The organism is Providencia sp., from assembly GCF_003533305.1.
Lineage (GTDB): Bacteria > Pseudomonadota > Gammaproteobacteria > Enterobacterales > Enterobacteriaceae > Providencia.
Genome location: NZ_DOEH01000012.1, coordinates 8,133 through 62,309, shown reverse-complemented (window position 1 = coordinate 62,309; position 54,177 = coordinate 8,133). Strand labels below are relative to the sequence as shown.

Annotated in this window: 54 protein-coding genes and 1 pseudogene; 44 read left to right on the top strand and 11 right to left on the bottom strand. The window is 38.8% G+C overall.

The features are described 5' to 3' along the window. Both DD649_RS05920 and DD649_RS05915 read left to right on the top strand, forming a co-directional pair. Window positions 1-407: hypothetical protein (locus DD649_RS05920; RefSeq protein ID WP_294104624.1), on the top strand; the 407-nt coding region annotated here is incomplete at its 5' end. Then, entirely contained in the window at window positions 400-867 is a 468-nt protein-coding gene (locus DD649_RS05915; protein ID WP_294104622.1) for a hypothetical protein, read from the top strand. The genes DD649_RS05920 and DD649_RS05915, both read left to right, overlap by 8 nt. Before the next feature lie 804 nt (window positions 868-1,671). Here the strand turns inward: DD649_RS05915 and DD649_RS05910 are convergent. Continuing rightward, window positions 1,672-2,055 (bottom strand): annotated as a pseudogene (locus DD649_RS05910) (integrase core domain-containing protein); the annotation flags it as partial. A gap of 761 nt (window positions 2,056-2,816) precedes the next feature. Between DD649_RS05910 and DD649_RS05905 the strand changes: the two are divergent. From DD649_RS05905 to DD649_RS05855, 11 genes are all read left to right on the top strand, one after another. Continuing rightward, a complete protein-coding gene (locus tag DD649_RS05905) occupies window positions 2,817-3,080 on the top strand; it encodes a helix-turn-helix transcriptional regulator (RefSeq protein ID WP_294104620.1) in 264 nt (87 codons plus the stop codon). Window positions 3,081-3,121: 41 nt separating this feature from the next. Then, entirely contained in the window at window positions 3,122-3,397 is a 276-nt protein-coding gene (locus DD649_RS05900; RefSeq protein WP_294104617.1) for a helix-turn-helix transcriptional regulator, read from the top strand. A gap of 164 nt (window positions 3,398-3,561) precedes the next feature. Beyond that, window positions 3,562-4,113 carry a fimbrial protein gene (locus DD649_RS05895; protein ID WP_294104615.1) on the top strand — a complete coding sequence of 184 codons (552 nt, stop codon included), beginning with the start codon at window positions 3,562-3,564 and terminating at the stop codon, window positions 4,111-4,113. 64 nt (window positions 4,114-4,177) lie between these two features. Then, complete coding sequence (locus tag DD649_RS05890) at window positions 4,178-4,756, top strand: fimbrial protein (RefSeq protein WP_294104613.1); 579 nt, start codon at window positions 4,178-4,180, stop codon at window positions 4,754-4,756. 70 nt (window positions 4,757-4,826) lie between these two features. Next, a complete protein-coding gene (locus tag DD649_RS05885) occupies window positions 4,827-7,370 on the top strand; it encodes a fimbria/pilus outer membrane usher protein (RefSeq protein WP_294104611.1) in 2,544 nt (847 codons plus the stop codon). Between the two features lie 20 nt (window positions 7,371-7,390). Continuing rightward, on the top strand, window positions 7,391-8,125 hold the full coding sequence (locus DD649_RS05880; RefSeq protein ID WP_294104609.1) for a molecular chaperone: 735 nt from the start codon (window positions 7,391-7,393) through the stop codon (window positions 8,123-8,125). Between the two features lie 31 nt (window positions 8,126-8,156). Continuing rightward, a complete protein-coding gene (locus DD649_RS05875) occupies window positions 8,157-8,591 on the top strand; it encodes a fimbrial protein (protein ID WP_294104604.1) in 435 nt (144 codons plus the stop codon). Then, window positions 8,584-9,117 carry a fimbrial protein gene (locus DD649_RS05870; RefSeq protein ID WP_294104602.1) on the top strand — a complete coding sequence of 178 codons (534 nt, stop codon included), beginning with the start codon at window positions 8,584-8,586 and terminating at the stop codon, window positions 9,115-9,117. Before DD649_RS05875 ends, DD649_RS05870 begins: the two co-directional genes overlap by 8 nt. Next, window positions 9,117-9,647: a fimbrial protein gene (locus DD649_RS05865; protein ID WP_294104598.1), complete on the top strand. Its 531-nt coding sequence runs from the start codon at window positions 9,117-9,119 to the stop codon at window positions 9,645-9,647. The genes DD649_RS05870 and DD649_RS05865 overlap by 1 nt, the downstream gene beginning before the upstream one ends. A 13-nt stretch (window positions 9,648-9,660) precedes the next feature. After that, window positions 9,661-10,767: an adhesin gene (locus DD649_RS05860; RefSeq protein ID WP_294104676.1), complete on the top strand. Its 1,107-nt coding sequence runs from the start codon at window positions 9,661-9,663 to the stop codon at window positions 10,765-10,767. 597 nt (window positions 10,768-11,364) lie between these two features. Beyond that, a complete protein-coding gene (locus DD649_RS05855) occupies window positions 11,365-11,832 on the top strand; it encodes a GNAT family N-acetyltransferase (protein WP_294104596.1) in 468 nt (155 codons plus the stop codon). 38 nt (window positions 11,833-11,870) lie between these two features. Here the strand turns inward: DD649_RS05855 and DD649_RS05850 are convergent, their stop codons facing one another. The 3 genes from DD649_RS05850 to DD649_RS05840 form a co-directional block, all read right to left on the bottom strand. Beyond that, on the bottom strand, window positions 11,871-12,641 hold the full coding sequence (locus DD649_RS05850; RefSeq protein ID WP_336429505.1) for a MurR/RpiR family transcriptional regulator: 771 nt from the start codon (window positions 12,639-12,641) through the stop codon (window positions 11,871-11,873). A gap of 146 nt (window positions 12,642-12,787) precedes the next feature. After that, complete coding sequence (locus DD649_RS05845) at window positions 12,788-14,149, bottom strand: 6-phospho-alpha-glucosidase (protein WP_294104592.1); 1,362 nt, start codon at window positions 14,147-14,149, stop codon at window positions 12,788-12,790. Between the two features lie 13 nt (window positions 14,150-14,162). Beyond that, window positions 14,163-15,740, bottom strand: coding sequence for a PTS transporter subunit EIIC (locus DD649_RS05840; RefSeq protein WP_294104590.1), 1,578 nt, complete (start codon window positions 15,738-15,740; stop codon window positions 14,163-14,165). 357 nt (window positions 15,741-16,097) lie between these two features. Between DD649_RS05840 and DD649_RS05835 the strand changes: the two genes are divergently transcribed. Beyond that, window positions 16,098-16,580: a DUF2938 family protein gene (locus tag DD649_RS05835; RefSeq protein WP_294104588.1), complete on the top strand. Its 483-nt coding sequence runs from the start codon at window positions 16,098-16,100 to the stop codon at window positions 16,578-16,580. A 210-nt stretch (window positions 16,581-16,790) separates the two neighbouring features. On the opposite strand, the gene DD649_RS05830 is transcribed toward DD649_RS05835, so the two are convergent. The 3 genes from DD649_RS05830 to DD649_RS05820 form a co-directional block, all read right to left on the bottom strand. Beyond that, the gene (locus tag DD649_RS05830) at window positions 16,791-17,198 is read right to left on the bottom strand and encodes a helix-turn-helix domain-containing protein (RefSeq protein ID WP_336429500.1); all 408 of its coding nucleotides are present in this window, start codon (window positions 17,196-17,198) and stop codon (window positions 16,791-16,793) included. Between the two features lie 131 nt (window positions 17,199-17,329). Then, window positions 17,330-17,977 carry an N-acetyltransferase gene (locus tag DD649_RS05825; protein WP_294104585.1) on the bottom strand — a complete coding sequence of 216 codons (648 nt, stop codon included), beginning with the start codon at window positions 17,975-17,977 and terminating at the stop codon, window positions 17,330-17,332. Between the two features lie 113 nt (window positions 17,978-18,090). Next, window positions 18,091-19,257, bottom strand: a complete 1,167-nt coding sequence (locus DD649_RS05820; protein WP_294104583.1) for an MFS transporter — start codon at window positions 19,255-19,257, stop codon at window positions 18,091-18,093. A 379-nt stretch (window positions 19,258-19,636) separates the two neighbouring features. Here DD649_RS05820 and ivbL point away from each other — a divergent pair, with 379 nt between their 5' ends. The 4 genes from ivbL to DD649_RS05800 all read left to right on the top strand — a co-directional run bounded on the left by ivbL (window position 19,637) and on the right by DD649_RS05800 (window position 22,738). Next, entirely contained in the window at window positions 19,637-19,729 is a 93-nt protein-coding gene (gene ivbL / locus DD649_RS05815; protein WP_294104581.1) for an ilvB operon leader peptide IvbL, read from the top strand. Window positions 19,730-19,831: 102 nt separating this feature from the next. Further along, window positions 19,832-21,529 (top strand): acetolactate synthase large subunit, encoded by a 1,698-nt coding sequence (gene ilvB / locus DD649_RS05810; protein ID WP_294104579.1) that lies wholly within the window; start codon window positions 19,832-19,834, stop codon window positions 21,527-21,529. Between the two features lie 2 nt (window positions 21,530-21,531). Further along, the gene (gene ilvN / locus DD649_RS05805; RefSeq protein WP_294104577.1) at window positions 21,532-21,816 is read left to right on the top strand and encodes an acetolactate synthase small subunit; all 285 of its coding nucleotides are present in this window, start codon (window positions 21,532-21,534) and stop codon (window positions 21,814-21,816) included. A 259-nt stretch (window positions 21,817-22,075) separates the two neighbouring features. Further along, a complete protein-coding gene (locus DD649_RS05800; RefSeq protein WP_294104575.1) occupies window positions 22,076-22,738 on the top strand; it encodes a hypothetical protein in 663 nt (220 codons plus the stop codon). Here DD649_RS05800 and DD649_RS05795 read toward each other — a convergent pair. Continuing rightward, on the bottom strand, window positions 22,735-23,292 hold the full coding sequence (locus DD649_RS05795; RefSeq protein ID WP_294104573.1) for a helix-turn-helix transcriptional regulator: 558 nt from the start codon (window positions 23,290-23,292) through the stop codon (window positions 22,735-22,737). The genes DD649_RS05800 and DD649_RS05795 overlap by 4 nt on opposite strands. 216 nt (window positions 23,293-23,508) lie before the next feature. On the opposite strand from DD649_RS05795, the gene DD649_RS05790 reads away from it, so the two are divergent. The 5 genes from DD649_RS05790 to DD649_RS05770 all read left to right on the top strand — a co-directional run bounded on the left by DD649_RS05790 (window position 23,509) and on the right by DD649_RS05770 (window position 30,335). After that, on the top strand, window positions 23,509-24,261 hold the full coding sequence (locus DD649_RS05790; RefSeq protein WP_294104571.1) for a sulfite exporter TauE/SafE family protein: 753 nt from the start codon (window positions 23,509-23,511) through the stop codon (window positions 24,259-24,261). Window positions 24,262-24,462: 201 nt separating this feature from the next. After that, window positions 24,463-25,659, top strand: coding sequence for an MFS transporter (locus tag DD649_RS05785; protein WP_294104570.1), 1,197 nt, complete (start codon window positions 24,463-24,465; stop codon window positions 25,657-25,659). Window positions 25,660-26,139: 480 nt separating this feature from the next. After that, window positions 26,140-27,486, top strand: a complete 1,347-nt coding sequence (locus tag DD649_RS05780) for an NCS2 family permease (protein WP_294104568.1) — start codon at window positions 26,140-26,142, stop codon at window positions 27,484-27,486. Window positions 27,487-27,742: 256 nt separating this feature from the next. Then, window positions 27,743-29,392, top strand: coding sequence for a Na+/H+ antiporter (locus tag DD649_RS05775; RefSeq protein WP_294104566.1), 1,650 nt, complete (start codon window positions 27,743-27,745; stop codon window positions 29,390-29,392). A gap of 55 nt (window positions 29,393-29,447) precedes the next feature. After that, a complete protein-coding gene (locus DD649_RS05770) occupies window positions 29,448-30,335 on the top strand; it encodes a carboxylate/amino acid/amine transporter (protein ID WP_294104564.1) in 888 nt (295 codons plus the stop codon). On the opposite strand, the gene metR is transcribed toward DD649_RS05770, so the two are convergent. Beyond that, the gene (metR, locus tag DD649_RS05765) at window positions 30,232-31,188 is read right to left on the bottom strand and encodes an HTH-type transcriptional regulator MetR (RefSeq protein WP_294104562.1); all 957 of its coding nucleotides are present in this window, start codon (window positions 31,186-31,188) and stop codon (window positions 30,232-30,234) included. The two genes, DD649_RS05770 and metR, sit on opposite strands and share 104 nt — an antisense overlap. A 108-nt stretch (window positions 31,189-31,296) precedes the next feature. Between metR and metE the strand changes: the two genes are divergently transcribed. Further along, on the top strand, window positions 31,297-33,570 hold the full coding sequence (metE, locus tag DD649_RS05760) for a 5-methyltetrahydropteroyltriglutamate--homocysteine S-methyltransferase (RefSeq protein WP_294104560.1): 2,274 nt from the start codon (window positions 31,297-31,299) through the stop codon (window positions 33,568-33,570). A 78-nt stretch (window positions 33,571-33,648) separates the two neighbouring features. Here metE and DD649_RS05755 read toward each other — a convergent pair whose 3' ends face one another. Next, window positions 33,649-34,038 (bottom strand): YidB family protein, encoded by a 390-nt coding sequence (locus DD649_RS05755; RefSeq protein ID WP_294104558.1) that lies wholly within the window; start codon window positions 34,036-34,038, stop codon window positions 33,649-33,651. 384 nt (window positions 34,039-34,422) lie between these two features. Here DD649_RS05755 and ltnD point away from each other — a divergent pair, with 384 nt between their 5' ends. From ltnD to tatC, 17 genes are all read left to right on the top strand, one after another. After that, window positions 34,423-35,331, top strand: a complete 909-nt coding sequence (gene ltnD, locus DD649_RS05750; RefSeq protein ID WP_336429487.1) for an L-threonate dehydrogenase — start codon at window positions 34,423-34,425, stop codon at window positions 35,329-35,331. Then, the gene (otnK, locus tag DD649_RS05745; protein WP_336429485.1) at window positions 35,328-36,605 is read left to right on the top strand and encodes a 3-oxo-tetronate kinase; all 1,278 of its coding nucleotides are present in this window, start codon (window positions 35,328-35,330) and stop codon (window positions 36,603-36,605) included. The genes ltnD and otnK overlap by 4 nt, the downstream gene beginning before the upstream one ends. After that, on the top strand, window positions 36,598-37,239 hold the full coding sequence (locus tag DD649_RS05740; protein WP_336429483.1) for an aldolase: 642 nt from the start codon (window positions 36,598-36,600) through the stop codon (window positions 37,237-37,239). The genes otnK and DD649_RS05740 overlap by 8 nt, the downstream gene beginning before the upstream one ends. Before the next feature lie 10 nt (window positions 37,240-37,249). Next, entirely contained in the window at window positions 37,250-38,029 is a 780-nt protein-coding gene (gene otnI, locus DD649_RS05735; RefSeq protein WP_294104549.1) for a 2-oxo-tetronate isomerase, read from the top strand. Window positions 38,030-38,041: 12 nt separating this feature from the next. After that, the gene (locus DD649_RS05730) at window positions 38,042-38,809 is read left to right on the top strand and encodes a DeoR/GlpR family DNA-binding transcription regulator (protein WP_294104547.1); all 768 of its coding nucleotides are present in this window, start codon (window positions 38,042-38,044) and stop codon (window positions 38,807-38,809) included. 55 nt (window positions 38,810-38,864) lie between these two features. Continuing rightward, the gene (gene denD, locus DD649_RS05725) at window positions 38,865-39,824 is read left to right on the top strand and encodes a D-erythronate dehydrogenase (RefSeq protein ID WP_294104545.1); all 960 of its coding nucleotides are present in this window, start codon (window positions 38,865-38,867) and stop codon (window positions 39,822-39,824) included. 10 nt (window positions 39,825-39,834) lie between these two features. After that, window positions 39,835-41,211, top strand: coding sequence for a gluconate:H+ symporter (locus tag DD649_RS05720; protein ID WP_336429478.1), 1,377 nt, complete (start codon window positions 39,835-39,837; stop codon window positions 41,209-41,211). A gap of 261 nt (window positions 41,212-41,472) precedes the next feature. Beyond that, a complete protein-coding gene (gene udp, locus DD649_RS05715; protein WP_294104541.1) occupies window positions 41,473-42,228 on the top strand; it encodes a uridine phosphorylase in 756 nt (251 codons plus the stop codon). Window positions 42,229-42,552: 324 nt separating this feature from the next. Next, a complete protein-coding gene (locus DD649_RS05710) occupies window positions 42,553-43,335 on the top strand; it encodes a tyrosine-protein phosphatase (protein WP_294104539.1) in 783 nt (260 codons plus the stop codon). 117 nt (window positions 43,336-43,452) lie between these two features. Then, window positions 43,453-43,983: a DedA family protein gene (locus tag DD649_RS05705; protein WP_294104537.1), complete on the top strand. Its 531-nt coding sequence runs from the start codon at window positions 43,453-43,455 to the stop codon at window positions 43,981-43,983. Window positions 43,984-44,090: 107 nt separating this feature from the next. Then, window positions 44,091-45,446, top strand: a complete 1,356-nt coding sequence (gene rmuC, locus DD649_RS05700; protein ID WP_294104535.1) for a DNA recombination protein RmuC — start codon at window positions 44,091-44,093, stop codon at window positions 45,444-45,446. 75 nt (window positions 45,447-45,521) lie between these two features. After that, window positions 45,522-46,277: a bifunctional demethylmenaquinone methyltransferase/2-methoxy-6-polyprenyl-1,4-benzoquinol methylase UbiE gene (gene ubiE / locus DD649_RS05695; RefSeq protein ID WP_294104532.1), complete on the top strand. Its 756-nt coding sequence runs from the start codon at window positions 45,522-45,524 to the stop codon at window positions 46,275-46,277. A 1-nt stretch (window position 46,278) separates the two neighbouring features. After that, window positions 46,279-46,932 carry an SCP2 sterol-binding domain-containing protein gene (locus DD649_RS05690; RefSeq protein WP_336429474.1) on the top strand — a complete coding sequence of 218 codons (654 nt, stop codon included), beginning with the start codon at window positions 46,279-46,281 and terminating at the stop codon, window positions 46,930-46,932. Then, window positions 46,919-48,553 (top strand): ubiquinone biosynthesis regulatory protein kinase UbiB, encoded by a 1,635-nt coding sequence (ubiB, locus tag DD649_RS05685; RefSeq protein ID WP_294104529.1) that lies wholly within the window; start codon window positions 46,919-46,921, stop codon window positions 48,551-48,553. The genes DD649_RS05690 and ubiB overlap by 14 nt, the downstream gene beginning before the upstream one ends. 114 nt (window positions 48,554-48,667) lie before the next feature. Continuing rightward, complete coding sequence (tatA, locus tag DD649_RS05680; RefSeq protein ID WP_294104527.1) at window positions 48,668-48,955, top strand: twin-arginine translocase TatA/TatE family subunit; 288 nt, start codon at window positions 48,668-48,670, stop codon at window positions 48,953-48,955. 3 nt (window positions 48,956-48,958) lie between these two features. Beyond that, window positions 48,959-49,531, top strand: coding sequence for a Sec-independent protein translocase protein TatB (tatB, locus tag DD649_RS05675; protein ID WP_294104525.1), 573 nt, complete (start codon window positions 48,959-48,961; stop codon window positions 49,529-49,531). Window positions 49,532-49,534: 3 nt separating this feature from the next. Next, on the top strand, window positions 49,535-50,308 hold the full coding sequence (gene tatC, locus DD649_RS05670; protein WP_294104524.1) for a Sec-independent protein translocase subunit TatC: 774 nt from the start codon (window positions 49,535-49,537) through the stop codon (window positions 50,306-50,308). An 84-nt stretch (window positions 50,309-50,392) separates the two neighbouring features. Here tatC and rfaH read toward each other — a convergent pair whose 3' ends face one another. Further along, window positions 50,393-50,884 (bottom strand): transcription/translation regulatory transformer protein RfaH, encoded by a 492-nt coding sequence (gene rfaH, locus DD649_RS05665; RefSeq protein ID WP_294104522.1) that lies wholly within the window; start codon window positions 50,882-50,884, stop codon window positions 50,393-50,395. A gap of 168 nt (window positions 50,885-51,052) precedes the next feature. Here rfaH and pepE point away from each other — a divergent pair, with 168 nt between their 5' ends. From pepE to fre, 3 genes are all read left to right on the top strand, one after another. Beyond that, window positions 51,053-51,778 (top strand): dipeptidase PepE, encoded by a 726-nt coding sequence (pepE, locus tag DD649_RS05660; protein ID WP_294104520.1) that lies wholly within the window; start codon window positions 51,053-51,055, stop codon window positions 51,776-51,778. Window positions 51,779-51,891: 113 nt separating this feature from the next. After that, a complete protein-coding gene (gene ubiD / locus DD649_RS05655; protein WP_294104518.1) occupies window positions 51,892-53,364 on the top strand; it encodes a 4-hydroxy-3-polyprenylbenzoate decarboxylase in 1,473 nt (490 codons plus the stop codon). Between the two features lie 9 nt (window positions 53,365-53,373). Continuing rightward, entirely contained in the window at window positions 53,374-54,075 is a 702-nt protein-coding gene (fre, locus tag DD649_RS05650; RefSeq protein ID WP_294104516.1) for an NAD(P)H-flavin reductase, read from the top strand. The last annotated feature ends 102 nt before the right edge of the window (window positions 54,076-54,177 follow it).

The following is a 54,177-nucleotide window of genomic DNA, read 5'->3' as shown; positions in this document are numbered from 1 at the left end:
AAAGTATTGAAAGTATTGAAAGTGTTGAAAGTGTTAAAGATAAATTTTTAATCAATAAAATAAATATTGTTTTTTTTCTAATTTCAATATTTTTTATTATTTTATTGTTTTATTACTTTTTTATTTTTGAAATAAACAATAAAATACATAATTATTATTATTGCGGAAATGTTAATGATGTTGATTTTTTTTGCAATGAAAATGGGTATAAAAATAAAAAACATTTTAAATATATTGAGGATGAGATTAAATTATCTGAATTCAAATATAAGTATGTTTATTTAGATAACTATAAGTACAATGGTGGTAGCTATTCATTTTTATATTGCGAGCATAAGTTTGGCTATTTGAATTTATTTGAAAACAGTTGTTTATCCTATTATATTATTGAGGCTGAACATGAGTAAGATTAAACTTGTTTTTTTTACGTCTTTTTTATTTTTGTTTTTAATTTTTTTCTTTTTTGTTTTTTTTACTAAAAGTGATTTATCAAAAATAAATTGTGATTCAAGAATAAATTTCATGGATATCAATAATAAATTGAATGCGAAGATTTATTATACTTTTAATCTTGATGAAAACGGAGGGTGGCTAAAAATAAATGGAGAAATAAATAAAGATAAAATAGAATATAAAATTAATAGAAAATTATATTTTAGCTATCAAAGAAATAAAAATATTTTTACATTATTAGTAAATAAAATAACAATTTGGTCTGATAATTCACCTGATTCATTATTATCAGATATTCTACCTTTAGCTTATATGCATGAAGGTGCAAAAATGGATATTTTTATTTACCCACAAAACTATGGGGGATATTTATTCACATCTAGTAATTTTAATAGCACTTATTGTCAAAATTAATCTTTAAGTGAATGATATTTAATTAATTTATTTATATACAATGTATTATTCATGAGGTTGCTTAATAGTTATGATGGGTACTTGTCATGAATGAGGTATGATTTTATTAGCTTAGAGCTGTAGTTTATCAGAAATAGGGAGCCTATATATTCAAATAAATTTTTGTTTATCTCTTATTCTTAGTAAATGGAAAAAATAGAAATGTCTATTTTTTTGATCGTTTTTTTTAAAGATATTTCAGATTGAAAACATTGAATCATAAAAAATGATATTTAGAATAAAAATTTACTTCATCGCTAAAAAAATACCCTACGGAAAAATAACGCTTCAATTTTTGATACATTACATATCAATTCAAAAAATGTTGATAGTCATAAATTATTCAAACTAGCACTGCTATTTATCTGGATACATATCGGGTAGATCTCCTTATATAATAGATTATCAGATTGATATGCTCCTAGCTGAATGAGGTAAATGGCACAGTAATTATTCGTATATCTTAGCTCACTTATACTTCAGTTCCATATTTCCATAGTTATCTTGATTATTACGCTAAATTCAATAATTTTTATGACTTTGGTTGTTATATTCTAATACATAGAAAATATAAGTGTTTAAACTAGTGTAAATTAAAGGTATACCAAAATACCTAGATCTCACATAGAAATATGCTATTTTCAAAATATCAGTAATGTTGTAATCAAATATTGTTAGTCAACGAGTAGTTACAAGTAAATGTACATTAGTTAGAGAGTATAACGAAATCCTTCTCTGATTTGTACGGTTTTTGTCCGCCCCCCATTAATTAAGGCACACCAACTTAGCATTTTCTAACTGTTTATGATATGCCTCCGGTGGGAGGTGATTTAAATTTTCAAGCGTTCGATTTTGGTTATAGTCTTGCAGCCAAAACCACGCTATTTCTCTGACCTGACTGAGTGATTCAAATAAGTAGGCATTTAAAAACTCACATCGAAACGAGGCATTAAAGCGTTCAATAATTTAGCTGAAATTAGTTCAGGACCATTATCCATGCGAATTTGTTTCAGTATTTCTGTCGATTTTTATTCGTTCTAGCACTCTGATAACATGCTCAGCTGTTAATAAGATATTTACTTTAATCGCCAGACATTCACGTGTTCCCTCATCAATAATATTCAATGTTCTGAATTGATTACCACAATAAAATTTGAATTATTATCTTAATTTTAATCTCAATCTTTGTCTCAATCTTTGTCTCAATCTTTGTCTCAATCTTTGTCTCAATCTCAAATAAGAGCATTTACCATAATGATTTTAAAGTGATTTTTTATTTTCACTCGTTTTTTGGTTTTTTTTTTGCATGTTAATAATTTATTATTTTTAGCGTTGAAGTGAGCAACTATTCTGTAAGCGTCAAATAGAGCTCAAATTTGGAAGTAGATAATTACTTGGTTATTTTTTTAGCAATTTTTATTGTGAAAAAAATATATGAGATTATATTCAAGTTATTGTTTATATGGGTTAATTTATAAATAAGTTAAGTGTTTTCATAAGAGATAAATCAGCTTAGTACAAAGTTAGCTAAGGAACGTTATTTTAGTTATGTTTTTAGCTACATTATCTATTTCTTAATATATAAAATGGAATACCGATTTGCTAAATTTTTTCACTATAAATATTTAAAATACAATTTAATCACAAATTGTTACAATTTTATTATTTTATTGCTTCTTAATGATTTTTAACATTATTGCAACATGTTTAAATAGTATCTTATTGTTTATTTTATTTATCTATATTGATAACGCTTTTTGGTTGTTCTTTTGTACGCTTTAAAATTTGCTATTTATTTTTCATATAATTTCTTTGTTTTATTTTACTTTTAATTTACACGGAGTAATTGTAATCTGAAGACGTTCTAGAAACCGATATGGAAATATTTTTGATGATTTAATGGTAATAAAATGAATAATGAAATTATTAGTTCTTTTTCTGTATTAAATGATAGATATGTTATGAAAAACATAATCGCAAGAAATGTTGGTACTAAAATCAGAAATCTTCGACAAAAATATAAAATAAGTGGTTTGGAACTAGCTAATGTTATTGGTGTATCTCAGCAGCAAGTATCTAAGTATGAAAAAGGCCTTGTTGATATTTCTATATCAAAAATAATGCTTATTTCAATTTATTTTAATGTGAATGTTGAATATTTTTTTAATAAATAAGTGTTAATTTGAAATGATATTTTTATTAGGTGAGTTAAATTATGAATAATAAAATTTCCTTAAACAAAGATATTGGTCGATTTATAAGAGAGTCTAGGAAAAATAAATCCTTAACTACTGAACAATTAGGTCGTTTAGTTAAATTGAGTCAGCAACAGATTTCTCGTTATGAACTTGGCGTTACAACTATTAATGTTGAAATGCTAGATGTTTTTTTAACAGTATTAGGTAAAAACTGGTCAGATTTTATTTTTAATGTAATGGTGTGTCATTCAGATGAAGTTGAAAGATTAAAGAATGATAAATTTATATTGTAATGATATTAAGTTAGCTTGATGGGTTTTAGTGTTTTTTAAGTATTCTAGTGTGTTTATTTAATATTAAAATATTTTTTATAATGGTTTTTATTTTTCAACAAATTGAAAATAAATGAACTTTATTTTCAACTATTTACTTTTATCTTTATATTAAGGAAATGATAATGAAATTATCTCAAATAGCAATTGCAACTGTATTTTCTACATCTCTTATCTCTTTTAATACAATGGCAGATAATACAGGAACTATTAAATTTACGGGCTCGGTAGTGAATACACCATGTAATATTGAGCAAACATCACTGAAACAATTGGTTGATTTTGGGCAGTTATCTCGTAAAGCATTGGAAAGTGGTAAGGCTGCTGAAGCTGACTTTGATATTAAATTTACAGGCTGTGATTTTACTAATTTTAGTGAAGGTAGTGAAGGTAAGCCTGCTCCAGTGAAGTCAATGGAATTAGTTTTTACAGGACAAAACTATGCGGATAGTTCAAGTACATTACTAGCTACATCTACAGGTAATACTAATAATTTAGGTGTTTCAATTGATGGTTTTGAGTTTGGTAAAGCAAAAGATCTTTTGCCTAGCATAGTTAACCAAAAAGGTGATAACACTTTAACGTTTAAAGCACTTGCTAAGGCTATCGATGCATCTAAACCTGTCTCTGAAGGCCAATTTAGTGCGATATCTAATTTTCGCATTACTTATCAGTAAATCATAACTTAAGCCGCTAGGTGTTTACTAGCGGTTTTCTTTGTGTTGGCGAAGGATATATGTAGTGGCAATAGTTCAACGTTCTAGTCTTCAAATAACAATATTTTTGTTCTTATTTGTCTTTAACGGAGTTTCTACATTGTATGCAAAAGCAATTAATTTATCTTTTGAAGGGGGCGCTAAGCTTGTCGGTAGTGTGATTTCAACACCTTGTTCGATAGCTATGACGAGTCGTTATCAAACGGTGGATTTTTCTTCTTTAGCATTGCCGAAATTATCGACAATTTCGATAAGGGAACAAGAGGCTCATCCATTCGAAATTGAGCTTCGTGATTGTGGCAGCGTGTATAGCGCCATAGACAGCAAGACATGGACCATCCGTTTTGACGGGCAACGAGATGAAAAAATTGATGCATTTTTATTAGAAGGGCCTTCACAAGGTTTGGTAATTTCGGTTCTTGATAATGCTAAAAATACATTAATGCCAGGAAAAACGTATTCGTTATTTGACAGCATATTACGACAAGAAAAATCAGGCCAAACACTTTTTTTACGTTACTTTATACAGCTGAAATTATCAGGAAAACCTTTGAAATCAGGTCAGTATAAAGGATTGGTTCGTTTTTTTATCGATTATCAATAAGGCAGAAATGAATAGCTTTGATAGTACTATATTGAAGTGACATTCTGTTGTCTTTGGAGTGATGCAGAGCATGATGTTCAAACTTAGCAATATAAGGCTGGCTTTCGTATTGGCGTTTAGTTTCAGTATATGTACGTCGTATGCTACAGAGTTCAATACTGATGTACTAGATGCTGATGATATTCAAAATGTGGATATGAGCCAATTTTCCGTTGCGGGTTATGTACCTCCAGGACATTATGTTTTAACTGTTTTTGTTAATGGACAACGCCTTGGTGCTCCTCGTGATATTGTTGTATTTGATGAAAGCCAAAATAACCTAGAGCAAAATATTTCTCAAGTAATTTGTATCCCAACGGATCTTCTTATTTTGCTAGGGTTTAAAGAATCAACGATAAAAAAAGTCACTACCTCCAATGAAGGTCAATGCCTAAATTTGTCTCAGCTTACAGGATTACAGGTTAAAGTTGAATTATCAACGTTATCCCTCAAAATGACCATTCCACAAACATGGATGGAGTACCGTGATCCTAATTGGACTCCTCCGGCATTATGGGAAGAAGGGCTTGTTGGAGCATTTGTAGATTATAATGCGAATGCATCAATCATTGAAGAAAATAGTGGTTCAAAGAACAGTTATTTATCGACCAATGGTACGGTGGGGATTAACCTAGATACTTGGCGTTTTCGTGGAGATTATAATGCCTCTTATCAAAAAAGAAGTGGTAATAGTAACACACAAGAAACACATAACTTTGATTTTAGCCGACTTTATGCTTTTACCTCATTGAAAAAAATTGCCTCTTTGTTAACGATTGGAGAGAGCTATTTTTATTCCGATGTCTTTGAATCATGGCAATACAGCGGCATTTCACTCGAAAGTGATGACCGTATGCTCCCCCCTAAGCTGGTTGGTTATGCTCCTGAAATTATTGGCGTTGCAAACACGAACGCAACCGTTATTGTTCGCAGCCAAGATCGCATTATTTTAGAAACCACAGTGCCTCCGGGGCCTTTTCGTATTCAATCCCTCGATAGTGGTGTTCGGGGCGTACTAGATGTGACGGTGCGTGAAGAAAATGGTGAAGAGAATAAATTTAGTATCAATACGGCGTCATTACCTTACTTAACGCGTCCTGGGCGAATTATTTATAAAATCGTTGCGGGTAAAACACGTTACAGCGGCCATGATCTAACAGGGCAACCAGTAATTGGAGGTGAGTTATCCTATGGTTTATCCAATGAGTGGTCTTTGTATGGGGGCGGGCAGCTTAATGGTGATTACCAAGCCGCGGCTGTTGGTATCGGACGAGATTTATTTGTTTTTGGTGCCTTATCTTTAGATATTACGCAATCAGCGGCTCACTTGACTAATCAAACATTGCAGGGGCGCTCTTACCGGCTCAATTATGCTAAATCGTTTGATGATTTACGTACAGATATTACCTTTGCAGGATATCGATTTGCAGATCAGAGTTACCGTACATTAACGCAATTTATGGAGCAAGATCGCACTGGATATGTTGCTCGCGCACCAAAACAAAATTACCAAATCTATTTGAATAAGTATTTTGATAATTTTAATTTATCACTGAATTATCAATACAGTACTTACTGGGAAGATAAACCACAGATGCAATATGGCTTATATGGTAGTACTAACATTTCCATTCCAGGGCTATCTCAGCAAGATGCTAATATTTCACTATCAGCAACTCGAACAGAACGTGAAAATGGCTATAAAGACGATGCAATTAATTTGTATTTAACGATACCATTTTATAGCGGACACAATATTACGTTCTCTGAATTATATTCTCGTACCGGGGGTGACAATCAATATAACCACAACGTGGGTTATAGCAGCTATAGCGATCGCGATAACTATAGTTTGAACGTGGGTTATAACCAGGGGAAAAACATGGATAATCAATCGAGTATCAGCGGCTATTATTCACGTGATTTTTCTCAAGCCAATATCTCGGCCAACGCCAGTTATGTCCCACAGCAATATCGCAGTTTTGGTGCGTCAATTAGCAGTGGTATTACAGGGACAGTTCACGGTGTTGCATTACACCGCAGTGCAAATGGTGATACGCGTTTAATGGTTGAAACGCCAGGGGTCAGTGACGTACCGCTTGACAGTGGTGTCATTAAAACCAATCGGTTTGGACTTGCTGTCATTCCTAACATGAATAGCTACCGTAAATCTACAGCATCGATTAATACCAGCCAGCTCCCTGACAACTTAGAAACGTTAGAGTCATCGACGGACATTACGTTAACAAAAGGCGCGATTGGTTACCGCAGTTTATCGGTGATGAAAGGAGAAAAACTGTTTGCCATTTTATCACTGAGTAATGGAAAAAATCCGCCTTTTGGTGCCAGTGTACGTAACGCAGATAACCGCGAGTTAGGTATTGTCGGAGAAGACGGGGTGACATGGCTCGTCGGGATTTCATCTAAAGAAACATTATTTGTTTCTTGGGGCGGCAATAAGCAGTGTGAAATACAGTTACCTGAAAAACTAGAATCATTATCGAGCATGTTATTACTACCATGTTCATCAATTACAACAGCAATGACCGCTGTAGCTAGTTCTACACCGTCTTAAAAATTTTTATGAGGTTAAATATGTTGGATTTACATTTACGCCAAGGGCTGCTTGGCATACTTTTTTGTCTTATCTCATTGGTATCAATAAGTGCATATAGTGCGGTGACTTTAGACCGGACTCGGATTATTTTTCCGGGTGCGGCTAAATCCATTAATGTCACGATCACTAATGATAACCCTGAAGAAGCCTACCTAGCTCAAAGCTGGATTGAAGACCTACAAGGTAAAAAATTAACTAAAGGGGCGATTCTTGCCACTCCTCCTTTGCAGCGTATTGAACCAAGCAGTAATAGCTTGGTGCGTTTAAGCTTAACGCCTGAGTTCAGTAAATTACCCCAAGACAGAGAATCGGTATTTTATTTCAATTTACGTGAAGTACCACCGAGATCAATAGATGGGAATACATTACAAATTGCACTGCAATCACGAGTAAAGCTGTTCTACCGACCTGCCAGTATTTTGTCCGAATCAGAAACAAAATGGGCGCATAAAGTTACATTAACGAAAATAGCAAAAGGCTACCGTATCAATAATACCACACCATTTTACTTAACCGTGATTGGATTAGGGAAAAGCAAAACGGCCGCAGAGCAAAATGCTTTTAATGTGGTGATGGTGCCGCCAAAGTCTACGCATGATCTTGAGTCACCTTTATTAGCGACGCCTTATCTGACTTATATTAATGATTATGGCGGAAAACCTACACTTCAATTTCGTTGTCAAGGTGATATTTGCTCAGTCACGGGTGAATAGTCATTCTTCATACGTATTGGCTGGCAGGGCAATGATGACCAATAAACAAAAAAATTTTATAGAAGTTAAATGGTTCTACACGGTATTACTCATAGTTGGCTGCGGGTTGAGCCAATTAGTGATGGCTGAAAGCGCTGTTGTGAGTCCGCCTGTCAGTCAATTGAACTATGACGCATTACATCAAGGTAGAATACAAGTGAATGTCACTTTGTTTCATGCCCCTTGTAATTTGTCTTTCCAAGAAACTTGGAGTTTGACGGGGTGTGGCGCTGGACGGGATTATCAACAAATGAATTTGTCTGATGTGATGGCGAATACACCAGCTACTGTCCAATTTTACGATGTGCAACGGGGGGTGTCTTCTTCGCGTTATCCTCTTTCATTATTAAATGGTAATAACTTAATTTATTTGCCTGCATTGGTGAAAGATAAGCAGACGCTACGTTTAGAGGTGAACTATGAATAGGGAGGTCATCTCATTTGGTGTTTTCTTTGCTGCTATTTTAGGTTGGCAGTCTCAGGTCTTGGCGGCAAACAGTTTAGATGTCGAGTTTAGTGGTGAGCTAGTGAGAACCTCATGCAAAGTTGCGACCGAATCAATTAATAAAAAAATCACACTTTATAACTTACGGTGGCAACAGATAAATGAACATGAAACCAGTGCGGTGACACCGTTTACTATCGCTATTGATAAATGCAGCGAATCCGATTTACGAAAAAGCATAAAATTAACTTGGCAAAGCAATAGCTTAATCAATATTGGCAGCAATAGTTTTTTAACCACTAAAGGGGATAGTGGGGTATTACTGGGACTGAACGATCAGAATGAAAAACCCATTGTATGGAATACACCGGTAGTGATTAGTGATGTCAGTGTTATTGAAGGATTACAACAGATTGGTTTTGGTGTTTTTGTCCGTAAACCGGCTACCGGTGAAGCCAGAATTGGTGACTTCTCAGGTATAGTAACCTTCAATGTGGAGTATGAATAATGAGACTACTCAGTATAGTTAAAAATGTTTTTTGGTGGTTATGGGTAGTACCGCTGGGGAGTCATGCTGATGTTTTGGTTGATGTTACAGCCACAATGGTTGTTCCCGCCTGTAATATTCGTAGTGAAAATAGCAGCTCCCCCCTAAAGATTGGTTTTAACAGGGTCAACCTTGAGAATCTAAATAATACTGAGGTCGTGAAAGATTTTTCACTCTATATTTCAGGTTGTAATTTCAGTAATGAATTAGCAATACTGTTAAATCCAAAAGAGGGAAGCACTTTGTTGTATAACGGAAAAAATATATTAGCAACTAGTACTAAAGGGCTAGGTATTGATTTTAAAGATATAACAGGTGAAACAGTACGCCCATTGGAAATGGGCAAAAAACAACGTATTTATCCTGAACGAATTGAGGCTACCCTCTATCGTATGAGTATTCAAGCGCAGTTAGTCAGTGCTATTCCGGTTAATCAATTAGAGCAAGGAAAGTTTACTTCAACGGTAACGCTTTCTGTAACTTATAACTAGTGAGTATTTTGTGATGTTTACATTGGAATCCCAGTTTTTGCGGTGGAAGAAGATAAGTCTTTTAATCGCGTTAGCCTTGTTGACGGGTGGGCTTTTACTGAGCCATCAGGCTAATGCGGACTATGCGCCACGCATTCAAGATCCTAGCACGGGCTATATAATCAAGTTAGCAAGTGATTCTATCATTGCACAAAACCCTATCAAAGGCACGAATGGTAAAAATTACTATCGTGTTGGTGAACCTATCTCTATCAATGAAAACAGTATAGGAGTCAGTGTTACTGGACTTGTAAAATGTACTGGAACAAGTTGGTGGGGGGTATGGCCTGGTGGTACGGATATTCCAGCGAAGAGTGCTCATCATCGCTTGTTTATGTTTGCACCAATGGCAGGTACCGATATCGATGGTAAAGTGGCATACCGTATTAACAATAACTTAGTGATGACGGTTGACACACGTATTATGCAATGGATAAACATTGAAGGTGGGGCATGTTCACTGTCTACACCGTCGTCAACTTTGAACGCATCTGATTTTACCGTACAATTTCCTATTACGGTGACGTTTTATATTAATGAACGAATTATTGATGGGCAATTACCCATTGCTGGGATGGAGCTCGGTGGATATGTGCGCGCCTTTACTCGTTCAGGGCTAGCGCCACCTCAAACGTCATGGCCATTAAGCGATTCTTCTGTACCAATGCGTCTAGCTGCATCACAACTAAATGTGGGGTCGTCTTGCTCGACAATGACGAGCACAGGGCAAGCTGGGACGGTCAACTTACGGCATGGACAGTTAAATAGCTTAAACTACAATAGTACAGTGACAGAAAATGTTATTTATACCTGCAAATTTTCACAATCAACAAAAGTGCGATTACGTCTGGATTATGCGACTGATAGCGACCCTCAACAACGATTGCCAATGAAATCTGGTCAAAATAAAATATATAGTGAATTAACAATGATGGATGAAGTATCAGGCCAAACAGGAAAAGATTTTAAAATTGATATTCAAGATTTGAGAACGATTAAAATTAGTAGTCATATTCAAGGGACTAATGCAGTTGCTGGAGAGTATAAAGGTTCTGCTTGGCTGATCGCTACATTTGATTAAGGAACTTGCAGCAAAATGAGCTTTGTGAAAAAGAAGACAAATCCTCATAATATAAATGTCTTAAATGGGATCATTTTGCTTCTAACATTATCATGAGATTGCCGCAGCTCTAAAAGACTTATTATGACCAGTTTTTTGTAAAAATTAAGTTGATAATGAGCACTGACACATTCATCTGTTTGTTGGGTAATCCACTTTTAGCATTAGAGCTCGAAGTGGATTATAGGCCAAACATGGCTCTATGAGCTACAGAAGTAAAACTGGTGGTGAGGTTATCACTACAACTATATACGTAATATTTTTCGTAATTGAGCTTGGCGGTGATGTCTTTCCTATTAATTTTTTCTTATCATTGTTAGGATATTGCTGTTAACAGTGGCACAGATTCGCTTCAAAATATGAATAAGTTATATTTAAAGTGAATAGATCCCATTATCAAAGTGTTCGAGTTTATAAGCTATAAATCGTTACAGTTTTATTAGACCATTACAAATCGATGTGAGACAGTCCAGTAGAGCTCTACTCCAAGAGTGTGAATCATCCGCTTTTACGTATTATTATCGCAATATGGTAACAATATTAGCTGAGAGAAATATCATGATAATTAGAAACCTGATTAATGGGGAAGAAATGCAGTTATTTAAGGTCTTTAGCTGCGCAATACATGATATCGCATCAAAGGATTATACTCAGGAACAGATAAATGCATGGGTACCTAAAAATACCGACATGGCTTTATGGGCCTCTCGTATCAGAGCGTTAAAGCCTTATGTTGCGGTTATTAATGAGGAAATTGTTGGATATTCCGATCTACAACCTAATGGTTATATTGACCATTTTTTTGTTTCAGGAGAATATGCCAGACAAGGCGTTGGTACATCACTCATGAAGCATATTCATGAAGAGGCTAAGCTTCGTGGTATTAGCACTCTGACTGCAGATGTTAGTAAAACCGCCGAGGCATTTTTTCTACATAATGGCTTTTATGTTGTTGAGCGAAAATTTCCTGTGCGACATGGGGTTGTATTAGAAAATGCATCAATGAAAAAAATACTTATATCTTAACTAAAACATTAAAAATAACGCCTATCATTGAGTTTTACTCAAGACAAAGCCTGCAACAGTAGCAAATCAAACATCATCACTAAATTTGATTCGAATGAAGATATTTCAATAGTATCATTGTGATAGCTCACAGCATCGTCATAGATAGGGAAATGCAAATCTGACATGGACGCTAAACTGTTTGCGCTTGCACGGGTAAAGGCTACTACCGTCATACCTATTGTTTTTGCTATGCGTACTTTTTCTAAAACTTGCTCAGTTTCTCCTGAGCGCGAAACCGCTAAAAATACTGAGTAGCGAGATGCATTATTTATAAAGATATTTTTGCTATCACTGAGCCCAGATAAAAAGGCTTCTTTGCCTAATAACTGTAAACGCTTACTGATATATTGGGCAAATATATGCGAAAACCCCGCTCCATAAATAAAAAAAGCATTTTGTTCATTAATTAATTTAATAAAGGCGTGTTTTGTTACATCAGGTATTAAAGATTGTGTGTTTTGGTAATTGAGCTGAAATTGAGAAAATAAAGGATCGCGATTTTCAATGGATGATAAAGCTGGGCGCTCTTTTTGTGGGTTTGCAAGTTGTTGCTTACAGTAATAAATTAGTTCACTGTAACCAGAAAAATCGAGCTTTTTACACAGCCGCATAATGGTAGTGGTAGAAACATAGTTGAGCGCTGCGAGCTCTCGGATCGTAAGCTGTCCTATTTTTTCAGGATGATGAGTCAGAAAAGAGAGTATGCGGTATTCAGCTTTCGTTAAATCACCGGCCTTTGCAACCAAAGAGGCTAATCGATTGGACACTGAGATTTTCCCCTCTTCAAGTCATCTGAGAAATAAGATAAAAGAATGCTGATTGATAGTTAAGATTATCAGCATTCTTTATCCATTTCAGATGAAGTGCAAGTAAAGAGTTGTTTCTCTATTTAAGTCACAACCTTTGACGCTGATTACGCTATCAATTTACCTTCTTGATATTGTTTACGCAGCTCAGGCCAATAAGCTTTGTTCTCTTCAATCATATCATCCAGAATTTTTTTCGCGTGAACCATAGATGGAACGGTCTTATTTAATGTAAAAGCTTGTAACGCTTTTTCGTAATTTCCTTCAAGAGTCGCTTCAACTAATAGTTGTTCAGAGGCTAATTGTTGTTCTAACAGCGCTTGATGGAAACGTGGAATTTCACCAATACGAATTGGTTCTGGACCATGGGCTGTAATGTAAGCGGGAACTTCGACCATTGCATCGAAAGGTAGGCTAGCAATTGCCCCTTTATTTTCAACAATCACTAGATGACGTTGACGTAAATTAAAGGCTAATGAGCAAGCAACATCAACGATAAAGGAACCATGGACACCAACGTGGAAAGCATCAGGTAAAATACCGGTTTCTTTATAAACGCGAGCCGCTTCGAATAAACGCTTTTCACGACCATCCATCACTTCATTGGCACGAGTATACTCAGGATTTTGGTGCTCAACCATATCATTAGCCATTAAATAATATTGCAGATATGGGTTAGGAATATAATCTGGGAATGCTTCCATTAGAGGCTGAATATTACGCCAAGTTTTGACCCATGAAGGGTCTGAGTGTTGTGGATCTGTTTGTGCGGCATCTTCCGTTAATAAGCCAAATTTTGCGATGTGCTCACGTAACTGAGGCAGTTTCTCTTCACCTTTAACGCGTATAGATGTGAACCAACCAAAGTGATTTAGTCCAAAATAGTCTACATCAAGGTCATGGCGGTCAACATTGAGGATCGCTGCCATATTACGCATCGCGGCGACTGGCATGTCACAAATATTGAGTACTTTGGCATGAGGGCGTAAACGGCGAACCCCTTCTGCCACAATAGCTGCGGGGTTAGAATAGTTCACAATCCATGCGTTATTAGCATATTTTTCTACAAAATCAATTAACTCAACCATTGGCAAAATGGTACGCAGTCCATAGGCTAGACCACCAGGGCCGCAAGTTTCTTGACCTACAACACCATGGCGCAGTGGGATTTTTTCATCTTGTTCACGCATGGCATATTGGCCTACGCGCATTTGAGCAAACACAAAATGTGCTCCACTGAATGCCGTTTCTGGATCTGTGGTGACGGTAAATTTAATGGTTTCGCTATGATCACGAATCACTTTTTCTACTACTGGTGCGATAACATTTTGGCGATTAGCATCAATATCGTACAACCGAATTTCAGCAATTGGAAAGTCAGTTAAGCGCACCATTAGGCTTTTTACAATTCCTGGCGTATAGGTACTGCCGCCACCCGCGATACTCAGAATGAATGGGGGTTTATTCATGTTATTTCTCCTATTAAAGTACGGCTTCAACCGCTTCTCTCATTTTTTTGACATGCAGTCCATAGACTACCTGTACACTATTCCCATGGCGCACAACGCCTTTGGCACCTGTTTGTTTTAACGTTTCTTCATTGATGACATCAGCATCTTTTACAGTGACTCGCAAACGGGTGTAGCAGTTGTCAACACTGTCGATATTTTCTCTTCCACCCAGTCCTGCAATAATTTGCTCACCGACAGGTCCGGTTTCAGTAAGCGGTGTCGTGGACGATGCAGTAGATTGTGGTTGTTGCTGATAATCCGCTTTACTATAGAGGCGCGTTTCTTCGTCATCAGCTTCACGTCCTGGTGTTTTAAGGTTGAATCTCAAAATTAGGAAACGGAAGGTGACAAAATAGAGCGCAGCCATAATCACACCGACTAAGATATACATAGGCCAGTTTGACTTTTCGATGCCTAATGGCAGGTTATATAAGACAAAATCGATGACGCCATTTGCGCCGATAGCATGGACATCGAATAGGTAGAACAGCATCATGCCGATGCCTGTTAAAATGGCATGAGCAAAGAAAAGGATTGGGGCGACAAAGAGAAATGAAAATTCTAAAGGTTCGGTGACACCCAGTAAAAGGGACGTTGCAGCAGCTGGGATCAAAATAGCCTTGGCGATTTGTTTTTTCTCTTTCTTAGCTAACATAATCATTGCTGCTGCGGCAGCAGTTAGGCCAAACATTTTTGAAATACCACGGGCATCCCACACCACGGTAGGGCTAAGCTTAGTGACCGACGGACACGCCATTTCAGCAAAATAAATATTGCGTGCGCCTTGGTATACGGTGCCACAAACTTCTTGTACGCCACCAAGCTCGGTATAGAGGAATGGGGTATAAACGAGGTGGTGTAAGCCCGTTGGGATCAGTATGCGTTCGAGAAAGCCATAAATCATCGGCCCGAAAGCACCTGCACCATGAATGCCAAGAGCCAGTTTGGTGATCCCGGCTTGAACAAATGGCCAAATTTCGCTCATCAGCACGCCAAGTAAGATCATAAAAGGAATGGTGATAATAGAGACAAAACAATGGCCTGAGTAGATTGCCATGATGCCGTTGAATTGACGGCCTGAATATTTGTTATAGAGCCAACCTGAAAATCCGCCCGTTAATATGCCTGCAAAAACGCCCATTTCTAGCACTTGTACGCCAAGTACTAAACCGTGACCTGCTGCTCTCATTGTTTCTATAGTCAGTAATTTATCTTGCTGGGTTAGTATGATATTCATAGCATTAATAAAAATGATAAATGCGACAAGACCAATAAGTCCTGCATAACCTTTATCTTTTTTAGCCAGTCCTACCGGGATACCAACGGCAAAAATGAGCGCTAAGTTACTGAGAAGGGATACCGCTGATTTAGCGAGTAATTGACCGGTTCCTTGGATAATAGGGTGATTTAAAAAAGGTAAGTATTCAGCAAGATTACCGTTACCAAATAGATTACCGAGTGCAATATACAATCCCACAATGGGCAAGATCAGAACGGGCCCGTAAAGTGATTTACCGAAGGCTTGCAAGGCATTAATAATATTTTTCATAAAGTGTCTCGTTATTGTTATTTCACACTCAATACCATTCCAGCATCTTGCGTTGCCGACTAATCAAAATCAAGCTATCTGATTGATTTAAAAACATATCACTTTAAAAGTAACATGTTACCTTTTGCCATGTGATACAGCTCACTGACGGAATTTTAAATTTCCAATTTTTATACGGTGGAAAAACTAGAACTCATTTTAATTATTTAAGTAAGGAAGGTTTGAAGTAGTGACATAAAGAGCACGTATGAATTGACGCTGAATGCTTTAGGGTTGCTAGTATGGCTAAACATACAGATAAATATAATGTCATCTGACATTGATAAAATACTGAGTTTTAATTAAAGGAAAAAACAAGTGTCGACAATCATTTTAGCTATTATTCTCGGTATTGGTGCTACGATAGTGATGGATATTTGGTCATTAGTACTGAAATTATTCAAAATACCAACTCTTGGTATGTCTATGATTGGTCGATGGGTCGGTTATTTATTTAAAGGACGCTTTTTTCACTATCCTATTATGAAAAGTGACGCGATATATGGTGAAAGTGCGCTTGGCTGGGCTGCTCATTACGGTATTGGTATCATTTTTTCATTTATTTTTATCTATTTTGTAGGGGATAGTTGGTTTGCTCAACCTACATTTTGGCCTGCTTATATTTGGGGTGTTATTACAGTTTCAGCACCTTATTTTATGATGCAACCAGGATTTGGTTTCGGGGTTATGGGGTGTAAAACGCCGCATCCAAATAAAGTCCGTTTAATGAGTTTTCTGGCTCATAGTGCATTTGGTCTTGGACTTTATCTTACGGGATTAGTGATTAGCGACGTTATCTAAAAAAAACGATAATAATAAATCCTAATTATTATTTCAGCAAAATTATAAATTTATTTTTTATTCTGATAATATCAAAAATAGAAAATAGAACATTAAGAGTTTATTAATTTTAATTTTTAAATAGATTAAGCTCTAGTGGTATTTCACATAGAGCTTACTTTAATTGAGAGAATTTACGATTTTAAAATAATATTTTATCATATTGAACTATCAAGCTACCTTGGACCTTAGCAACAATGGGTCATTGTGTCTAAAACCCGAAACTCGATATATGGATGGTGATGTACCTAAATATGTTCTAAATCGTTTCGCGAATGATTGTTGAGAATCAAACTGGTATTTTAAAGCTATATCAATGATTTGAAGGTTTGTTGAGCAGAGGTCCTTTGCTGCTTCACTGATCCTTCTACGGCGAATATATTCACCAAGCGGCATGCCAACTATTTTTCGAAATACACGTTGTAAGTGCCATTTTGTGTATCCTGACTTTTTAGCAATATCATCAAGCAATAAACGACAAGTTAAATTTACTTCTATCCAATCAATTAATTCATTAATAATGATTGATTGGAATTGAGTGTGTTTTTGGCTATATAAAACTAATATTTCTTTATGCATAATTTATTTCCTACGGTTCTTATTTGCAGCATATCCCTCATTGTGTTGTTTTAAAATAAATAAAGATTAAACAAAGTATAATACAAATCGTGATTATGTAGTAACGAGTTTATTTATAAAAAATAAGTAAATTAAAATACATATTTCATATAAAACCAGCTATTAACATTCATGCTAAGTTGAGTGATAAGCGATTTTTCATATTTATCTACTGTAAATCCTAAATTTTCATATAGCTTTTTTGCACCAGTATTATTCTGTGCAACATATAATGAGATATAATCTATATTATTGTTTTTACTTATGTATTCCATAATCCAGCGTAGAATATATTTACCAATTCCTTTACCTTGGAATTGGTTACTTACCCCAATGTAAGAGATATAGGCTTCATGATCATCTGGTGAGTGGTTGAATAACGAACAGATCCATGTGGCTTTTATTGTTTTTAATAACCCAAATTGTCGACTTAGTTTGAGTGCTGAACTTGCAAAATTTAGGTTTGTTACTGGCTTATCAGTTGCCATGCAGATACCAAAGGCTGCTACGATTTCGCCTTTATAAGAGGCAACATATTGTTGCTCAGATTGTTCAATAAAATGTAATTTCCATAATTCATTGAACAAAGATTGTTGTTCGGCTTTTGACGAAAATTTAAGTTTGTTAAATTTATTAGCAAAAGACTGAAAAAATAGCGCTGACGATGCTAAAACTGAGTTCTCAGAAAGAGGTTCTATGATTAAGTCGCTAACATCGAAATCCGATTTTTCATTTAACATTTTCAATCCTTTTTTAATTATAGCAATAAGTGTTTTAAACTCAGTTAATTGGACTTATTGCTATTCGACTAGTTTATAAAACTGATATTTTACATGATTCTCTTAGTGATCGCTTAGCTAGGAATGTGCGCTTTTAACCGCCAGTAGGTTAAAAGAATTAGCAGCGAAATGACGATGGAGAGAATATTCATGCTTTGCCACCCTAAAGTGAAAAATAACACACCGGCACCAAGGCTTCCAACCCCACCAAAAAAGTAGATCAAAAAATCAGTCATACCTTGCACTTTGGCTTTTTCATGAGGTTCATAGCAGTGAGGTAATAAATTTGTAGTACTGATTAATATTAAATTCCAAGCAACACCAACAAAGATACCCGCTAATAAATAGTGATAAAAACTATGACCAATCAAGTTCATGACGGCAGATAACATAAGTAAAATGACGCCACAAAAAATAATACGCTTAGCCCCGAGATGATGTACGAGTAGCCCAGTAAAGAAAGAAGGGGCAAACATACCTAAAATATGAAATTGGAAAACAATTGCGATTGATGAAAAAGGAAAGTCATGCTGTTTCATCGACAATGGAATTGAAGCGAAAGTGAAAACGACAATCGCGTAACCCACGGCACTAACAAAGGCAGTTAATCTTAATATTGGTTGAGAATACAAAATTTTATAACTACGTTTTACTGCATTTTTCTCTTCGGATGTTTTAGTGATTTTCTTCAATGGAACGATGAGCAGCAAAAGAAATGCAATCAAATAAATACCGATTAACGCAGTGAACGGCCCTGCAAATGGATACTTTGCAAAAAATCCTTGAGTTGTTATTGCGAGGGTCGGCCCTATGAGCGCGGCGACAATACCACCACTCATGACTAACCCAATTGCTTTAGCATGTAGGTATTTAGGGGCTTCATCTAATGCCGCAAAACGAAATTGCTGTGCAGTACCAATTGCAATTCCAGTAAAGAATAAGCCAATCGAAAAATAAATGAGATTACTTTCTAAAACACCAATAATTGATAGAATAGCACCGATTAACCCACCAATATTTCCAATAATAAAACCTATCCTTCTTGAATACCTTTGCATTAAATAAGCAATTGGAATGGTGGCCATAATTAGGCCAACATATTGACTTAATAAGGGAATTGTTGAATAGGTCGGATCTGTCGCGAGAGATTCTCCGATCACGACAGCAACAGAAAGTACAATCGCATTTCCAGTTATAAACAAAGAAAGAGAAATGGCTAACCACCAAACTGATTTTGGCATGAGATCCTCAATATATTAAAAATAAATGTTATTGTTATTGCTGTATTAAACGGAGTTTTCATGCTGTTATTTTTATAACTGCAATCATTTTGGTTTAAGTTATGAATCGAATTTTACAACTTCAAGTTGACTTTAAGTCAAGAGGGATTCGCAATATTTCCACTCTATTTTTATTGGTGATTTATTCTTATATTTTAAATAATATCGGAGTATTCAACTAATAGAATGGTTTGTGACTTAGGTCTCATTTAATGCGTGTACGTTATAAAAATAAAAAAAAGGATTGTCAGGGGAAAAAAATTATGTTTTCTTAAAGACAGTTAAAAAATAAAAATGAATAATTTAAACAAGATAGATTAAACAGGAAGAACCCGTGAATATGACGACTAATCACTTAAACCTACTACTACTTACCGCGCCATGTGCCGCGGTGGTCGTGCGTGTGGTGGTGGTCGTGGGCTTAGCGCCGTAACGGGTCAAATCAACGCAGATTTTGAAACCCCGCCGGCGCAAACCGAGCGGGGTTTTTTATGACTCTTCGCTTGGACCCGCAGGCAAGTGAAGGATAAAAATTATGAGCGAGTCGGATACAATATCACCACGGAAAACCCGTTATACAGGCGCGGAATTAATTGTTCACCTCTTAGAAAAACATGGTATTACGCTTGTTTCCGGTATACCAGGTGGCGCGGCATTACCTTTCTACGATGCTTTAGGGCAAAGTAAAAAAATACAGCATATTCTTGCACGCCATGAACAAGGCGCAGGTTTTATTGCTCAAGGGATTGCCCGCACAACGGGTAAAGCTGCTGTATGTATTTCATCAAGTGGGCCGGGAGCTACTAATCTTGTTACGGCTATCGCCGATGCAAAACTAGATTCTATCCCTTTAGTTTGTATTACTGGCCAAGTTCCTTCTTCCATGATCGGTACTGATGCATTCCAAGAAGTGGATACTTATGGTATTTCCATTCCTGTGACTAAACATAATTATTTGGTACGTAATATCAATGAATTACCACAAGTTATTTGTGATGCATTTCGTATTGCAGAATCAGGGCGGCCTGGACCTGTCTGGATTGATATCCCAAAGGATGTTCAAACCGCAACTATAGAATTAGCTGAATTGCCTGATATTTCGCCTAAAGATAAACCACCTAGCTTTGAGATGGAAAAAGTCATTCAAGCAGCGAAAATGATCAATGAATCTAAGCATCCCGTTCTTTATTTAGGTGGCGGTGTTATTAGTTCCGAGTCAACGAGTACAGCTATCGCTTTTGCAGAAAAAGCTTCATTACCGACTACCATGACATTAATGGCTTTGGGGACGTTACCGATCCAGCACCCGCTTTATCTGGGGATGTTAGGTATGCACGCTGCTCGTAGCACTAATATGGTGATGGAAGAATCTGATTTACTGATTGTTATCGGTGCTCGATTTGATGACCGTGCGATTGGTCGCGCTGAAAAATTTTGTCCGAATGCAAAAATCATTCATGTTGATATCGATAAAGCCGAAATCAGCAAAATTAAGCGGCCAGACATTGCTATCCATGCAGATGCAGGACAAATATTGGAATTACTGTTACCACTTGTCGAACGAAATGAGCGTAAAGAATGGTTGCAGCAAGTTAATGAATTAAAACAAAATTATGCTTTAGATCTAAGCGAAGCAGATAATCCACTTAGCCATTATGGGTTAGTACTTGCCACGGCGCGTGCTGCTGGGGAAGAGGCTATTGTGACCACAGATGTAGGGCAGCACCAAATGTGGGCCGCACAAGTTTATCCTTTGACGCGCCCACGCCAATGGTTAACGTCGGGTGGGTTAGGTACGATGGGTTTCGGTCTGCCCGCGGCTATTGGTGCAGCGCTAGCGAATCCGGATAAAACCGTGGTTTGTTTTACGGGTGATGGAAGTTTAATGATGAATATTCAGGAGTTGGCAACTGCGGCGGAGCACAATCTCAATATAAAAATCGTGTTAATGAATAATCAAGCTTTAGGAATGGTACATCAGCAACAAAATTTGTTTTTTGAAAATCGTATATTTGCTGCAGCTTATCCGTATCAGACTGACTTTGTTAAAATTGCGGCAGGCTTTGGTTTACAAACTTGTGACTTAAATAATGAAGCTGATCCTGAAATGGCGCTTGAGGTCATGATGAATAGAAAAGGCCCTTGTTTAATTCATGCCTTGATCGATGTAAATCAGAAGGTCTATCCAATGGTTCCACCCGGTGCCGCTAATATTGACATGATCGGAGCGTAATTATGACACTTGAATATCAGCCAATTGCATTAGAGTTAATCGTTCGTAACCATCCGGGGGTGATGTCACATATTTGTGGTTTGTTTGCCCGCCGCGCATTTAACGTTGACGGCATTCTCTGTATGCCTATAAAAGGTAAAGATGAAAGCCGTATTTGGCTATTAGTTCAAAATGACGAACGTTTATCTCAGATGGTTAATCAAGTCGAAAAACTTGAAGATGTAAAAGAGGTTCGTTTTAGCGATGATTTACGTTTGTTTGAGACCATGCAAAATTATTTGCAGTAAGACTTAATTCTTCCTTTTAATCAGTCTGCAATCTGTGTTCAATTTTTTATGAACATAGATTACAGGCTGATTTTTATTTTAGAGTACGCTACTTTTATAGTGATATAAACGGTATTGAATCTCAAAATTGCAACATTTGTTTGTTTTTAGATTGAATTGTTTCTTAAAACGAACAGTGGTGATATAACAAGGTTATTGAAAAAAGAATCTCCATAAAGACGTCACTTATTGGGGAAAGCATTTATAAAGGCTGATTTTTATGCAAAATAATATTTATCTTACTGATACTTATCAATATGAAGTGGAAACGATGCTACTAGCACAAGGAGAAGATGAAGAAGGGCGCTGGGTTGCTCTGACAGATAATATTTTTCATCCTCAAGGTGGTGGGCAACCCGTTGATACTGCTTGGATAAATAATGAGCTTGTTCGAATTAAGAAACAGCTTAATGGTTTAATTATTGCTTATATTCCGAATGAATTAGTTCTGAATGAAGGTGAACAAGTTAAAGCGCATATTGATGGTGAAAAGCGTCGTCGCTATGCGGCTCTGCATACAGCGGGGCATTTGTTAAACTGGGAATTGCGACGCTTTGGTTGGATGGCTCAAAAAGGACATCATTTTCCTGATGAATCACGCGTTGAGTTCACCATGTACTCTGATGATGCGACGCCTTTTGAACAGTTAGATAGTCAGCAAATTGAATTAATTGTTAATCAAAGCCTAAACAGTCAACGGGTTGTAGAAATCATTCAAAAGGGTGAACTACGCATTAGTTATATTGATCAAACGGAAGAAATGCCTTGTGGTGGTACGCATGTAAATGCATTGGAATGTATTGAGGATTTTTCTATAAAATCAATGAAATATAAGAAAAATGTATTGCGCATTAGCTATGATGCAAAACATATCGCGGTTTAAATGCCATCACTAAGATGGGAATACGTCATCACAACGGTGGCTTGTACATCTTCTTCCATGCATAAGTAGGCGTGGGGCAAATCACCACTAAATGCATAAAAATCACCTGCTTCCAGTACAATAGTTTGAGAGTCATTCAAACGTAACATGAGTGAACCTGAATGCAACATAATGTGTTCATGGGTTCCACTCATGTGTGCTGGGCTATTAATAAGAGCCCCTCGTTTCATATTTAGTTGCCAAATTTCTGAAATATTTCCCATATTAATGCGAAATTTAAACTGTTGTGAGTAATCTTCGTCAGAAGGCGATGATTTTACCAAATAGGGGTAGGCTTCATGCTGGCGAGTGAATAAATCACTTAAAGGAAAGCGTAAAGCAATCGCAATTGCCTCTAAAGTATCAATGCGCGGGTTAGAGCCGCCGGATTCTAATTTAGATAATGCGGCTTTAGATATTCCAGATAGGCGAGATAATTCATTTAAGGAAAGGTTTCTAGCTTGCCTTAGGAGGCGCACTTTTTGCCCAATTTTTATATTAATCCTTTTATCCATGACTCATCTTTCCTTAAGCTCTAATTTATTCTGTTAATTCTACCATCATGAAAATGAAATGTCAGAAAATCACCGATATAGACATATTATTTTGCAGATAATGTAGGGTTATTAATAATAAATATTTGATATTTTAACTGCAAAAAAAATAACACTATTTAATGTGCTCGGAAGAATTTATAGTAGGAAAATTGAAAAATTAAGGAATTCACGACTATGCCATTTGAATTATTATCTCTTGATATGGCAATTTGTTTTGTCACATTATTGTTTGCTTATTTAGTCTTTGGTATGGCAGGTTTTGGTTCCGCATTAATTGCAACGCCAGTATTGGCACTTTATCTACCTTTAAGCATGATTGTCCCCATATTAGCGTTGATCGATTTAACAGCGGCGGTTTTAAATTTGTTTAAAGATGGAAAAAATGCAGATTATCAGGAAATAAAATGGATTATTCCATTAATGGTAGTTGGAAGTTTAATTGGTGCGGCTATTTTATTAAAAACACGTCCTGATATTCTTGTTTTATTACTGGGGATTTTTGTTATTGGTTATGTGTTGAATGCTTTTTTTTCAAAGAAGAAAAAAGCCCCGTTTTCTAAAGCGTATGTTGTGCCATTTAGCCTCATTGGTGGGGTTTTTAGTGCTTTATTTGGTAGTGGTGGTTTTATCTACGCGATGTATTTATCGAGTCGAATTGAAGATAAACAGCGGTTTCGTACAACTCAAATGACATTAATTGGCTTTAGTACCTTAACTCGAGTGATTATCTTTTTAGTGATGGGCGTTTACCTTAACCTTGATATCTTATTGGTAGCTCTTGCTTTTTCACCCGCGATGTTGATAGGTACATGGGCAGGACGACATATTACATTAAGAATATCTCGAGAAGCTTTCTTGAAGACAATTAATATTGTTATTTTAGTTTCAGGTATCGCTTTGTTATATCGCTATTTCTTTGTTCTTTAATTTTTATTACTCTATTAAGAACACAAATACATAATAAATTATTTTTATTTAATTTAGCAGGGTAATCTATAGGTTATGCTACAATTACCACATGCATTATGCTTTTTATTTAATTATTCGTGATTTTTAATCTCAACTAAATATTGTTTTTATGGAGTTTAATTCTGTTACTTTTATTCAAGTAAGCAGATTAATGTCAAAATGAGTCCTGATAATCAGCGTTTACAAAATATTCGACGTTCACCTTCCTTTGCTATTTTTACAATCACAACAAGTATCGCTGTGATTGGTATTGTTATTGGCTTAAGTATTCCAATGGTGGCGCTTAGATTAAATAATTATGGTGTTGGCGAATTGTATATTGGTATTATTTCTGCCGCGCCAGCTTTGGGGATGTTTTTAATCGCCCCGGTGGTTCAACGTATTGTTCAATGGTGCGGTAAACGAAAAGCTATGTTGGCTGCGACCGTTATTTCAGCGATTAGTTTGTTACCTTTACTGAGCTCCTTACCGCTTTGGTTATTATTTCCATTACGTTTAATTACAGGTCTAGCGAGTGGTGTATTGATTTGTTTAGGGGAGACATGGATTAATGAACTGTCTTCCGAAAACAAACGTGGGCGAATATTAGCGATATATACGACGGTCTTTACTGTTAGTCAGTTACTTGGACCTTCTTTTATTGCTTATTACGGTGTTGAAGATAAATCGCCACTGTTGATTTGTACGTTAATTCACCTTATTTCAGTTGCACTTTTTTTATTGATGGATCAAAAAATAGGCGATCGCATTGCTAAGACAGCCAGTAAATCTCATTTTTCGATCCTTCAGTTTGTGAAAGTTGCCCCGGGTATTTGCGCTGGAATTGTCTTTTTTGCCTTTTTTGATGGCACAATTCTGTCTATGTTTCCTATCTATGGCATGGGAATGGGGCATACAGAAGCCGTTGCAGCATTGATGATAAGTGCAATACTTGCCGGTGACGCAATTATGCAAATGCCTTTTGGCTGGCTTGCTGATCATATGAATCGAGAAAAACTGTATAGAATATGTGGTGTCGTGACCTTGGGGGCAAGCATATTATTACCCGTGGTGATCACTAATACTTATTTAATTTGGTTATTGTTATTTGTATTAGGCGCGACAGCAGGTGCAATTTATACGATTGCGTTAGTGCAAATTGGACAATATTTTAAAGGTAATGAGTTAATTATCGCTAATGCAGCAGCCGCAATGTTATGGGGACTCGGCAATCTTTCAGGGCCTTTATTAGCGGGTGTGGCGACAACTATTTCACCTTTAGGATTACCTGTCTTATTAATTTTGGGTGCGGCTGTATTTTTGTGGTTCACTCGTGAAAAATATAGCGCTCAAGTTACAGTGCAAGCCACACCGTAAGCTTTATTATTCAGTAGGTCTGTAGTTGGGCTCTTATCGTTAACTACAGATCTATAGCCACATTTTTGTACTGCACCACAGCTCAACTTATATTTAATCCATATGCAAAAACAGTTATATTCCTCATCATAATCACATTATGAATATCTTTTTTGGGTGTTTTTTCGAATAAATTGACAGAATTAATACAGCAATCGTATTAACCTAAAACGTAAAAACACTTGATTAACGACCCATTTTCAAACGATAATTGCTTTCCTCACAGTATCCCGTTCTCTTTTTTTAAAGCCAAACGTTTGCGTTATTGTTTTTATTGGGAATTATTTCTCAATTTATGCAATTTTTTTCAAAACGTAATCGATTACGTAAGGTTTGCTAAGTCTGCTTAATGCGATTAGTTAAGAAAAAGAATTCGGTATTTTTGAAAAAAATTACATCGCTAAATCAATTGATTTTAGACACTAACAGCAGAGGTACGCCATGTCAGGCCAACAGGCTTCATCCAATTGTAAATTGGATTCATATTTTAAGATATCAGCGCGAGGCTCATCAGTTCGTCGCGAAATCATTGCAGGCTTAACGACGTTTTTAGCGATGGTTTATTCTGTCATCGTGGTTCCTGGCATGTTAGGGCAGGCTGGTTTTCCACCGACCGCCGTATTTATTGCAACCTGTTTAGTGGCGGGTTTTGGTTCTTTGTTGATGGGATTATGGGCTAATTTGCCGATGGCAATTGGTTGTGCGATTTCATTAACCGCGTTCACCGCGTTTAGCTTAGTTCTTGGGCAACAAATTACAATCCCTGTGGCGCTAGGTGCCGTCTTTTTAATGGGGTGTCTGTTTACTTTAATCTCAGTCACGGGAATTCGTAGTTGGATTTTACGCAATATGCCGATGGGGATTGCTCATGGTACGGGTATCGGTATTGGCTTATTTTTATTATTAATTGCGGCTAATGGTGTTGGCTTAGTGATTAAAAATCCAAATGCAGGACTGCCTGTTGCACTCGGTGAATTTACATCTTTCCCTGTGTTGATGTCTTTAGCGGGCTTGGCAGTTATTTTTGGTTTAGAAAAACGTCGTGTACCGGGTGGCGTTTTATTGGTTATTATCGCGATATCAATCCTCGGTTTGATTTTTGATCCTACAGTAAAATACCAAGGTTTCTTTAAGTTACCTTCATTTGGTGAAGATGGCCTTTCTCTTATGTTTAGCATGGATATCATGGGCGCTTTACAGCCGATGGTACTTCCGAGCCTATTAGCGCTTGTGATGACAGCTGTATTTGATGCGACAGGTACTATTCGCGCGGTTGCTGGGCAAGCTAATTTGCTCGATAAAGACGGTCAAATTATTGATGGCGGTAAAGCATTAACAGCTGACTCCGTGAGTAGCATTTTTGCGGGGGTTATCGGTGCGTCCCCAGCGGCTGTGTATATTGAATCAGCTGCGGGTACTGCTGCGGGGGGGCGTACAGGTTTAACGGCGGTCGTCGTCGGTGTTTTATTCCTCTTCATTTTATTCTTATCACCACTTTCTTATCTTGTCCCTGCTTATGCAACTGCGCCAGCGCTGATGTATGTTGGGTTGCTAATGTTAAGTAACGTCTCAAAATTAGATTTTGATGATTTTGTCGATTCGATGTCAGGTCTGCTTTGTGCGGTATTTATCGTTCTGACTTGTAATATCGTCACAGGTATTATGTTGGGCTTTGCATCACTGGTCATTGGTCGCCTATGTGCGGGTGAATGGCGTAAGCTGAACATTGGAACTATCGTTATTGCCGTTCTTTTAGTAGCGTTTTATGCTGCTGATTTGGCGATTTAGCCATTTTCATATCAATAGAAGGGCGGCATTAGTCGCCCTTTAACGTATTGTTGCGATTAATCTTAAAGTGTAAATTATTTCACCGTCACAGAGTGGGTTAAGGATAGAATATACATAGGTCAGTGAATTAAGTGGAAATACATATTTTCTGCGCGTGACTGGCTTGACTGAAAATTAGGGTCTGAGCGGTGCTATCTCTTACTATGCGGCGGCAGGCAATTAGTCTATCGTCGTTTTGTCAAATAGTAAGGGCAACATGGAAATTTTCTTTACCATTCTTATCTTGATCTTAGCAGTCTCTGTTTCCGGTGTGGTGACAAAAGTCATCCCTATCCGTATCCCTCTGCCTTTAATTCAAATTGCTATCGGTGCTTTGCTTGCATGGCCTCAATTCGGGCTGCATGTCACGTTTGATCCCGAACTTTTCATGGTGTTATTAATTCCGCCGTTATTATTCGTTGATGGCTGGAAAACGCCAACGCGTGAGTTTTTCCAAAATGGGCGTGAGATTTTCATTCTTGTACTCGTTTTAGTATTAGTGACTGTAGTGGGAATTGGCTACTTAATTTATTGGTTACTGCCAGGTATTCCATTAGTCGTGGCATTTGCATTAGCGGCGGTTTTATCCCCAACGGATGCGGTGGCATTATCTTCAATTGTGGGCAAAGGACGCATCCCAAAAAGAATGATGAGTGTTCTTGAGGGAGAGGCGTTAATGAATGACGCTTCAGGTCTTGTGGCATTAAAATTTGCCGTTGCCATCGCAATGGGCACCATGGTCTTTAGCGTTTCTGGCGTGACTATTGAATTTTTCATCGTTGCAATCGGTGGTTTGTTATCAGGTATCGCGGTGACTTGGGTGTACAGTAAATCATTACGACTCATGAGCCGTTGGAGTGGTGACGATCCTGCAACGCAAATTGTGTTCATGTTATTGTTACCATTTGCCTCTTATATGATAGCGGAACACATTGGTTTCTCCGGTATTTTAGCCGCAGTGGCGGCGGGTATGACTATCACTAAATCTGGCGTGATGCGTAATGCGCCATTGGCAATGCGTTTGCGTGCCGATAGTGTTTGGGGAATGCTTGAGTTTGTCTTTAACGGTTTAGTCTTCATTATGTTAGGGCTACAGCTGCCGGGTATTTGGGAAACCTCAGTTATTCAAGCCGAGCTTGATCCAAGCGTTGAAACTTGGATGCTCTTTACGGCTGTCATTGTGATTTATTTTGCTCTGTTGCTATTACGTTTTTGTTGGTTATGGTTGATGAAAAAGTTCAGCCATTTATTTTTGAAGAAAAAACCACTACAGTTCGCTAATTATACCTTTCGTGAGCTTTGTTTAGCCTCATTTGCGGGGGTTCGAGGCGCAATTACCTTAGCGGGTGTGCTCTCCATTCCGTTATTTTTAACTGATGGGTCACCGTTCCCTGCGCGTTATCAACTGGTATTCATTGCCGCAGGGGTGATCTTATTATCCATTTTTGCTGGTGTTATTGCACTGCCATTGCTATTGCGTAATTTCAAGGTCGGCGATAAAGAAGCGGACATTAATGAAATACGGATGGCAAAAGCGGCAATGGCAGAAGTGGCGATTGTGAGTTTAAATAAGATGGAAGAACGTTTGTCTGCGGATGTTGAGGAGCAACTCGATTCTGAGGATATTATTGAAGTGGCTTCAAGGGTAACGGGCCATTTACGGCGTCGAACCGCAGGCCAAGATGAAATTGATCGTAATTTACAGATTGAAGAGCTTGAAAGACGCTTTCGATTAACCGCTTTGCGTGCTGAACGTGGTGAATTATACCACTTACGTGCAACACGTAAGATAAGCAATGAAACGTTACAGACATTGTTAATTGATCTCGATTTATTAGAAGCAGTGCTGATCGAAAAAGAGCATTAAGACTAAAAACCGAGTATTCTACTCAACAATTATTGTTTGAGAGATTATTGAAAAAATGTGGTTACTCGTCATTACGACGCTGCTATGGGCAGCGTCTTTTAGCCTAATTGGTGAATATTTAGCAGGGCAGGTTGATAGCTGGTTTTCTGTTTTAATTCGCGTGTCTTTAGCTGCATTGGTTTTCCTTCCATTCCTACGTTGGCGCAATTTCAGTGCTAAAGTCATCATGTTGTATATGCTCGTTGGCGCATGTCAGCTTGGCGTGATGTATCTATTTGTTTTTCATGCTTATCAATACCTTACTGTTGCAGAGTTTTTACTCTTTACCGTTCTCACACCGTTATATGTCACCTTAATTTATGACTTATTGGAACGTCAGCCCTTACGTAAAGGTTATTTATTTAGTTCTCTTTTAGCCGTGATTGGCGCCGCCATTATTCGCTATGATCATCTGAGCGAATCGTTTTGGTTAGGTCTATTATTTGTGCAGTTGGCGAATATCTTTTTTGCTATCGGGCAAGTTGGTTACAAGCGTTTAATGGAAATTCATCCAATACCGCAGCATCAAGCGTTCTCATGGTTTTATCTTGGCGCAACATTGGTTGCACTGATTGGTTGGCTGCTGTTTGGTAATAAATCAATGATGCCGACTACCAATGTGCAGTGGGGAGTATTGTTGTGGCTGGGTGTGGCTGCATCCGGTATGGGTTATTTCATGTGGAATTACGGGGCAACCAAGGTGGATGCCGGAACCCTTGCTATAATGAATAACATGATGGTTCCAGCTGGTTTATTAGTTAACTTTGCTATCTGGCAACAACACCCGGATTGGCTGAGTTTTACCATTGGGTCGAGCCTGATAATTGCGTCTCTATGGGTGCATAGACATTGGATCCTTTCACCGGCTTCACATAAGAAAGATTATCCACGGCGTGCCCAATAGCTGTTTGGGTAAATGCTTCAATAGCTGGCTGACGCTGTTCTCCTTCCCGACATGCAGCGTACAGTCGGCTCCATAAACCACTACCTAAGGTTTTCGTCTTAACCAACCCTTGCTTCTCAAAAGAATCAACGGCCCAATGTGGTAATGCGGCAATACCCATTTTCGCAGCCACCATCTGAATCAAAATCAACGTATTATCGACAGTTTTTACATTAGGTGAAACGCCTGCGGGCTGTAAAAAATGACGCCATACATCAAAACGATGACGCTGTACCGGATAAATCAGTAACGTTTCATCTGCTAAATCATGAGGTTCAATAATCGGTTTTTTGGCTAAAGGGCTCTCGTTTGAAACGACTAACTTCACTTCGTAATCAAACAGCGGAGTATAGTGTAGACCTTGATCTGCAAGGATATCGGATGTCATCACTAAATCTAGCTCTCTTGAAAGTAATTCAGGTTGAGGGTCAAAGGTGACGCCTGATTTAAATTCCACGTTCACTTGAGGCCAAGTTTGTCTGAATTGTTGTAATGCAGGGGTTAACCACTGAATACAACTATGGCACTCAATCGCGATGCGTAAAGCACAAACACCAGGTTCATTACAAACTCGGATGGCATCCCTCACCATGGGTAGCACTTGTTGTGCAAGTTGTAATAACACTTCCCCTTGAGGTGTAAATCGTAATGGCTGGCTTTTACGAACAAATAGCTTAAAGCCTAAACGATGTTCAAGATCGCTAAATTGATGCGATAGAGCAGACTGAGTCTGATGCAAATGCGTAGCCGTAGTGGCTAATGAGCCGTGTTGGCTGAGCGCTTGCAATGTTTTTAAATGTTTTAATTCGATCATGAGAAACCTTCACGGTGACAATGAATAATTTGCGCTTGTGCTTTATACAGTACCTGTTGATTATAGATGTGTAAACATCTAGACGGCTAAATATTTTAAGGGGTCAATATGTCTGTTATAAATCATACACTTGGTTTTCCACGTGTCGGTCTGAAAAGAGAACTAAAACGTGCGCAAGAAGATTATTGGGCAGGCAAGATTGACCAAACTGCTCTTTTAGAAACGGGTTATGCGTTACGTGTTCGCCATTGGCAACAGCAAAAAGATGCTGGCGTTGAGCTACTGCCTGTCGGTGATTTTGCTTGGTACGATCAAGTGTTAACCACCAGCTTGTTACTGGGCAACGTACCACCTCGTCATCAAAATGAAGATGGCTCAATTGATTTAGACACACTGTTTCGAGTGGCGCGTGGTCGCGCTCCAACAGGTAAACCTGCGGCAGCAGGCGAAATGACCAAATGGTTTAATACTAACTATCATTACATTGTGCCTGAATTTCAAAAAGGGCAAAAATTTTCACTGTCTTGGACCCAATTGTTTGATGAAGTGGATGAAGCGCTAGCGTTAGGGCACAAGGTAAAACCTGTATTAATCGGCCCAATTACCTACCTTTGGCTAGGTAAAGTTAAAGGTGAAGCATTCGACCGCTTATCGTTATTGAATGAATTATTACCGGTGTATCAGGAAGTGCTTTCGCGTTTAGCGCAAAAAGGCATTGAATGGGTGCAAATCGATGAGCCAGCACTGGTATTGGATTTACCGACTGAATGGCAACAAGCATATCAACACGCATATCAAGCATTGTCAGGAAAAACCAAATTATTACTGACTACTTATTTTGATGGCATTAGTCATCACCTTGATTTAATTAAGCAACTACCAGTTCAAGGTCTACATGTTGATGTTGTGGGGGGGACGGATGATATTGAAACCCTGCATCAGTCACTTCCTGCTGATTGGGTGCTATCACTCGGCATTATCAATGGTCGCAATGTGTGGAAAGGGGATTTAGGTGAAAAATTCTTGCGCGTTAAGCCACTACTGAGCAAACGTGCATTGTGGATTGGTTCATCTTGCTCATTATTGCACAGTCCAATAGATTTGAATGATGAGACACGTTTAGATGCAGAAGTGAAAAGCTGGTTTGCATTTGCACTGCAAAAATGTGAAGAGCTTGCATTACTGACGAAAGCGCTGAATCAACCAAATGAAACACATATTGCTGAACTTGAACAATACAGCGCACCAATTCGTGCTCGTAAAACATCAACTCGTGTGAATAATGCAGCGGTTACCCAGCGTTTAGCGGCTATTCGTGAAGGAGATGCTGAGCGTAATAGTCCTTATGAAAGTCGTGCCGAACGTCAACGCGCTCGTTTTAATTTACCCTTGTGGCCAACAACAACCATAGGTTCATTCCCTCAAACGAGCGAAATTAGAACGTTACGCCTTGATTTTAAAAAGGGTAATGTCGATAAAACCCATTATCGTACCAATATTAGTGAACATATTAAGCAGGCGATTAAAGAGCAAGAATTACTTGATATCGATGTGTTAGTGCATGGTGAAGCTGAACGTAATGACATGGTTGAGTATTTTGGTGAGCACTTTGATGGTTACGTTTTTACACAAAATGGTTGGGTACAAAGCTATGGTTCCCGCTGTGTAAAACCGCCAGTGATTATTGGTGATATTAGTCGTCCAGAAGCGATTACAGTCGAATGGGCCAAATATGCTCAGTCTCTAACAGAAAAACCAGTCAAGGGCATGCTAACAGGACCTGTGACAATATTATGTTGGTCATTCCCTCGCGAAGATGTTAGCCGTGAAACTATCGCGAAGCAGATTGCATTAGCATTGCGCGATGAAGTGGATGATTTACAAAAAGCGGGTATCGGGATTATCCAAATTGATGAACCTGCATTGCGTGAAGGGTTACCATTGCGCAGAGATGAGTGGGCAGATTATTTGAAATGGGCAGTTGATGCCTTTAAATTAAGTGCAGCGATTGCGCAAGATGATACTCAGATCCACACCCACATGTGTTATTGCGAGTTCAATGACATCATGGATTCAATTGCTGCGCTAGATGCGGATGTGATCACTATCGAAACATCACGTTCAGATATGGATTTGCTGGATGCATTTGAAGATTTCCATTACCCAAATGAAATTGGTCCGGGTGTGTATGATATTCACTCACCAAACGTACCGAGTGTAGAATGGATCGTTGCTTTACTGAGAAAAGCAGAGAAACGTGTTCCTGTCGAACGTTTATGGGTTAACCCAGATTGTGGATTAAAAACCCGTGGCTGGCCAGAAACCCGCCAAGCGCTCGCGAACATGGTTGAAGCAGCGAAAAAATTACGCAGCGAACAATAACAATCAATCGATAAATATCATCAATAGAAGGCAGGGGATTTCCTGCCTTTTTGTTGCAATAAAAACAAAGTCTATAACTTAACCAAATAGCTTAGCTTTAAGCATATCCATACCAACAGAACCGAGATCAACCTCTTCGGGTAAGACACCATTTGGAGTGGCTTTATCAACCAGTTTTGGTAAGTATTTCGCAACTAATTCAGTCGTTTCTTGCGTATCAAGGCCGACGTTCTGAGCCAATTCTTGGATATCTAAATTACCAAAAACTTGCACTAGCTGATTGACATCGATAGGTAAATTCGCATTTTCGCTGATCCATGATGCTATTACGTCATTTAACCCTTGTTGGTTAAACTTATCAATAACGCCATTAAGACCACCTTGCTTTTCAATCCATCCAATAACAGATTGGAACTGCTGCATTTTATCACCGGCGACCATCGTTATTAGTTGTTCGAACAAACCCATTGAAACTCCTTGTTGATAAATTTATCGCCACTACCTCTATGGAATAGGGCATTTTCAAAAAATAAGTAGTCGGTTATTGTCAGCAATTTGAACGAGGCGTCAATCAAAATAAAGTTTTCGCTGCTAACTAAATGTTATATGAAGAGATTTTACCCTGATTGTAGACAAATCAAACGGGCACATTGTGCTTCACATTTTTTATCACACTATTGTGTGAATGATTTTATGATTCATGTTTATGTAATTTATAAATAAAAACAATTAATTACAAATTAATTGGTCGTTTTTTATATTATCTATAATGTGATGATCGTCATGTGTTTGTTAAATTTGTTATGTGAAAATTCACATCAATAACAAAGATTAACAACATCAGGGATCATTATGGGAAATTTCGTTAAGAATGTTGGCGTTATTGGCCTAGGTTCTATGGGGATGGGAATCGCTCAGTCACTCATAAAAAATAATATTCCTACCTATGGATTTGATTTAAACCAAGCTGCTTGCCAAACCTTACTTGATTATGGCGCAAAGGATGTCGGGCAAAATGCGGTGGAATTCGCACAACAGCTCGATGCTGTATTAATGGTTGTAGTTAATGGACGACAAGTTAACGCGATTTTATTTGATGGTGAAAAACCATTGGTTGAAGCTCTTAAACCAGAAACGATCATTGTTTTGCACAGCACATTATCCGCAGAACAAACCAAGCAAATAGCCCGACGTCTTGCAGCTTATCAACTATTACTTGTCGATGCTCCAATATCGGGCGGTGCGATTAAAGCTGCCGATGGCAAATTAACCGTAATGGCATCGGGAGCGCCTGAATTATTTGAACGGCTAACTAAAGTCTTTAATGCAATCTCTGAGCGTTTATACCGTATTGGAGATGATGTGGGCTTAGGTTCGACGGTGAAAACAATTCATCAATTATTAGCTGGCGTTCATATAGCCGTTGCCGCAGAAAGCATGGCTCTGGCCGCTAAAGCGGGTATTAAGCTCGATGTAATGTATGACATTGTTACTCATGCTGCTGGTAATTCATGGATGTTTGAAAACCGTATGCAGCATGTGCTTGAGGGCGATTATACGCCAAAATCATCGGTTGATATTTTTGTTAAAGACCTCGGTTTAGTGATGGAAACGGGCAAGGCACTAAATTTTCCATTACCACTCGCTGCTACCGCTCATCAAATGTTTATTGCGGCAAGTAATGAAGGTTTTGGCCATCAAGACGACAGCGCAGTGATTAAAACCTTTAAAGGTATTTCTTTACCGGAGAATAAAGCATGACTGTGAAATTAGGTGTAATCGCTGATGATTTTACTGGTGCGACAGATATTGCAGGTTTCATGGTACAAAACGGTTGGCGTGTGGTTCAGTTACTAAATGAACCCAATGAAAATACCGTTGTACCACAAGATGTTGATGCCATTGTTATTAGTTTAAAGAGTCGGTCTTGTTCTGCTGATGAAGCTTGTCAGGCTTCAATGAATGCATGTCATTGGTTAAAGCAACAAGCACAGTGCCAGCAAATTTTCTTTAAATATTGCTCGACCTTTGATTCGACCGAAAAAGGCAATATTGGCCCTGTGACTGATGCATTAATGAAGTACTTAAAAACTGATTTAACACTAGTTTGCCCTGCATTGCCTGTTAACGGAAGAACAGTAGTTCATGGTCACTTATTCGTAAATGGTCAGCTTTTAAATGAAAGCGGAATGCAGCACCACCCTGTGACTCCAATGACAGATGCGAATTTATTACGCGTTATGGAGAAACAATCACGAGGTAAAGCAGGATTGATTAAGCTTGCTGATGTTCAGCAAGGTTGTGATGCCATAACCTTGCAACTCACCAGTTTAGCTTTACAAGGTGTTAGTTACGCAGTAATCGACGCTCTCACTATGGATGACTTATTGCCTATTGCTAAAGCGGTTCAAAACATGCCATTGCTCACCGGAGGTTCAGGTTTAGGTGCGGCTTTAGCAAATGTCGACAGCCAGAGCCCATGGGGAAAAGATGCCGGTCATGGTAATAAACCTGCTGCTGTTGGACGAAAAACAGTCATTTTATCCGGTAGTTGTTCTGTTATGACTAATGTTCAAGTTCAAAGTTATCAACAAATTGCGCCAGCGAAAGCACTAGATGTTGGCGAGTGTTTGGATAATCCTCATTACGCGCAGTCATTAGCTAAATGGGTACAAGAACAGCAAGTGACGAGCTTGGCACCGTTGTTATATGCAACACAGCCCCCCGAGTTATTAAAGCAAATTCAACAAAAATATGGCGCATCACAATCAAGTTTGGCCGTGGAAAACGTATTTGGTGAAGTTGTGAAATTATTACAAGCTCAGGGATATAACACTTTTATTATTGCTGGTGGCGAAACTTCAGGGAAAGTTGTGCAGAGCTTAGGAACTGAGCAGTTAAGCATTGGAGCCCCAATTGCACCGGGAGTGCCGTGGGTTCAAGATTTGGCAAGCGGTAACTGGTTGGCACTGAAATCTGGCAATTTCGGTCAGGAGAATTTCTTCCAGTTTGCACAGGAGATGTTTAATGAGTGATGAAAAGGCGTTGCGCCAAGAATTAGCCGACTGGGCAAAGTCGATGTTTAACCGTGGTTATAGTAGCGGTGGTGCAGGAAATATTAGTGCGCGATTAGCGGATGGCAGCATTATTGTCACGCCAACAAACTCAAGCTTTGGTGATTTAGACCCGAATCGATTGAGTAAATTAGATGCACAAGGCAACTGGATAGGTGGTGATAAACCCACAAAAGAAGTTTCGATGCACATGGCAATGTATCTACAACGCCCTGATTGCCAAGCTGTTGTTCATTTACATTCACCTTGGTTGACTGCACTTTCGTGCCTGCCGGGGTTAGATAGCACTAACTGTTTACCTCCGATTACACCTTATTATGTGATGCGGGTGGGTAAATTACCGTTGATTGAATATTTACCCCCAGGGGATGACCGGATTGGTGAAGAAATTGCCCGATTAGCGCCAAATCATAACGCGGTATTGTTATCAAATCATGGTCCAGTGGTTGGTGGTAAAACACTCAGGCAAGCTTTTTTCAATGCGGAAGAGCTAGAAGATACCGCACGTTTATATATCACGCTGCGGCCACATGGCTTCACTACATTAACGCAAGAGCAAGTTCAAGAGCTCGAAAGTCGTTATCCACAGAAATGAGGAGCAAGAGATGGCTAAATTTGCAGCAAATCTCAGCATGATGTTTAACGAAGTACCGTTTATACAACGTTTTGAGCGTGCAGCTCAGGCCGGCTTTAGTGGGGTTGAGTATCTTTTTCCTTATGAAGAAGATGCCGATTCGATTGCGTTCGAATTACAAAAACATCATTTAACTCAGGTCTTATTTAATATGCCTGCGGGAAATTGGACTGCGGGTGAGCGTGGTATGGCATCAATTCCTGGGCGTGAAGATGAATTTGCGCAAGGGGTATTCACCGCCCTGAAATATGCGAATGCCTTAGGATGTAAGCAGGTTCATGCCATGGCTGGCAAGGTGGATACGAAATTCACTGCTGAACAACAAAAGGCCTGTTTTATTAAAAACATTCAGTATGCCGCCGATGTGATGGCACCGCATGGCATTCGAGTACTTATTGAGCCTATCAATACGCGTGATATGCCTGGTTATTTTCTGACAACACAAAAACAAGCTGAAGCGCTATTACCACTTATTGATCGCAAAAATGTTTTTATTCAATTGGATTTGTATCACTGCCAGATCATGGAAGGTGATTTAGTGAAAACAATTGAGCGTTTATGGGGTAAATTTAGTCATATTCAGATTGCTTCAGTTCCAGAACGCCACGAACCCGACAGCGGTGAAGTTAACTTTCCATGGATTTTCAAGAAATTAGATGAAATGGGTTATGAAGGTTGGCTTGGATGTGAATATCATCCAGCAGGTTGTACGGAAGCGGGCTTGGACTGGTTAAAACAAGCTCAGTCATAAATCGGAGAACCTATGATCCCTTCAGAGCGTCGTGATTTTATTTATCGTTACGTACATGAGTACCAAACTGTGTCTATTAATGACCTAGTTGATTTAATGAATGTATCTCATATGACGGTGCGACGTGATATTCGCATGTTAGAAGAGGAAGGGAAGGTTGTCGGGATTAGTGGTGGTGTTCGGTTGAATGACGTGTTACGCCAAGAATTACCTTGGAGTGAAAAGGCGCGCCTTCATCACCGTAGTAAGCGTGAAATAGGTCAGTTTGCGAATTCGTTGGTTGAAGATGGGCAAGTTATTTATCTCGATGCAGGTACCACAACATTTGAGATTGCCCGCGTGCTGGGTGAACGTTTTAACTTAACGATCGTGACAAATGATTTTTCTATCATGCAGTATTTGATGAATAAATCACAACTCAATTTGTACCACACAGGTGGTCAGGTTGATAAACGCAATCATTCATGTGTTGGTAATACCGCCGCCATGATGTTGCAAACACTCAATGTTGATGTAGCTTTTATCAGTACCAGTTCATGGGACTTGCTCCATGGTGTTTCAACACCCCATGAAGAAAAAGTTCAAATAAAACAGACATTACTCGATGTAGCTCGGCGCTGCGTGTTGGTCTCTGACAGCAGCAAATTTGGCAAATATGGCATGTTCCGTGTTTGCCCTTTGAATCAATTGCACGACATTATCTGTGATGATCAGTTACCAAGTGATGCAGTGCAGCGGATAACAGAACAAAACATAAAACTTCATTTAATCAAAACATAAAAACATCTTACCTAGAAGCGAATAGCCTGCAATAGGTTATTTCAGGAGAATTACAATGAAAGTTATTATTACCGGTGGCGCTGGCTTTTTAGGCCAGCAGCTAGCCACTGCTTTGCTTAAAAATCGTCAGGGCTTAAATTTTAAACAACTTATTTTAGCGGATATTCAATGCCCTACATCACCTATTGAAGATTCGAGAGTGAGTTGTGTTGCTTTAGATTTAACGCAACAAGGCGCTGCAGATACGCTAATTGATGCGCAAACAGACGTTATATTTCACCTAGCAGCTATCGTCAGTAGCCATGCAGAAAGCGATTTCGATTTAGGCATGAAAGTGAATTTTGAATCCACTCGCCAATTATTGGAAGCCGTAAAAGCTAAAAATTCAGCCATAAAATTCATTTTCACTAGCTCACTTGCGGTATTTGGTGGCCAATTACCGGATGTCATCACCGACCTGTGCGTAGTTAATCCACAGTCTTCTTATGGCGCACAAAAAGCTATGTGTGAATTGATGGTTAACGACTATTCACGTAAAGGTTTCGTTGATGGCCGCGTCATGCGCTTGCCAACAATCAGCATTCGTCCTGGGGTACCCAATAAAGCGGCTTCATCATTTGCTAGCGGTATTATTCGCGAGCCATTAAATGGAATCGAAAGTGTTTGCCCAGTTTCACCTGATCTTGCGTTATGGCTATCTAGCCCTGAAACAGTAGTCAGCAATTTCATTCATGCGGTGAATGTACCGGCTGAGAAATTTGGTCAATCACGTATTGTTAATTTACCGGGTATTACGGTCACTGTGCAGGAAATGATTGATTCATTACGTGATGTTGCAGGACAAGAAACCGTCAATCTTATTCGTTTTGAGCCTGATGATGCGATTAACCGCATTGTCGCTAGTTGGCCAGGAAAATTTGATATTAGCCGTGCATTGAACTTAGGTTTTCGTGCCGATGGCTCATTTAGTGATGCGATTCATTCGTTTATCACTCATCACGGCCGCGCCAAGTAGGAGATAAACGATGTCCTATATTCCTGTTATTGGTCTTGCTGTAGCCATTTTTGTACTAATTTTTTTAGTATTAAGAACTCGTGTTCATGCGCTATTAGCCATGCTTATTGCTGCCACTATTGCCGGTATTTCTGGTGGTTTAACAGCAGCAGAAACTGTGACTATTATTACCAAGGGATTTGGTTCAACACTCGGTAGCATTGGTATTGTTATCGGGCTTGGGGTCATGATGGGAAGGGTGCTCGAAGTTTCGGGCGCAGCTGAACGGATAGCATTTAGTTTTATTAAATGGTTAGGTAACAAACGTGAAGAATGGGCACTGGCAATTACCGGCTATATTGTCAGTATTCCAATCTTTGTTGATTCTGCTTTCGTTATCTTATATCCATTAGCAAAAGCGCTCGCAAAAAATGGCAAGCGCAACTTGTTAACGCTTGGTGTTGCCTTAGCGGGTGGGTTAGTTGTAACGCATCACTCCGTTCCACCAACACCAGGTCCTTTGGGTGTTGCAGGTATTTTTGGCGTTGATATTGGTGCGATGATCTTAGCGGGTATGGCACTGGCTGTGCCTTGTGTTATCGGTATCGTTTTATATGCAAAATGGTTAGCAGTTAAATATCCTGAATTTGTCCCTGCTGATTTAGAAAGCGGTGATTTACATGATATCCATGCGCGTTATATGGAAGAGAAAGCCAATAAACCGCTACCAAGCCTATTTTTATCTTTATTGCCAATAGCTACTCCGATCTTGTTGATCTTTATTAATGCTATCAATGGATTATTACTAAAGATAGACACATTCCTAGGGATGAATGACAATTGGTACTTTCAAACATTTGAATTTCTAGGTGCGCCTATCATCGCGCTGTCTATTAGTGTGCTGATTTCAGTTTACACATTGATGCCAAAATCGACGAAAGAAGAAGTTATCGATCGCATGGAAGAAGGTTTGCAAGCGGCGGGTATCATTTTGTTAGTCACCGGTGCGGGTGGGGCGTTAGGGGCGGTATTACGTGATAGTGGAACTGGTAATATCTTAGCGGGGCATGTGGCAAGCTTGCCAATTACACCCGTTTTAATTCCTTTTATTATCGCGACGTTAGTACGTTTAATTCAAGGTTCCGGTACTGTCGCAATGATCACCGCTGCATCAATTTCAGCGCCAATCATTAGTCAGATACCTGATATTAACTTATTGGTTGCGGCGCAAGCGGCAACAATGGGGTCTCTGTTCTTCGGTTACTTTAACGACAGCCTTTATTGGGTTGTGAACAGAATGATGGGGATTAAGGACGTTAAACAACAGATTATGGTTTGGTCTATTCCAACAACAATCGCTTGGATGATAGGCCTTGTTGGTGTTCTGATCCTCGATGTAATTCTCTGATAGTAAATAGTTTTTTATTTATGCCACTAATTAAAAGTGCCTTTATTGGCACTTTTTTCAATTATTATTCACATTCAACTATACTGAACGCATCCTTATAGCAATATTACTGCGTTAATGTGATGTGGATCTCATTTTAATGAAATCAATATGATTATGAATTCATTAAAGTAGATATTGGTCACTAAATATGTGTATGTTTATCGCTATATTAGTAAGAATTAATCAATTTAATGATGTCATTGAGTCAAGGAGTTTGATATGTCCGACGTTTTCCACTTAGGTTTAAAGAAAAGTGACTTACAGGGTGCAACTGTTGCGATTGTTCCTGGAGACCCTAACCGTGTTGAAAAAATAGCACGTCTAATGGATAACCCTGTACATCTTGCGTCATTACGTGAGTTTACCTCTTGGCGTGGTGAGTTAGATGGCAAGGCTGTCATCGTCTGCTCAACCGGTATTGGTGGCCCATCAACATCAATCGCAGTTGAAGAGTTAGCTCAGCTCGGTATTCGTACCTTCCTACGTATTGGTACAACTGGTGCAATTCAAGAAAATATCAATGTAGGTGATGTATTAGTCACAACAGGTGCTGTACGTTTAGATGGCGCTAGTCAACATTTTGCCCCGATCGAGTATCCTGCTGTTGCTGATTTTACATGTACTAACGCACTGTATGCTGCTGCGAAAGACGCTGGTGCGACAGTTCATGTTGGTGTAACGGCATCTTCAGATACTTTCTACCCAGGCCAAGAGCGCTATGATACCTACAGTGGCCGTGTAATGCGTCACTTTAGAGGCTCAATGAAAGAGTGGCAAGATATGGGCGTAATGAACTATGAAATGGAATCAGCAACGCTGTTAACCATGTGTTCAAGCCAAGGTTTACGTGCTGGTATGGTTGCAGGTGTTATTGTTAACCGTACTCAACAAGAAATCCCTAACGAAACATTATTGAAAAAAACAGAAGGCAATGTACTTAGCATTGTGGTTGAAGCCGCTCGCCGCCTGCTGTAATTCCGCATTTACTGGCCCACTTACGTATTTCGCTCGGTTGTGAATACAGTGTAGGTGGGCTTAGTTACTTTTTTGTTCACCACTTCTGTTCATCATTTATTACAATCTACTGTAAATTGCAGGTAGTTTTCTTATTCATTTAATCAATCAATCTGTTATTGTCTTATAACAACTATTAATATTTCGAGCCCAACATCATTCAAGCAGCAGGCAAGTGCTAAGTCATGTTATCCCGATAAATGCAGAAAAATATGCAGATAAAGGAACTCAAGCGATGTCTACATCCCTGTAACTTGAGGTATGGTGGGTATAAAAGGGATAATTATGTCAACAACACCTTATCTTCATCCTTCGGTTCTCCCTTTAAAGGGTGGGATCAATTTTCGCGACTTGGGCGGAAAAAAATTATCAAATGGTAATAAAATAAAAGCGGGAAAGCTTTTTAGGTCAGGTGCTTTAGACCGTTTAACATCAGAAGATCAACATATTTTACAATCCCAAAATTTATTTCAAATTTTAGATTATCGTGATGACGCTGAAATTCGTGATAAACCAGATTTAGTGTGGGATGGTGCGCATTATGTCCATGCCCCCGCAAATCCATTAGCAAAAGAAGTCAGTGCAAACTTAGACAAGCTCACGCCAGAGATTTTAGACCAATTCGATCCCCAAGCTTTCATGTTTCGTTTATATGAACTGTTGCCATTGAATAACCCCGCTTATCATCAACTTGTTAATATGCTAAAACAACCTGAAAAAGGCGGAATAGTACAGCATTGCGCTGTGGGTAAAGATAGAACGGGTGTCGGCTCAGCGTTAGTTCTATTTGCACTCGGCGCAGATTTAGATACGGTAATGGAAGATTATTTACTGACTAACGAAACGCTTGCACCATTTCGTAAAATTTTATTAGAAGAACATGCACAAAGAATGAGTGACAGCATATTGAAGAAATTTGAGTATGTTTACTCAGTGCGGGAAGATTTCTTACAGACTGCGTTAAAAAGCATCGAGACGCACTATGGTAATGTCGATAAATGGTTAGAAAAAGATTTTGGTCTTGATAATAAAGGTCGTGACCTGCTGCAAAATCATTTCCTCGAATAGCAATATATTCAAGCTGCAATGAAACCACATTTATTACTCGTTCGTTGCAGCTTGATTTATTTGAATGTCATACTCTAAATAGTGAACTCACGAATTAACTCATGATAGGGGATTTCCTTGACTCTCAATGAAATAGTCACGATTGTGACAGATTTTACTCGTGAACATGAAATATGGGCTCTGCCTATCATTTTCTTTCTCGCATTTGGTGAATCACTCGCTTTCTTATCTTTGTTGTTACCGGCAACCGTTATTTTATTGGCGCTAGGCGCTCTGATTGGTGAAAGTGGCATTGTATTTTGGCCATTATGGCTAGCGGCGGCATTAGGCGCGTTTTTTGGCGATTGGCTTTCATATTGGTTCGGTTTTCACTACAAAGATAATGTCCGTAAAATGTGGCCTATTTCTCGCAACCCGCAAATGATAGATAAAGGGCAACGCTTCTTTGATCGTTGGGGAATTTGGGGCGTATTCTTCGGCCGTTTCTTTGGTCCTTTCCGTGCTGTTGTTCCTTTAGTGGCGGGAATTTGTGTGATGCCACAACGTTATTTTCAATTAGCTAATATTACTTCTGCGATGGTTTGGGCATTCGGTATCCTTGCTCCGGGAGCCCTAGGTTTACATTGGTTTGCAAGTTGGTTTGGTTAAGCTGCGAAGCTGCTCGCAAAATATGGGTGGCAAGTCAAATTACCTCTGGACACTTATACAGTATCCCATTACCTTACACTAGGCTTTGTAAAGTAAGGATTTAACTTGTGGATACCTCTCTTTTGTATGCGGTTATTGGCGTTCTAAGCGGTATTTTAATTGGCGGCTTGGCTGCTTGGCTTTCTATTGCACAAAAAATAACGCAAAAAGATCAGGAACTGCAAAATGCTAACCGTCAGATGGCGGTGAGTGATGAAAAAATAATTCATTTAGCGCAATGGAAAGAAGAGTATGACCGGCTAGATCAAGAGCTAAGAACACAGCGAGATATTAATCGTGAGCAAGAAGCTGAATTAAGAGAAGCGATTACGCGTTTTGAGCAAAATCAGTTAGCTAATGAAGAAAAACAGCGTATTTTACAAAATAGTGAACAGCGGCTGACAACGCAATTTGAAAATTTAGCTAATCGCATTTTCGAACAAAATGAACGACGTGCTTCAGAGCAACAGCACAAAAGTTTATTACAGATGTTATCTCCATTTCGTGAACAACTAGATGGTTTTCGTCAACAAGTTCAACAAAGTTTTGGTGAAGAAGCCAAAGAACGTCATACGTTAACTTATGAAATTAGGCAGCTTCAACAGCTTAATAACCTCATGACCAAAGAGGCAGTTAACTTAACTCGCGCACTAAAAGGTGACAATAAAATACAAGGTAATTGGGGAGAAACAATTTTAACCCGTATCTTGGAAGTTTCCGGCTTGCGTGAAGGCAGTGAATTTGAAACCCAAGTGAGTATCAATACAGGCTATAATAGCCGCTATCAACCCGATGTTATTATTCATTTGCCTGAAGGCAAAGATGTTGTTGTTGATGCAAAGATGTCGCTGGTGTCTTATGAACATTATTTTAATAATGAAGACCCTCATGAGCAGCAACAGGCACTTAAAAATCATGTCGCCTCAATTCGTAACCACATGCGTTCATTGAGTCGAAAGGATTATCATCAACTGCCGGGTGTGCGTTCGCTGGATTATGTGCTCATGTTTATCCCCATCGAGCCCGCGTACTTACTTGCGTTAAAAGAGGCGCCCGAATTACTTGATGAAGGTATAAAACAGAATATCATGTTAGTTTGCCCTTCTACTTTGTTAGTGGCAGTGCGCACAATTAACAATATATGGCGTTATGAACGCCAAGGTCAAAATGCACAAGAAATAGCAGAAAAAGCAGCGAAAATGTACGATAAGCTGCGTTTGTTTGTAGATGACATGCAGGTTTTAGGCTCCAGTCTTGATAAAGCGAATATTACTTACCAGTCAGCGATGAAACGTCTTGCACAAGGGCGAGGAAATTTAATCAGTCAGGCGGAAAGTTTTAAAGCGTTAGGGGTAGAAATAAAACAACCTATCGAGCCACAATTAGTTGAGAAGTCAGATCAATCGAATTGTGCGCAATCATAGACTTCTGGTAGGGTTTTACCTTAAAGGCTGTTACACTTCTTATAAAAGATTGAATGATAAGCAGGCATAAAAGAAATGACTGAACCAACTAAAGAAACCATTGATTTCGGTTTCCGTACTGTAGGCAAAGATGATAAAGCTGGCCTCGTAGCGAATGTTTTTCACTCTGTAGCATCAAAATATGACTTGATGAATGATCTCATGTCTTTTGGTATTCATCGTATTTGGAAACGTTTTACCATCGAAGCAAGTGGTGTTCGCCGTAATCAACGTGTTCTTGATCTTGCTGGTGGAACGGGTGACTTAACTGCTAAATTCTCTCGATTAGTGGGTGAAAAAGGCGAAGTCGTTCTGGCTGATATCAACGATTCCATGTTGAAAATGGGCCGCGAAAAATTGCGTGACCTAGGTATTGTGGGTAATGTTAATTATGTTCAAGCTAATGCTGAAGAACTCCCATTCCCAGACAACTATTTTGATTGCATCACAATTTCTTTTGGTCTGCGTAATGTGACTGACAAAGATAAAGCGCTACGTTCAATGTATCGAGTATTGAAACCAGGCGGACGTTTATTAGTGCTTGAGTTTTCCAAACCGATTCTCGAGCCTTTGAATAAAGCTTATGATGCTTATTCATTCCATATTTTACCTCGTATTGGTCAGGCGATTGTCAGTGATGCCGAAAGTTATCGTTATCTTGCTGAATCTATTCGTATGCATCCAGACCAAGAAACACTGAAAGCTATGATGGAAAATGCAGGGCTGGAGCAAGTTTCTTATAACAATATGACGGGTGGAATTGTCGCACTCCATAAAGGGTTTAAATTCTAAGATGGAAGCACCATCAGCAAACACCAAAAATCAAAATACAGTTTTGTATTCTTTGATGACAGCATTGATGGAAACCTCGCTTAATCATATGCTATTTAAGGAAACCGTCTTGAGACCCGCCAGAATGCGTTTGGCGGGTAAAGTCATGTCGATTGAGTTAAAAGAACTCAATAAAACAATCACATTAATTTTTGCAGAAAATCATGTGGATGTTTTAAGCCAATGGGCTGAGCCTGCCGACTGTACGATCAAAACATCATTGTTTACCTTAATTAAATTAAAAGATAAGCAGCAACTTTCTCTGTTAATTAACCGTGGTGATATCGTTATTGAAGGGGATATGCAGATTGTTCAGCATTGGTCCTCTTTATTAGATTTAGCTATTTGGAATCCAGCTCATTATTTATCTCCTTATATCGGTGATGTAGCGGCTGAAGGGCTCAGTAAGGTATTACATAAAGGCGCCAGTCTGGCTTCTCATTTAGTTAAACGCCAAAAAATTTATATTAAAGATACGCTTATTGAAGAATGGAAAATGGCACCTAGCCAATTAGAGCTCGCTTATTTTAGTGATGAAGTGGAGCAAATTTCAGGTTCTATGAGTGAATTAGAGCAAAGATTGCGTCAATTGGAGGAGAGTAATGACACCCGGTGAGATAAAACGTCTTTACCTTATTATTCGGGTTTTCCTCTCTTACGGATTAGATGAGTTAATCCCTAAAATAAAGCTTACACTGCCTTTAAGAATTGGTCGTTTAGGCTTTTTTTGGATTAAAAATAAGCATAAAGACAAAGATATTGGCGAAAGACTTCGTCTCGCATTGCAAGAGCTTGGTCCTGTTTGGATTAAATTCGGTCAAATGCTCTCAACTCGCCGTGACTTGTTCCCGCCTACGATTGCGGACCAACTATCATTACTACAAGATAAGGTCGCAAGCTTTGATGGAAAGCTCGCTCGTGGCTACATAGAAAAATCGCTAGGCGGTCCTTTAGAACAGTGGTTTGATGATTTTGATGAGCAAGCACTCGCGTCTGCTTCTATTGCGCAAGTGCATACGGCGGTTTTGAAAGAAAATGGTAAAAATGTCGTACTAAAAGTTATTCGTCCAGATATTTTGCCTATCATCAAAGCCGATATTAAGCTGATGTACCGCATTGCGAATTGGGTGCCTTTACTGCCTGATGGGCGTCGTTTACGTCCTAAAGAGGTCGTCCGCGAATACGAAAAAACATTGATCGATGAACTTAATCTTTTACGTGAGTCAGCCAATGCTATTCAGCTCAAACGTAACTTTGAAAATAGCTCAATGTTATATATTCCTGAGGTTTATGCGGATTATTGCCGTGAAAATGTCATGGTGATGGAGCGGATCTACGGTATTCCTGTTTCTGATGTGGCAGCGCTTAACGCTCAGGGTACCAACATGAAACTTTTGGCTGAGAGAGGCGTAAAAGTTTTCTTCACTCAAGTGTTTCGTGATAGCTTCTTTCACGCAGACATGCATCCCGGTAATATTTTTGTTAGTTACGAACACCCTGAAGATCCTCTCTATATCGGTATTGACTGCGGTATTATGGGCTCGCTTAATAAAGAAGATAAGCGTTATTTAGCCGGAAACTTTATTGCTTTCTTTAACCGTGATTATCGTAAAGTTGCTGAATTACACGTTGATTCAGGTTGGGTTCCGCCAGATACAAATGTTGAAGATTTTGAATTTGCTATTCGCACTGTCTGTGAGCCTATTTTCGAAAAGCCATTAGCTGAAATTTCATTTGGGCACGTTTTGTTGAATTTATTTAATACGGCGCGCCGCTTTAATATGGAAGTTCAACCTCAGTTGGTTCTCTTGCAGAAAACCTTGCTTTATGTTGAAGGTCTAGGCCGCCAGTTATACCCACAGCTTGATTTATGGAAAACCGCTAAGCCCTTTTTAGAAGATTGGGTTCATAGTCAAGTCGGTCTACCTGCAATCACTCGGGCCTTAAAAGAAAAAGCGCCTTATTGGGCCGAAAAAATGCCGGAAATTCCCGATCTTATTTATGGGGCGTTAAAACAGCATAAATTTTTACAGTCCAATATTGACCAGTTAGCACTACAGTTAAAGGGGCAGCGTAGTAAGCAACGTAAATCCCAATATCTTTTAGGAATAGGTGCCACATTCATTCTTTGCGGTAGTTTATTCTTTATTTCAGACTTAACTCGAATTGCTATAGTGTTTATGGCTGCCGGAGCGTTATCGTGGCTAATAGGTTGGTGTAAGTCAGGGGATAACTAAGTAAACTTTGTTTTGTGACAAGTTTATAAAGCTGTAAAGATTTCCGTATTTAGAACAGGTTGTATATAATAGAACTAATAACAATTTGGTCTCAAAACTATAGAGGTATTAACAATGGAATCAACTATTGCAATGGCTGCATTCGGTAGTCCTTGGCAGCTTATTATTATTGCTCTGCTTATTGTTCTAATTTTCGGTACTAAAAAATTGCGTTCACTAGGTTCTGATTTAGGTGAGTCACTCAAAGGATTTAAAAAAGCGATGAGTGATGATGAAGCTGCTAAAGCAAAAGAAGAGCAAGAAAAGCAAGACGCTGATTTTGCAACTAAAAATATTACTGAGCAACAGACTACTGAGAAAAAAGATAGTCCGGTTGAGAGCAAAAATAAAGAGCAGGGATAATCCGTGTTTGACATAGGCTTCACTGAACTACTGCTCGTTGCAGTTATTGGTCTTGTTGTATTAGGCCCTGAGCGTTTACCTGTGGCAGTAAGAACTGTCGCTGGGTGGATCCGTGCAATGCGTTCAATGGCTGCCAACGTACAAAACGAGCTATCGCAAGAGCTAAAATTACAAGAGTTACAAGAAACTCTGAAAAAAGTTGAGGAGAAAGCGGGTATGGAAGCTCTTTCTCCTGAGCTAAAACAATCGATGGATGAATTACGTCAGGCTGCTCAATCGTTAAAAAGTGGTTATCAAGCAACAACGAATAATATCGAAGATGAATTGCATAAAGCAAAAGAGATAACCGAAAGCTACGATACAGCGGTGAAGGATGCTTCAGCTACTGGCCATTCATCGCAAGTATTAGAGTCTGATCCCGATCCAGAACACGCCGCTAAAATGGCTTCTGTCGTTGAAGAGCCAACAGCCGACCCTTCTAAAGTTGGTGAGTTGAGAGATCTTACGACGCATGAAAATACCCTACAGCGCGATGCTAAAGTAACAAACTCCAATCAAACTGAAAGTGAAAAATAACCCATGGCTGTAAATGATACACAACCACTTATTAGCCACCTGATTGAACTTAGGAAACGGCTACTAAATTGTTTGATTACGGTTTTAATCGTATTTGCAGCATTGGCTTATTTTTCAAATGATATTTATCGGCTTGTTGCAGCCCCTTTGATTGATAAGTTACCCGTCGGTTCTCAAATGAGTGCGACAGATGTAGCATCTACGTTTTTTACTCCAATCAAGCTAACAATGATGGTATCAGTGTTCGTTTCGATACCGGTTATTCTTTATCAAATTTGGGCATTTATTGCGCCTGCGTTATATAAACATGAGCGTAGATTAATGTCACCGCTACTTATTTCAAGTAGTTTACTTTTTTATCTTGGAATGGCATTCGCTTATTTTGTTGTGTTTCCACTCGCATTTGGTTTTTTTGTTAAAACGACGCCAGAGAGTGTTAACTTCATTCCTGATATTAGTAAATATCTCAGTTTTGTCATGACGCTATTTATGGCATTTGGTGCAGCTTTTGAGGTACCGATTGCGATTATCTTGTTATGTTGGACAGGTGTTACAACGCCCGCATCACTTAAACGCAAACGCCCATATATACTCGTTGGCGCATTTATCGTGGGAATGTTCTTGACGCCACCAGATGTGCTTTCACAGACACTACTTGCGGTTCCTATGTATCTACTCTTTGAACTCGGTGTTTTGCTATCGAATTTTTACGTTGGTAAAAATAGAAGAAAACGCGGGGATGATGAAGAGGAAGAAGAAGGATCTGAGAGTTCTTAAAATAGCACTCTCATCAACGATACCTGCAAGAAGCTCATTTGATTAAATGGGCTTTTTGCTTATTAGGTATAAGTTTATTTGCCGCTAAAGTTCTTTCTTAAATTGCGTATTATCCATAATTTTGGCAACGCTCTTATTTAATATGTTGAGCAACAAAATAGAGCGAGACTCACCATTAGGTTCATCAAATATCGCTTTAACACCAGTAAAAGCACCTTCAGTGATAACCACACTATCCCCATGATTTGGAATATCGAGTGCAATTGAATGTGCTATCGGTTCTTGTTGTAATAATTCAATAATTTCCTCGGGAACTTCAGTAGGTAGTAGACCAAATCGAACAAAGTGGCTCACTCCACGTGTGGATTGAATCGTTGTAGTATGTATTTCATTATGATCGAACTTAACGAATAGGTAGTTTGGAAAAAGTGCCTCGATTACGTTTGTTCGCTTACCTCTAACCATTTTTTCCATTTCAGTCATCGGTGTCATACAGATGACATTCTGCCTATTCAAATTATCGATAGCTCTATCGATTTGACCGCGTTTGCAATAAAGCAGATACCATTTTTCCATTTTTTGAATTCCATCCAACAAAATTATGCTTATGATAGCAAATTAACGCATAACAATGTGACTAATGAACACTAGCGCAATATGATTACATACCTATAAGTATAGACTAATTCAAAGTTTACCTAAGTTGGGTTAAATAATATAGACACTTGTTATCTAGGAGAAATAATGGATATTTTTTTATTGAGTAATGGCAAACTTCCTGGCAACCCAGTATGGTTAAGCTATGCATTACCACGTATCAAAGAGATGATAGCACGCAAGGAAATTAAGAGCGCAGTATTAGTTCCTTATGCTGTTTTACGTGGTTCCCATGACGAAAGAGCAGACCAATTGACTGAAGCGCTTGGCATTAAAGTGACTTCGATTGAAAACTTCTCAAGTCCTGTTGAAGCTATTGAGCAAGCAGAATGTATTCTGGTGAGCGGTGGTAATACTTGGTGGTTAAATAAATGCTTGCATGAGAATGGTTTGATTGTTGCTATCCAACGCGCTGTAAGAGAGCGTGGTGTTCCTTATATTGGATGGAGTGCCGGTTGTAACGTTGCGACACCAAGCATTCGTACAACGAATGACATGCCTGTTAGCAATGCCGCTATTATGCCATCTCTGGGACTATTTCCATTGCAAATTAACCCTCATTATATTGATGCTAATATTTCAGGGCATATGGGTGAAACTCGTGATGAAAGGTTACAAGAATTTTGTGTGATTAATCCTCATGAAGTTGTTGTCGCGCTAAGGGAAGGCAGTGGATTACAAATTAAAGGTAATGAACTTCATTACTTTAGTGGTAAAGGAGAAGGTTTTAAATTATTCCAACACAATAAGACGTTCCCTGAGCAATTAGATACGTTATCATTAAAAAAATTAGTGCCTTTTGATTGCCAGTAAAATGGTATATTTCGCCAGAAAAGAGATTGTTTTTTTAACACGTTAGATAGTAACTTGTAACCTTGGTCGGGGGTCTTATAATGAGACTCCCCCTGTAATTGTAAAAGAAGATAATGAAATACCGTGACCTTAGAGATTTTATCGCGCAGCTTGAAAAGCAAGGCGAACTAAAACGTATTACGATGGAAGTTGATCCTTATCTTGAAATGACTGAGATCGCCGATCGCACACTAAGAGCGGGGGGACCGGCCTTATTATTCGAAAACCCTAAAGGTTACAATATGCCTGTATTGTGTAACCTATTTGGCACTACAAAACGTGTGGCTATGGGCATGGGGCAAGAAGATATCAAAGCGCTCCATGATGTCGGAAAATTACTCGCTTTTCTAAAAGAACCTGATCCTCCGAAAGGTTTCCGTGATCTGATTGATAAACTACCTAAATTCAAACAAGTGCTGAATATGCCAGCGAAACGCTTAAGTTCAGCACCTTGTCAGGAACAAATTTGGGTAGGCGACGATGTTGACCTTACTAAAATACCAGTGATGCACTGCTGGCCAGAAGATGCGGCTCCTCTTATCACTTGGGGATTAACCGTGACCAAAGGGCCCCATAAAGAAAGGCAAAATTTAGGTATTTATCGGCAACAAGTGCTGGGTAAAAATAAATTAATCATGCGTTGGCTTTCTCATCGTGGCGGCGCTTTAGATTTCCAAGAGTGGTGCCAACAACATCCAGGTGAAAAATTCCCTGTGGCTGTCGCACTAGGTGCTGATCCTGCAACGATTTTAGCGGCAGTGACGCCAGTTCCTGATACCTTGTCTGAATATGCATTTGCAGGTTTGTTGCGTGGCAATAAAACGGAAGTGGTAAAATGTATTTCTAATGATCTTGAAGTTCCAGCAGGTGCTGAAATTATACTCGAAGGTTATATAGAACAGGGGGAGATGGCGCCAGAAGGACCTTATGGCGACCATACGGGATACTATAATGAAATTGATAATTTTCCTGTATTCACTGTAACGCATGTAACCCAGCGTCGTGATGCTATTTATCATTCAACTTACACTGGTAGGCCACCAGATGAACCGGCAGTGCTAGGTGAAGCATTAAATGAAGTGTTAGTGCCTATTTTACAAAAGCAATTTCCCGAAATTGTTGATTTTTATTTACCACCAGAAGGATGTTCATACCGTCTTGCTGTGGTCACAATGAAAAAACAGTATGCAGGACATGCAAAACGGGTAATGATGGGGGTTTGGTCTTATCTACGTCAGTTTATGTACACTAAATTTGTTATCGTCTGTGATGATGATATCAATGCGCGCGACTGGAAAGATGTTATCTGGGCAATAACCACCAGAATGGATCCCGCTCGTGATACGATTATGATGGAAAATACGCCTATCGATTATCTTGATTTTGCGTCACCTGTTTCAGGATTAGGATCGAAAATGGGGCTGGATGCGACAAATAAATGGCCAGGAGAAACTGACCGTGAGTGGGGTCGTCCGATAGTCATGACAGAAAGTGTGAAGTCTCGTATTGATGACATTTGGCAACAATTGAACATTTTTGAGAAATAAGAGGAAACCATGGCAACTTTGAGCTGCAAAGTCACATCTGTCGAATCGATCACGGATACAGTTTATCGGGTTATTTTGTTGCCAGATGGTCCTTTTCATTTTAAAGCAGGCCAATATTTAATGGTCGTGATGGATGAAAGAGATAAACGGCCTTTTTCAATGGCTTCCACTCCAGCAAATAAAGAATCAATCGAGTTACATATAGGTGCTTCAGATATAAATCTTTATGCCATGGCGGTAATGGATCGAATCTTAGATCAAAAACGTATTGATATTGATATTCCTCACGGAAAGGCATGGTTTAGAGAAAATAGCCAAAATGCGATGATTTTAGTTGCTGGTGGAACAGGATTTTCCTATACCCATTCAGTTCTACTCGCCGCGTTGGCAGAAAATCCATCTCGTGATATTACATTCTATTGGGGTGGCCGCCAGTTAGAGCATTTATATGATCTCGGTGAGTTACAAGCGCTTTGCGAAGGCTACCCTAATCTAAAAATTGTTCCTATTGTTGAGCAGCCTGATGAGTTATGGCGTGGTAGAACAGGAACAGTTCTTAGCGCAGTACTCGAAGATTTTGGTGATTTATCCACCCATGATATTTATATCGCAGGGCGTTTTGAAATGGCTAAAATAGCAAGGGATCGTTTTTGCAGTGAGCGAGGGGCTAAGGCGGAGCAGTTGTTTGGTGATGCTTACGAATTCATTTAATCCGTCATATTTCAAGTTGTAGGGTTGTTGGCTGCATTCAGCCCCTTGGGTCACATACTTGTGTATGCTCCCCAAGATATCTTCATTTGCCGCCTACCTACA

Bases quoted from the DNA above. Each gene is read 5' to 3' on its own strand.
- DD649_RS05875 (WP_294104604.1), top strand. From the start codon at position 8,157: ATGATGACCAATAAACAAAAAAATTTTATAGAAGTTAAATGGTTCTAC.
- rfaH (WP_294104522.1), bottom strand. From the start codon at position 50,884: ATGGAAAAATGGTATCTGCTTTATTGCAAACGCGGTCAAATCGATAGA.
- denD (WP_294104545.1), top strand. From the start codon at position 38,865: ATGAAAGTTATTATTACCGGTGGCGCTGGCTTTTTAGGCCAGCAGCTA.
- DD649_RS05845 (WP_294104592.1), bottom strand. From the start codon at position 14,149: ATGAATAAACCCCCATTCATTCTGAGTATCGCGGGTGGCGGCAGTACC.
- DD649_RS05820 (WP_294104583.1), bottom strand. From the start codon at position 19,257: ATGCCAAAATCAGTTTGGTGGTTAGCCATTTCTCTTTCTTTGTTTATA.
- DD649_RS05895 (WP_294104615.1), top strand. From the start codon at position 3,562: ATGAAATTATCTCAAATAGCAATTGCAACTGTATTTTCTACATCTCTT.
- ubiD (WP_294104518.1), top strand. From the start codon at position 51,892: ATGAAATACCGTGACCTTAGAGATTTTATCGCGCAGCTTGAAAAGCAA.
- DD649_RS05860 (WP_294104676.1), top strand. From the start codon at position 9,661: ATGTTTACATTGGAATCCCAGTTTTTGCGGTGGAAGAAGATAAGTCTT.
- DD649_RS05840 (WP_294104590.1), bottom strand. From the start codon at position 15,740: ATGAAAAATATTATTAATGCCTTGCAAGCCTTCGGTAAATCACTTTAC.
- DD649_RS05905 (WP_294104620.1), top strand. From the start codon at position 2,817: ATGAATAATGAAATTATTAGTTCTTTTTCTGTATTAAATGATAGATAT.
- DD649_RS05720 (WP_336429478.1), top strand. From the start codon at position 39,835: ATGTCCTATATTCCTGTTATTGGTCTTGCTGTAGCCATTTTTGTACTA.
- DD649_RS05730 (WP_294104547.1), top strand. From the start codon at position 38,042: ATGATCCCTTCAGAGCGTCGTGATTTTATTTATCGTTACGTACATGAG.
- tatA (WP_294104527.1), top strand. From the start codon at position 48,668: ATGGAATCAACTATTGCAATGGCTGCATTCGGTAGTCCTTGGCAGCTT.
- DD649_RS05855 (WP_294104596.1), top strand. From the start codon at position 11,365: ATGATAATTAGAAACCTGATTAATGGGGAAGAAATGCAGTTATTTAAG.
- DD649_RS05915 (WP_294104622.1), top strand. From the start codon at position 400: ATGAGTAAGATTAAACTTGTTTTTTTTACGTCTTTTTTATTTTTGTTT.
- DD649_RS05790 (WP_294104571.1), top strand. From the start codon at position 23,509: ATGCCATTTGAATTATTATCTCTTGATATGGCAATTTGTTTTGTCACA.
- DD649_RS05770 (WP_294104564.1), top strand. From the start codon at position 29,448: ATGTGGTTACTCGTCATTACGACGCTGCTATGGGCAGCGTCTTTTAGC.
- DD649_RS05775 (WP_294104566.1), top strand. From the start codon at position 27,743: ATGGAAATTTTCTTTACCATTCTTATCTTGATCTTAGCAGTCTCTGTT.
- ivbL (WP_294104581.1), top strand. From the start codon at position 19,637: ATGACGACTAATCACTTAAACCTACTACTACTTACCGCGCCATGTGCC.
- otnI (WP_294104549.1), top strand. From the start codon at position 37,250: ATGGCTAAATTTGCAGCAAATCTCAGCATGATGTTTAACGAAGTACCG.
- DD649_RS05740 (WP_336429483.1), top strand. From the start codon at position 36,598: ATGAGTGATGAAAAGGCGTTGCGCCAAGAATTAGCCGACTGGGCAAAG.
- tatC (WP_294104524.1), top strand. From the start codon at position 49,535: ATGGCTGTAAATGATACACAACCACTTATTAGCCACCTGATTGAACTT.
- DD649_RS05780 (WP_294104568.1), top strand. From the start codon at position 26,140: ATGTCAGGCCAACAGGCTTCATCCAATTGTAAATTGGATTCATATTTT.
- DD649_RS05880 (WP_294104609.1), top strand. From the start codon at position 7,391: ATGTTGGATTTACATTTACGCCAAGGGCTGCTTGGCATACTTTTTTGT.
- DD649_RS05885 (WP_294104611.1), top strand. From the start codon at position 4,827: ATGATGTTCAAACTTAGCAATATAAGGCTGGCTTTCGTATTGGCGTTT.
- ubiB (WP_294104529.1), top strand. From the start codon at position 46,919: ATGACACCCGGTGAGATAAAACGTCTTTACCTTATTATTCGGGTTTTC.
- ilvN (WP_294104577.1), top strand. From the start codon at position 21,532: ATGACACTTGAATATCAGCCAATTGCATTAGAGTTAATCGTTCGTAAC.
- DD649_RS05900 (WP_294104617.1), top strand. From the start codon at position 3,122: ATGAATAATAAAATTTCCTTAAACAAAGATATTGGTCGATTTATAAGA.
- otnK (WP_336429485.1), top strand. From the start codon at position 35,328: ATGACTGTGAAATTAGGTGTAATCGCTGATGATTTTACTGGTGCGACA.
- DD649_RS05785 (WP_294104570.1), top strand. From the start codon at position 24,463: ATGAGTCCTGATAATCAGCGTTTACAAAATATTCGACGTTCACCTTCC.
- DD649_RS05865 (WP_294104598.1), top strand. From the start codon at position 9,117: ATGAGACTACTCAGTATAGTTAAAAATGTTTTTTGGTGGTTATGGGTA.
- DD649_RS05825 (WP_294104585.1), bottom strand. From the start codon at position 17,977: ATGTTAAATGAAAAATCGGATTTCGATGTTAGCGACTTAATCATAGAA.
- DD649_RS05755 (WP_294104558.1), bottom strand. From the start codon at position 34,038: ATGGGTTTGTTCGAACAACTAATAACGATGGTCGCCGGTGATAAAATG.
- pepE (WP_294104520.1), top strand. From the start codon at position 51,053: ATGGATATTTTTTTATTGAGTAATGGCAAACTTCCTGGCAACCCAGTA.
- ubiE (WP_294104532.1), top strand. From the start codon at position 45,522: ATGACTGAACCAACTAAAGAAACCATTGATTTCGGTTTCCGTACTGTA.
- DD649_RS05710 (WP_294104539.1), top strand. From the start codon at position 42,553: ATGTCAACAACACCTTATCTTCATCCTTCGGTTCTCCCTTTAAAGGGT.
- DD649_RS05795 (WP_294104573.1), bottom strand. From the start codon at position 23,292: ATGGATAAAAGGATTAATATAAAAATTGGGCAAAAAGTGCGCCTCCTA.
- ltnD (WP_336429487.1), top strand. From the start codon at position 34,423: ATGGGAAATTTCGTTAAGAATGTTGGCGTTATTGGCCTAGGTTCTATG.
- fre (WP_294104516.1), top strand. From the start codon at position 53,374: ATGGCAACTTTGAGCTGCAAAGTCACATCTGTCGAATCGATCACGGAT.
- DD649_RS05690 (WP_336429474.1), top strand. From the start codon at position 46,279: ATGGAAGCACCATCAGCAAACACCAAAAATCAAAATACAGTTTTGTAT.
- udp (WP_294104541.1), top strand. From the start codon at position 41,473: ATGTCCGACGTTTTCCACTTAGGTTTAAAGAAAAGTGACTTACAGGGT.
- DD649_RS05800 (WP_294104575.1), top strand. From the start codon at position 22,076: ATGCAAAATAATATTTATCTTACTGATACTTATCAATATGAAGTGGAA.
- DD649_RS05830 (WP_336429500.1), bottom strand. From the start codon at position 17,198: ATGCATAAAGAAATATTAGTTTTATATAGCCAAAAACACACTCAATTC.
- metR (WP_294104562.1), bottom strand. From the start codon at position 31,188: ATGATCGAATTAAAACATTTAAAAACATTGCAAGCGCTCAGCCAACAC.
- ilvB (WP_294104579.1), top strand. From the start codon at position 19,832: ATGAGCGAGTCGGATACAATATCACCACGGAAAACCCGTTATACAGGC.
- DD649_RS05870 (WP_294104602.1), top strand. From the start codon at position 8,584: ATGAATAGGGAGGTCATCTCATTTGGTGTTTTCTTTGCTGCTATTTTA.
- metE (WP_294104560.1), top strand. From the start codon at position 31,297: ATGTCTGTTATAAATCATACACTTGGTTTTCCACGTGTCGGTCTGAAA.